Origin of the sequence: Flavobacterium sp. (genome assembly GCF_017744675.1) — a bacterium.
In the GTDB taxonomy this organism is placed as follows: domain Bacteria; phylum Bacteroidota; class Bacteroidia; order Flavobacteriales; family Flavobacteriaceae; genus Flavobacterium.
In genome coordinates, this window is sequence record NZ_JAGIAV010000009.1 from 57,672 (window position 1) to 114,733 (window position 57,062).

The window sequence follows — 57,062 nt, forward strand, 5'->3', positions numbered from 1 at the left end:
TACAAATGTTACAGCTTTGTATGGGTTACGTTTCCACATCATATCATCATTTAATAATGCAAGGTTATTTCCGTCAAAAGCGTCATTCATTTTATAGTAACATGCAAAGTCAAAAACAGAACTGTTGGCATTGTTTGCCCAGTCATTTAATACATTTACATTTGAGTCCCATAATTCTCCAACAGAAAATCCGCCAACATTGGCATTCCATGAATTTACAACCCATGCACCAAAACCTTTTACGTAGTCGAATCTCCAACCATCAAATTTCATGGTGTTTTTATAATATTTACCAACTCCGTCGGTTCTCAGCCACAACCAGTTTTGAACATTTGGTGCAGCGTGGCATAAATCTGGAAAACCTCCAAAAGATCCTTCGTCATTGTTTCCATAACTGTTTTTGTAAAAATCATTATAGTTACGCGGAAATTTACCAGAAGCAACTCCTGTAAAATTTGTCCATGTATTTGTTCCTGTAAACGGATTTGCTTCAGATTGCCCTCCGCTGTTATGGTTAATTACAATATCAGCATAAACTTTAATGTTTTCGTTATGAGCTGCTGTAATTAAGCTTACCAATTCGGCTTTGGATCCAAATCTTGTTTCAACACTTCCGTTTTGGTTGTAATCTCCAAAATCAAAATAATCTGTTGGGTCATATCCCATAGAAAAAGCTCCGTTTTGCGCTTTTGATGCTGGCGGAAGCCAAATTGAACCAATTCCAGCATTTCCCCATGCAGTTACTTTACTGCTTACGGTATTCCACCAAGTTCCTCCTGCAGGAACATCCCAATAGAAAGCTTGCATCATAACACCGCCTCCTGGATTGTCTACATATTTTCCTGTTGTAGAACTAGAAGTGCCAGTGCTAAAAGGTTTTCCGTCATGATGCGTAACATCAATAATCTTAAATTGTTTGCTTTCTGCTTTGGCATCTGATTCACTAATTTCATTTTGTGAGCACGAATAAAGTAGTGCTGAAAATGCCGTAATAAGACATAGTTTTAAAATAGGTTTTTTCATAATAGATGTGGTTAAGTTAAATAGTGAGTTTTGTAATTATTTAATTTTAGGCTTTAAAAAGTATAAAATGCTAATTTTTTATCCCCTAAAATGATAATTACGCATCTAAAGTAAATGTTTTTTGATTTAATTTTAATTTGTAAGAAAATAGTTTGTTACGAAAACGTTGTAGTGTTGAGAACTTTTTTTATAATGCTTATTATAAGACAATTATTTGCCTTTAAAATTCAAATTTGGCTATTGATTATAAAATTATCGTTCTTTGTAATGAAAAAATGAAATAGATGATTCCTAGCATTGATATAATACTATCCTATAATTTTTTGTTAATAGTATATCGGATAGTTGGATTATGTAATTGAATTGTTATTTTTGTTCGTTATAAGTTACGAAAGAACTATACTTTATTGTTTATGTTTGGTTGAACATCAATAATTTAAGAGAGATTATCTAAAACAGGCTTACATTCAAATAAAAATTAAAATAATGCTATTAAAAAAATTACAGCTAAAAACAATTGAGTTGACACTAACAATTTGTTTTTTTCTTTTTTTTGCTCCAATTATCACAGCACAAGAAATTATTCCTGATGTTGTTGCCCAAAAGCCAGTTGAAGCTCCTACTGGTGGGAAATTGAAAATTGACGGAATCATTGCTACGGTAGGAGATTATATCGTTTTAGATTCTGATATCGACAAAGGATTTTTGGAAATTACTGCTCAAGGCGGATCTACAAAAGATATTACAAGATGCCAGATGCTAGGTAAGCTTTTAGAAGATAAATTATACGCTCACCAAGCCATTCAGGATAGTATTATTGTGAGTGACGCAGAGGTAAGAAGTATGATGGAAGAGCGTCTTAACTATATGACGCAACAAGTAGGAGATATCAATAAAGTAGTTGAATACTATAAAAAAAGTTCTGTAGAAGAGTTTAAAACCTATTTTGCCGACATCTTGAAGGAGCAGAAATTGGCTTCTGAAATGAGAGATAAAATCATTAAAGATGTTGAGATTACTCCAGAAGAAGTACGTAACTTCTTTAAGAAAATCCCAAAAGATGAACTACCAACTTTTGGAGCTGAAATGGAAGTAGCACAAATTGTGGTGGAGCCTAAAATTTCTAAAGAAGACAAGCAGAAAGTTATAGATAAACTAAATGCTATAAGACAAGATGTTCTTGACGGTTCGAGTTTTGCGACAAAAGCAGTTTTATATTCACAGGATAAAGCGTCTGTTCCATCTGGAGGGTTTTATAAGATAACACGTAAGACTCCTTTTGTAAAAGAGTTTAAAGATGTTGCGTTTAGTTTACAAGCAGGCGAGATTTCGCAACCGTTTGAAACTACTTTTGGGTTCCATATCATTATGGTAGAAAAAATTAAGGGGCAAGAAGTAGAACTTCGCCATATTTTATTGTCTCCAACAGTTTCAGAAGCGGCTATGAAAGAAGCTAAAGAGCGAATCACTAATATTAGGAATAAAATTATCAATAAAGAACTGACTTTTGCTGAAGCGGCAAGAACAGAATCTGATGAAAAAGAAACGAGAACAAACGGAGGAACATTGGTAAATCCAACAACACAAGATACTCGATTTGAGCTGACTAAAATGGATCCGCAATTGTACAGCCAAGTTTCCAACTTAAAAGGAGACGAGATTTCTCAGCCACTTTTGAACACTGACGAAAAAGAAAAAAAGACATATAAAATTATTACAGTTACAAATCGCATTGATGAACATGCTGCAGATTATGCTAAAGATTATACTAAGATTAAAGAATTAGCATTAAAAGAAAAGCAGATTAATGCCATCGCAAAATGGTTTGATGCTAAAATTAAAGATACCTACATCAAAATTATTGGCGAATACAAAGACTGTACTTTTGCAAACAATTGGTTGAAAAAATAAGTTTTAATAAATAAATAAAAAGAGTTAGTTTTATGAATTCATAAAACTAACTCTTTTTAATTTTAAATACATTCATAAATGTCTGACGTAACAGCAATTCATAATTTAGTTCAAAAAAGAAACGAACTAAAAAAAGAGATAGCGAAAATCATTGTAGGGCAGGACGCCGTTGTAGATCAAATTTTACTTTGTATATTTTCTGGAGGCCACGCGCTTTTAATTGGAGTTCCTGGCTTGGCAAAAACCTTAATGATAAATACTTTATCTCAGGCTTTAGGGCTAGATTTTAAAAGAATTCAGTTTACGCCAGATTTGATGCCTTCTGATATTTTAGGAAGTGAAATTTTGGATGAGAATAGAAATTTTAAATTCATTAAAGGACCAATTTTTTCTAATATTATTTTGGCCGACGAGATTAATAGAACACCGCCAAAAACACAAGCCGCTTTGTTAGAAGCAATGCAAGAGAGGTCAGTGACTATTGCAGGCCAGCATCATAAATTAGATTTACCATATTTTGTCTTGGCGACTCAGAACCCAATTGAGCAAGAAGGAACTTATCCTTTGCCAGAAGCTCAGTTAGACCGTTTTATGTTTGCCATTAAATTGGAATATCCAACTTTTGAAGAAGAAGTTCAAGTAGTGAAAAGAACCACTTCTGATGTAAAGACAGAAATCAATCCGCTGTTTACAGCTCAGGAAATTATCGATTTCCAGCACTTAATCCGAAGAATTCCGGTAGCAGATAACGTTATCGAATATGCTGTAACTTTGGTGAGCAAAACTCGTCCTGACAATAGTTTGACTAACGATTTTGTGAAAAACTGCCTGGATTGGGGTGCAGGGCCAAGAGCTTCGCAAAACTTAATTTTAGCAGCAAAAGCACATGCCGCTTTCAACGGAAAGTTTTCGCCAGATATTGAAGATGTCCAAGCAGTTGCAACTGGTATTTTGAGACATAGAATTATTAAAAATTATAAAGCTGATGCTGAAGGTATAACAGAAGAAGCTATCATTGCTAAGTTACTTTAGCTTTTTTATGATAAGTTGAAAGATAATAACGATACAAAAAATCGTATATAACCAATTCGTGAATTCTTCCTTTTGATTTAAATATTCGATTCATTGTCATGTGGATATGACTAGCTACAAAGGTATTAATGTTAGTTTTTGATTTTTTACAAGAAGAGATTGTTTTTTTGATAGTTTCAATAGAATTTTCTCTTTTTGTATCTAAAATTTCTTGTATTTCTATATAATCTGGATTTGTAAAAAATGTTGGATTTAGAAAATTTTCGATTCTCTTACGGTTTATTCTGAACTTTTCGTCTAATTGTTTTTTTAGAGGTCTCGATATGCCAAACTCATTTCCAAAACCAGTTTTTAATTGATCCATTAAATTGAGTTTTTCTGTTATTGTAAAATGAAAACTGTCAAGAAATGTATCAATGGCTCTAAGACTGAAAAGCCATCTAATTTCTTCCCCTTCTTCTCCTTCAATTAAACTAACAAACTTAGAAATCATTAAACTATCATGAAAAAAAAGATCTTCTGATAATTCTACTTTTTTTTTACCTCCGTAGCGTTCAATTTCTTGTTTATAAGTATCTAATTGAATGTTCCAAATTATATTTGCTATAATATATTTTTTAAAAATATCTTTAAATCGTTGTACTACAACAGCGAAATTGCTCGTGTCCTTTAGGTGTAATCTAACTCGTAAATGGTGTTCTGGATCCGAATATCTTACAAAGAACCATTTGTCAATAATATGTTGTTTTAATAATGACTGACAAATGGGTAGAATTGTCTCAGTTAAAATTAAATCTGATGTAGAATGTCCTGTATATATTTTATAATAAATCCATTTATCTCCCGGCAGATAATCGCGTTGCATTATTTTACTCATAGATTGTTTGATAGTTTTTGATTATTGAAGAATGATAAAATTATTTCGTTTGAGTAATATTCTTTATTGGTGTCTAAAATTTCACTTTTTTCTGCATGCAAGAATTCCTTTAAAATGAAATTGCTTTTTTTTCTAACTATATCTATTAGCATTTTAACTGAAGTCAAATTATTAAAATTAATTAGTAACTCATTATCATTTTCCACAAGTACAGCAAATAGAGGTATTTTTTTTATTTTTCTAAAATTTTCAATTTCTAGAATGAATTCATTTTGGTTGTTTATGTTTTTAATTAAACTCTCAATATCTTTTTTCTCAATATTCCATGTTGCTTCATATAGAATAACATCTTCATATTCAATTCTAGGGATAAAGTCATATGTATTCGAGATACTGCCTAAATTAAAAGACATTCCTTGCCTTTTTCCTTCAAGCTGAAAATCGCATAAGAAATGATAGATAGGAAGTGAGTTTTGAGAATAATTATGAGCATTTGTTAAACGTGGTATAACCTTACGATTGTGTTTTTTTGATCTTAATACCAATTTATCATTTTTGATAGATATATATAAGTCATCAATTGAAATTTGAAATTCATCTCCTAATGTTGAATTTCCTAAATAAGGTATTTCAAAATTTCTAAAAGAGGGTCTCATAAGTATGTTTCCGACACGAGACTCAGGGAGGTGAATTATTTCTGCTAGAATAGAGTCTTCATTGATGTTATTTTCAGTCTCTATAATTGTGTTTACATATTCATTTATTTTTATATCACTGTGGCAAAATCTTCCTAATAAATTAGCCGCGCTTGAACCTCCAATTCCACTAAACTTTACTTTTTCTTTTTTATCAATAATTACTAATTCTATTATTGTAGATATTGTATCTGGAAGATTAAGCCAATTTTCATCTAAATGGCTTAGTTCGTTTTGGGTAATGTTAATAACTAAGTTGTTATTTTTATTTGCCTGTAATATTTTTTTGTGAAAGAAAGAATTAAAAGGATTCCATTCAAATGTTTGGCTTGAGTTTTTGATTTTGGTTTCTGGCAAGCTTAAATCATCAATAAGAGGATTAGTTGTGTTTTGCTCAAATCTTTTATGATAACCTATTCCTATTTCAGAATCAAGTACTTTTGATAGTTGTATTTCTTGATTTTCGTATCGTGTGTAAAATCTTTTTTTAAATTCTAATAGTGTTGCATTTTCAGAGTTATGTGAAAATTTATTTAGTACAGACATGCCCTTTCTAACCGAATTTACCAAACTAATGTTTAGTGTGTTGTGAGCCGTGGAGATACTCATATCGGTTTGAAATAAGTGACTTAGATCAAACTCTGTGTTTAGGTCCTTTAAAATTTCAATTATAGTTTTATACTTTTCTATATTATTTCCTATGTTTTCGTCGATTTCAATTAGCTTTGATTTCAAAAGATGTAATTTATCTAATACACTTTCAGTTTGGTTTAATTTTTCTATTATTAAAATTATTTGATTGTAAAATTCAATTCCTGTGACTGATGGTTCTAAGTTGCTTATAAGTACCTGATTGTTAATTAGTTCTTCGATGAAATTGGTTGCTGTTTCGTGACTAATGCTTTCAGAAACAATTTCATTTGCAATATCATTTATCAATGCACCTTTTTTAGAAATCTCTATGATTTTTTTTATATGTTTTGAGTTACTTATTGAAACAACTTGATGATTTCTTCGTCCGTTTGTATAGTAATATTCAATATAGCGTATCTTGTCAGCGACTTCATACATGCTTTTGTTTGGACGGAATAGTAGTTGGTTTTTTATAAAATCAAGTTTAGATAAATTCTGTGATAGTGCTACTAAGTAATTCATGTCGAAGCGAGTATGTCGTTTATTATGAGTTGCTCCGTTTAAAACTATATTAGTTGTAGAGGTAATATTTCCTATAGTACATCCCGCAAATAACCCAAAAGGAGTACATCTTGATGATAACCGAGAAATATATTTTAAAATAGATAATTTTAATTTTTCTGGATTTTCTGAACCTTTGCCAGTTTCTTCTTTGTTGATCCATTTTAGAATTGCATTGTAAAGAACTGGAGAGGCTATATATATAGCTTCTCTTAAAACCGGATCATTGATTAAAGATAGAAAATCTTCATCATTTAAATTTGTTTTCTTTGTAAAATTCTTGTAAAAATCTAAAGAATAAAGAGGAGTTCTTAAAATGAATTTATTAAATGCTTGGTAAGGATTTTTATTTGACATTTTTTATATTAACTGATCATTAAACATTCATCCCAATTAAATTTATTATCTGTTAGGTAGTCGATAATAACTAATCCTATTCCACTAATACCTTCTAATAGGGATAATTCGTTTTTCCACGTTTGTTTGCCGCCAATCCATTTTTTGTATCCAGCAAAACCATCTTCATGAAAACTCATTTTAAGGCCCTCATTTAGCCAGTATTCTGTTGCTTTTTTGAAAATTGGCTCTCGAGTTTCTTTATAAGCTCTGTTGAAAACTTTCGCTATACCAAATGCGCCATGGCAAATTCCTGCATCATTAATTAATGTGTCATGTTGTTGTATTCTATTTGCAGAATGCTTTAAAATATCAATAGCTGTTTTATTAATGTTGTTATTTTTAAGGGTTTTAGATGCTTGTAGTAAGGTTATACCAATTCCTAGATCTCCATAGCACCAAGCTAATCGACTATGTTGATTGCTATTGCCAAGTTCACATTCGAAATTAGGAAATATAGAATAATGATTAGTTTCTTTGTTTTTATGGTGGAGTATGTATGAAATACTTTTTTCGATTAACGGTTTTACATGTAATTTAAAATCTGAATGACTATGTAATCGGGAAAGAAAATTAATAATACTAGGAATTCCATGAGAAAGACTAAAATTGTATCCGCGTTTTTGTGTTTCAATGCTTAGAACAGATTCCCATTTCATTTTATTTTCAGATTCTATTGCAAATTTTCCAATTGATGAGATTAATTCTAAGAGGTAAATTTTATATCTGTTCTTTAGCTTTTGTGAAGTTGTGCTTTTATAACGTGATAGAAAATAATAACCGTAGCCAATGCTTCCATGTAAAAAATCAAAGTAGCCTATTGAAGCGTCTATAGATTGTCTTTCGAAAAGATAATGATCCAAGTCTGATAGCACTTTGTCATTATCAAACTCAATAAAATTTTCTATGTGCAGATGTTCAAGGGCCCATCCAAAGCCTGCAATACCGCTACAATAAGTTGGAAGTTCGTAGTTATCGTTTATTTTTTCAAAACAATCGGTTATAATTTTAACTCCTAGATCGGATGCCTCATCTTCATTCTTAAATCGAGAATAATAAAAGTGAAACATTGCAAGACCAGTTAATCCAGTTAATACACCTAAATTTTCAGATTGATGTTTGCTCTTTAGAATTTTATAAATTTCTTCTAATTTGAAATTTAATTTAGTTGTAATATAAATTTGATTAATATTTGTATTTTGCATATAAGTTTAAATATATATCTTGAAAATTAAATTTAATTTTTAAGACAGCATTGTGGATATTTTTGAAGTAAAAATATTATTTATTTTAAATAATATGTAATTTTTTATTTATAAATTAAAAAAAAATATTTAGATTTGGTTTTATTATTAATAACAAAAAGCATTAAAATGAAAAAAAAATCTATTAATGAATTACGTTTAGATAAAAATGTGATTTCAAAATTTTCTGCTAAGATGATAAAAGGCGGCGGAGGTGATACTTATACGTGTGCAGATAGTCCAATGACATCCTGCAATGGAAAATGCGGACCTGTGCAAACTCACGCTACTGCAGCAGCACAGACATGTGTGGAATCTGTTGATCTTGCCTGTGAAAACCCTCCTTTCATTAGTTAATTTTAAGCAGACATTTTAATTCATAATCGAAAACAGTAGATCGTTCTACTGTTTTTTTTTTGTTTTCAAAATAATTCTTGTAAAAGAAATTAAGATCGAACTATAACGTTATAATTTTTAATTTAGAAAGATTCTTCGTGAAAATAGATGTAAAAACTTACTTGCTTAATAACATTGAATTTCGACTTTGTTAAAGAAAAGATTTTTAAATGTTAATAATTCATTATTTTAATATAAAACTGATTTTTTGGCAAAAACAAGCAGTGAAAATCGTTTTTTAGCAATAATAATTTTTGAAAAGCCTTGTTCTATTAAATTTTTTTTAATTATCGTGTTTAATGCTTAAATTTGCCTCAAAAAAAATAAATCCGCTTTTATTATGAATATTTATCAGGATTACCTTCAAGAAATTGAAGAAAGAAAAAGTCAAGGGTTGCACCCTAAACCAATTGATGGAGCTGAATTATTAAGCGAAATCATTGCCCAAATTAAAGATGTTGATAACGCATACCGCGAAGATTCTCTTAAGTTTTTTATTTACAATACTTTACCTGGTACTACAAGCGCTGCAGGTGAAAAAGCAAAGTTTTTAAAAGAAATCATTTTAGGCCAATCTATTGTAAAAGAGATTACGCCTGATTTTGCTTTTGAATTATTATCGCACATGAAGGGTGGGCCTTCAATCGAAGTGTTATTAGATTTGGCTTTAGGAAATGATGCTGCAATCGCTCAACAAGCAGCAGATGTTCTTAAAACACAAGTTTTTCTTTATGATGCAGATACAGATCGTTTGAAAGAAGCGTTCAAAAATGGTAATGCATTCGCTAAAGAAATTATCGAAAGTTATGCAAAAGCTGAATTCTTCACGAAACTTCCAGAAGTAGCTGAAGAAATTAAAGTTGTTACTTATATTGCTGGAGAAGGTGATATCTCTACAGATTTATTATCTCCAGGAAATCAAGCTCACTCACGTTCAGATCGTGAGCTTCACGGAAAATGTATGATTACTCCAGAAGCGCAAAAAGAAATTCAAGCGCTTCAAGCGAAACATCCAGATGCTAGTGTGATGTTAATTGCTGAAAAAGGTACAATGGGAGTTGGTTCTTCTCGTATGTCAGGAGTGAACAACGTAGCACTTTGGACTGGAAAACAAGCTAGCCCATACGTTCCATTCGTAAATATTGCACCAATTGTTGGAGGTACAAATGGTATTTCTCCAATTTTCCTTACTACAGTTGATGTAACTGGAGGTATCGGAATTGACCTTAAAAACTGGGTTAAAAAACTTGATGCAGACGGAAAACCAGTATTGAACGAAAATAACGAACCAATTCTTGAGCAAGCTTATTCAGTTGCTACAGGAACGGTTTTAACTATCAATACACAAACTAAAAAATTATACAACGGTGATCAGGAATTGATCGATATTTCGAGATCATTTACTCCTCAAAAGAAAGAATTTATTAGAGCTGGAGGATCTTACGCAATTGTATTTGGTAAAAAACTTCAGACTTTCGCAGCTAAGGTTTTAGATATTCAAGCTCCTGCTGTATTTGCTCCATCTAAAGAAATTTCTAACGAAGGACAAGGTTTAACTGCAGTTGAAAAAATCTTCAATAAAAATGCTGTTGGAATTGCTCCAGGGAAAGTGTTGCACGCAGGATCTGACGTTCGTGTAGAAGTAAACATTGTAGGTTCTCAAGATACTACAGGTCTTATGACTGCTCAGGAATTAGAATCTATGGCTGCTACAGTTATTTCTCCAATTGTTGATGGTGCTTACCAATCGGGTTGTCATACTGCTTCAGTTTGGGATAAAAAGGCTCAGGCTAATATTCCTAAATTGATGAAATTTATGAACAACTTCGGTTTAATCACGGCTCGTGACCCGAAAGGTGTTTATCATTCAATGACAGACGTTATCCATAAAGTGCTTAATGATATTACTATCGACGAATGGGCAATCATTATCGGTGGTGACTCTCACACAAGAATGTCTAAAGGTGTTGCTTTTGGTGCTGACTCAGGAACTGTTGCGCTTGCATTAGCTACTGGTGAAGCTTCTATGCCTATTCCAGAATCTGTAAAAGTAACTTTCGTAGGAGATATGAAAGAGTATATGGATTTTCGTGATGTGGTTCACGCTACACAAGCTCAAATGCTTAAGAAATTCAACGGTGAGAACGTATTCCAAGGAAGAATCATTGAGGTTCACATTGGAACTCTTACTGCTGACCAAGCGTTTACATTTACAGATTGGACTGCAGAGATGAAAGCAAAAGCTTCTATCTGTATTTCAGAAGATGATACTTTGATCGAATCATTGGAAATTGCTAAAGGCAGAATCCAAATCATGATCGACAAAGGAATGGATAATGAAAGACAAGTTCTTCAAGGGTTAATCAACAAAGCTGATAAGAGAATTGCTGAAATTAAATCTGGCGAAAAACCAGCTTTAACTCCAGATGCAAATGCTAAATATTATGCTGAAGTTGTGGTTGATTTGGATCAAATTGCTGAACCAATGATCGCTGACCCAGATGTAAATAATAAAGACGTTTCTAAACGTTATACTCACGATACTATCAGACCATTATCTTTCTATGGTGGAGATAAAAAAGTAGATCTTGGATTTATTGGTTCTTGTATGGTTCATAAAGGAGATATGAAAATCCTTGCTCAGATGTTGAAAAATGTTGAAGCGCAACAAGGAAAAGTTGAATTTAAAGCTCCTCTTGTGGTTGCTCCTCCTACTTACAACATTGTGGACGAGCTTAAAGCTGAAGGTGACTGGGAAGTTTTACAAAGATACTCTGGTTTCGAATTTGACGATAATGCTCCAAAAGGTGCAGCTCGTACAGAATATGAAAACATGTTGTATTTAGAGCGTCCTGGATGTAACCTTTGTATGGGGAACCAAGAAAAAGCGGCTAAAGGAGATACGGTAATGGCAACATCTACTCGTTTATTCCAAGGAAGAGTTGTAGAAGATGCTGAGGGTAAAAAAGGAGAATCATTGCTTTCTTCTACTCCAGTTGTGGTTCTTTCTACAATTTTAGGTAGAACTCCAACTATGGAAGAATACACTGCTGCGGTAGATGGTATCAACTTGACTAAGTTTGCACCATCTAATAAACAATTAGTTATGTAATCGAAAGATTGTTTAATAATATTTCAAAGCCCGAGTCGTAAAACTCGGGCTTTTTTAGTAATAATTGTTCTATTTTTTGTAACTTGTCATGTTCAAAAAAGAATAATAAAAACAAAAAAATCTATGGCTTTTGATATCGAAATGATTAAAAAAGTGTACGAAAACATGCCAGCTCGCGTTGATAAAGCGCGTGAGATTGTTGGTCGTCCGCTTACTTTAACAGAGAAAATTTTATACAATCACCTTTGGGATGGAAATCCTACTAAGGCGTTTGGAAGAGGAGTTGATTATGTTGATTTTGCACCAGACCGTGTAGCGTGTCAAGATGCAACTGCGCAGATGGCATTATTGCAGTTTATGCATGCTGGTAAATCTAAAGTGGCGGTACCTACAACGGTTCACTGCGATCACTTGATTCAGGCAAAAGTGGATGCGGTAACCGATTTGGCTAGAGCAAAAACACAAAGTAATGAGGTTTTTGACTTCTTATCTTCGGTGTCTAATAAATACGGAATTGGTTTCTGGAAACCAGGAGCTGGAATTATCCATCAAGTTGTGCTTGAAAATTATGCATTTCCTGGTGGAATGATGATTGGTACCGATTCTCACACTGTAAATGCAGGTGGTCTAGGAATGGTGGCAATTGGTGTTGGTGGAGCAGATGCTGTAGATGTTATGTCTGGAATGGCTTGGGAGCTTAAGTTTCCTAAACTTATCGGAGTTAAATTAACTGGTAAATTATCAGGATGGACAGCTCCAAAAGATGTTATTCTTAAAGTAGCAGGTATTCTAACTGTAAAAGGAGGAACTGGAGCTATTGTAGAATATTTTGGAGAAGGTGCAAATGCAATGTCTTGTACAGGTAAAGGAACTATCTGTAACATGGGAGCTGAAATTGGAGCAACAACTTCAACTTTTGGTTACGATGATTCTATGAGCCGCTACCTTCGTTCTACAAATAGAGCAGAAGTGGCTGATGCTGCAGATAAAATCGCTTCTTATCTAACAGGAGATCCAGAAGTATATGCTAATCCAGAAAAATACTTCGATCAAGTTATCGAAATTGACTTGTCTACATTAGAGCCACATTTAAATGGTCCTTTTACTCCAGATTTAGCAACTCCAATTTCTAAAATGAAAGAGGAAGCAGTTAAAAATAACTGGCCATTACAAATCCAAGTAGGTTTAATTGGTTCTTGTACAAACTCTTCTTACGAAGATATTTCCCGCGCAGCGTCGTTGGCAAGACAAGTTGCAGATAAAAATCTAAAAACAAAATCACAATTTACAATCACCCCAGGTTCTGAAGTAGTTCGTTCTACAATAGAAAGAGATGGTTTTATTGATACTTTCCATAAAATTGGAGCGACAGTTTTTGCAAATGCTTGCGGACCATGTATTGGTATGTGGGATAGAGAAGGAGCAGAAAAAGAAGAGAGAAACACAATTGTGCATTCTTTCAACCGTAACTTCTCAAAACGTGCAGACGGTAATCCAAATACTTTAGCTTTTGTAGGTTCTCCAGAATTGGTAACAGCTTTGGCTATTGCCGGTGATTTAAGTTTTAATCCATTAACAGATACATTAATCAACGAAGATGGAGAAGAAGTAAAACTTGACGAACCAACAGGGCAAGAACTTCCTCCTAAAGGTTTTTATGCAGAAGATCCAGGGTTTCAGGCTCCGGCTGCAGATGGTTCAAATGTTCAGGTTGTGGTTAATCCTACTTCAGAACGTTTGCAATTGTTGGCTCCATTTAACGCTTGGGATGGTAAAAATATCACAGGTGCTAAATTGTTAATCAAAGCATTCGGAAAATGTACAACAGACCACATTTCTATGGCTGGGCCTTGGTTGCGTTTCCGCGGACACTTAGATAACATTTCAAACAATATGTTGATTGGAGCTGTAAATGCGTATAACCAAAAAACAAATTCTGTTAAAAATCAATTGACAGGCGAATATGATGCTGTTCCTGCTGTAGCTCGTGCATACAAGGCAGCTGGAGTTCCGTCTATTGTAGTTGGAGATCATAACTACGGAGAAGGTTCTTCTCGTGAGCACGCTGCGATGGAGCCACGTTTCTTAGGAGTTAAAGCGGTATTAGTGAAATCTTTTGCTCGTATTCACGAAACAAACCTTAAAAAACAAGGTCTTTTAGGATTGACATTTGCTAACGAAGCAGATTACGATAAAATTCAAGAAGATGATACAATCAACTTCTTAGATTTAACAGAATTTGCTCCAGGTAAACCATTAACTCTTGAATTTGTTCATGCAGATGGTACAAAAGATATTATCTTGGCTAATCATACGTATAACGAAGGACAGATTGGTTGGTTTGTTGCAGGCTCTGCATTAAACTTAATCGCTGCTGGAAAAGCTTAATATTTTAAGATTTATACAATTAAGAAGCCCTGTGAATAACAGGGCTTTTTTATGCTTAATAAATTCGGCATATTTGTTTAGTTTGCTTTAGAAAAACTCAAGCCAGATGATAAGACTTTAATATGATTGAGTTGTGTTTTGTCAAATTCCTCAATGTCGATACTATATACATTTTTAGAGGGAGTAGAAGAGAAATCATTTTGAGTACTTCCGCCCAGTATGTATAATTTGTTGTTGTAATAATACATGCTAGAATTTTTTAATTGAATATCAACCAAATATTCTTTCAATTGCTTTGATTTGATGTCGTAAAGATACATTAGATTATTTTCGTAAATATAAATGGTATTTTCATTAAAGGTAACGGCTGGTCTTTCCAAGCCAGTAAATAATTCTCCTTCTGTCTGCCATTTTTCAGTCTTTAAATCAAAAGATTCAATTTGAGATAAAGCATTTTCGTTACTTCCGCCAATTAAATAGATTTTATCATTTATAAGAACACCTGAAGTTTCTTTGGCAATTGGCATGCTTGTAAGTTCGTACCAATAGCCAGAAGTAATGTTGTATTGATGCACTTTATTTGTAAATGTCTTTTTGTTTTTATCATTCATTTTTATTGAACCACCAATTAAAATAATGTTGTCATTATAAGTAAATGAAGCGGCATTGGCGGCTTGGTGGGGATTTGTTTTGTCAATTGTAATGGTTTGATTTTTAGTATCAAATATCTCAATCTCATTTTGTAAATATTCAAAAACTCCATTGTCAGAAATTTTTTTTCCTCCTAAAATATAGATTTTGTCATTGTAATAATTGAGATTATGAAAAGCTCTTTTTCTGAATTTTAGATTTGAATCTTCCCAAGTATTATTGGGTATATCGTAGGTTAATAATTTTTCTTTGTAAGAGAAATAATTTGGATTAGTGCGAATTTCTCGTAAATACTCTCTTAAAGTAAAATCTGGACGTTCTCGTTTAACTTTTTCCCAAGGGTCAACTACAAAGCTTGCATCTCCGCCTATAATATAGATTTTGCCGTCATGTAAAAGTGATCCAAAAGAAGCTATATTATATTTTAAAGGAGCTAATTTGGTTGAGTTTAATTTAGACTTTAATCTTAATTTATGATTGGCAGCAATGATCAAACCTTTTAAATTCTCAACATTCTCCTGAAGTGAAACTTTGAAATCGGATTTTTTTAAATCGCTTAAGGCAATTTTTGTTGTGATGAATCCAACGTGCGAAAACTGTAAACTGTCCTGATTTTTGAAATTAGAAGGAAGCTTTAGTGTAAATTCACCATTGGTATTGGTTAAAGTTCCAAATTTTCCGGACAAAGTAATGATGTTGGTCTCTTCTATCGCTGTATTGTTCTTTTTAGAAACAACGATGCCTTTTATAGTCTGTGCTTTTGATAAAAAAGGGAGAAAGACTAAAATCAAAAGTATTTTTTTCACAATATAGAATTTGGTTTAGCGGAATTATTTATAAAAATACGCATTTTTTATAAAAAACTGCGTTTCAAAAAGTTGAGTCAATTTCTGTGCCGAGGCTGTTAATATGAGGTAAATTAATTGTTAAAAATGCCTGTTTTTTTACTTTAAAAAGTTAAATTCGCTTTTTAGGCAATATATTTGTCTTTTTTGAGTTGAAATTATTGTGTAACATAAAATAAAGTGTCAAAACTTTAATAATTAGAATATGGTTTATCGGTTAATAATAGTATTGTTTTTTGTCAGTGTTGGAGCTTTTGCGCAGGATAATTTTATTAAGCACAAGATTTCGCAAGGAGAAAACCTTTCAGTTATTGCTAAAAAGTATGGAGTGAAAGTAAAAGATATTGCAGATGCAAATCCAAATGCTCCTAAAATTTTGAAACTAAATTCAACACTTTTAATTCCGAATAAAAATAAAAGCACTGCAAAGTCAAAGACTAAAAATATTGAAGTTGCAACAAATAATACTCCTCCTAATACTTCTGGGACTCACGAAGTAACCTCTAAAGAAACACTTTGGGGAATTTCTAAAAAATATAATGTTTCTGTTGATGATTTAAAGAAAGCAAATCCGCTTTTGGAAACAGAAGGTTTGAAAATAGGGCAACAGATAATTATTCCATCTGATGATCTAGCTTTAGTAAAAGAAAAACAACCGGAAACTCCTGCAGAAACAGTTTCGACAGATGTAGAATTTATTAGAGAAGTAAAATCTAAAGAAACGAAATATGGTATTTCTAAAGAATACGGCATTACAGTTGCAGAACTAGAGCGCCAGAATCCTTCAATTAAAGGAAAAGTGCCGGTTGGCTATTTGTTAAAAATTCGTATTCCAAAAGAAAAGGCAGATGCCATTCAGGCAACAAAAAACGTCCAGGAACCGAGTTTGCAGACAGAAGCTCCTTCTAACCAAATAGCTGAAACTGCTCCAGAAATCAAAAAAGATTCTTCTTATGTTAGAATAGGAGGAAACCATTCTGAATTAATAGAACAGCTTATTGCAAATGCTACCGAAAATATAGGAACAAGATACAGATCAGGCGGAACAACTAAAGCAGGGTTTGATTGTTCAGGCTTAATGATTTGTACATTTAATAATTTTGATATTAAACTGCCTAGAAGTTCTATAGAGCAATCTCGAATAGGAACAAGGGTGAGCACAGAAGAAGCTCAAAAAGGAGATTTAATTTTCTTTAGAACAAACGGAAGACGTCATATTAATCATGTTGGAATGATTGTAGAAGTGGCAGAAGGCGGAGAAATTAAATTTGTGCATTCATCTACACACGGCGGAGTAATGATTTCTTCTACAAAAGAGCCATACTATACAAGAACTTTTTCTCAAGTAAACCGTATTTTAAATTAAACTTGCAGAAACGCATTTTTCAGTATTTCTAACCTGAAAGGTTTATTCCAGAAGTCGGATACATATTTGTTTTCTCTAACTTTTTTGATTTCATCAATGTCAAGAGTTGATGAAAGTACAAAAATTTCAGTTCTTGCTTTTATATCTTCTGGTAGCCTATCAAATTCTTCCAAAAATTCAAAACCATTCATAATAGGCATTTGAATGTCTAGAAGAATAATTAATGGGTTTTGTGGCAGATTCTTAAGAATCCAATTAATGCCTTCCTTTCCATTATTAGCTATGCAGACTGGATTGATATCAAGCCCTTTTTTTAGCAACTTTTTAGTGACAAATTGATCAATCAGATTGTCCTCTATAATTATAAATTGAGATCTATACGGCATAAGAATTTGGTATTGTTACTATAAATTTACTTCCAACACTGCTTTCTGAAAAAACAGAAATATCTCCTCTAATATTTTCAACAGCTTCTTTTACAATATATAAGCCTAATCCGGAACCTTTGTTTTTGTTGGTTCCAAAATACATATCAAAAATATTAGCTTTGTGATCGTCATGAATTCCGATTCCATTATCTGTAACTTCGATTTTATTTAAACCTTCACTAAAGTAAGTTTTTATCGTTATAAACATTTCTTTTTTGCTACAATCTGCATACTTTATGGCATTAGAAAGCAGATTGTTAATGATGATTTTTAAACGAAGGCCATCACTTTCAATCTGATCGATCAAAAGCTCTTGCGTGAATTTAATGCGATTTGCATTTTCAATATGCATCAGTTGTAAAATAGCTTCATTGCACAGTTCTTTCAAGCTTACTGTTTCCATGATTACTTCTTTTCTTTTGTTTTTAGAATAATCAATAATGTCGCTAATAAACTGATCTTGCCTTTCAAGACTCTGATGCATCATTTGCAAGTAATTTCTAACCTGTTCTACGTCGTCTTCTAGTGCTGTTATTTCAATAAGGCCTTTTAACGAAGTGATAGGCGATCTCAAATCGTGTGAAGCGCTATAGACAAATCGATCCAATTCGCGATTTACAACAATAAGATTTTCGTTTTTCACCTCCGTTTCTTTCTTCGAAACTAATAATCTTTTTACCATGATCGAATAATACATACAAACGCTGCAGATTATAATCAGGATAAAAAAGATATTTGTAATAATTAGCAAATCCTTTATTTTTCTTGTTCCTTCTCCTAGTGTATTAGAAAAATTACGCTCATTAATCGTTAATCGGTCACTTATTGAACTGATTTCTTTTAAGTATTTTTTTTGATCTTCGTCAGTTAATATATTGCGCTCTATTTTGGCGTTAATCTGCTGGCCAACAACAAACAGATTAAAAATTAATTTATCTCCTTGTCCCCATTCATGTATGGCTTTAGATAGGAAGCTTACGTTTTTGAAATTTTCAAAGAGCCAGATAATATCATCTAAATCACCTTCGTTATTTCTGCCGACAAGAAATCCTCTTCTGGCAATTTTATTATCTCCAGCTTTTAAAAGCGTAATTCTCGCAATACCATCGCCTTGTGGCACTTTTAGTTCTTCAAGGTATAATTTCCACTGTCCGGGATTCTTCGTAAATAAATATGTGATTAAGTGTCTCGATGCATCTTTTTGGCCTTTCGAATAATGAGATTCACCGTTTACGTAAGCTCTGTTGGCAGATAAAATCTTAATGGTAAAAAAATTGATGCAAATTAATAATGCGCACGAAATAAAAACTATTAAAATAAGAATGAAAACATTTGGGAAACGAAAGTTTTTTAAAGCTTGCAATTTAGACATAATCTTAAAATTAGTAGGTTAATAATAAAGTGCCTTATGCGTGTTTTTGTTAGTCTAAACAAACAAGTATGGAGTGTATTGGTTTATTTTAAAAAATTAAACACTTGTTAATGTATTTTGCTTTTTTAAAATGCCCTTGAAATCATTCTATCAAATATAATAAAATTTATCTTATGATTTTAGTAAAAAAAGTAGGTATGAAACGAATTTTTTTTATTGGTAATTTTTTTGTTTAATTATTTGATTTTTAGTTTTATAAGTTGAAAAAATACAGTTTTATTTTTTTTGCAACTTAAACAGAACTCATTTTAGACTCAATTCTCAATAGAAAAAAAGAGTATTAAAGGTCTTGATATAAAAATGATATTTTTAGGTTTTTGTTTAAGAATTTATAGAGTTAATTTGCTTAAAACTTAGCATAAATGATCAATCTTCTAAAGGCGTAAATCGATGGGAGTGAAGGGAAATAAGAATCTATTCTTTTTTTAAATTCAGATGCTAAAGCTGCAAATTCTTTTTCGCCTAATCTTTCTTGATAAACGGTTAAGGCAGAGCCCGAAATGAAGTCGAAAAAGTCATCTTTTTTAGTAGAAATAAGAGGGTAAACTTTTTCATAAAGGATTAAATCTTTACCGCCATTTTCAAAGAGTATTTTAGCGTATTCATCTAAAGTTAAAACGGGAGAAGGGCGTGTCCAATTGTTAAGGTAAGATGCAAAAGGCTCTTCTTGCACCAACTGTAAAAGTATTTTATTAAGGATGTTTTCATTCTGTTGCGGCATTTGAACTGCAAGCTGACCACCTGGGTTTATACGCGAAATAATTTTTGGAAAAAGCTCGTTGTGGTTATCAATCCATTGCAATGCGGCATTCGAAAAAATCAAGTCCCATTTGGTTTCAGCATTAATCTGCTCTAAAATAGGAATTTCTTTAAACTCAAGATTTTCTTGTACAGGAGCTTTAACCAGCATTTCTGCAGAATTGTCAACACCAAGAACAAACGGATTCGTAAGTTTTTGAGATAATTTTTGCGTAAGCTCACCTGTTCCGCAACCGAGATCTATAACTTTTAGATTGGGTTTGTCAACAATATGACTTGTAAGATCATTAAAAGGTTTAGAACGTTCTTCTTTAAATTCGTTATATTTTTTAGGATCCCAAGTCATAAATATTGTTTTATTTAAAATTAGGGAAAATTTCTAATGCTTCAAAACAAATGAAAATATTGTCCCAAATGTTTGAAAGTAATGAATAAAGAAACTGCAAGCGGTTGGGCTTGCAGTAATGTATTGAAATAGTAAAATTTTATATAATTATCGAGCGTTTACCTATGGCTATATCGTTTAAAGATGTTTCCCAAGAAACCCCCGATGCAGGAACGGCTCTTTCACGCCCCCAAATTCTAATTGATTCAATTTTTTCGGGTGCTGTTTTACTAAGGGGCACAACATTTTTAAAACATTTTTCAAAAAGAGTGTCGTCTACAATACTATCTCCGTGAATTACTGCCTGAATAGCAATATCTCTTACCGCTCCTTCAATATCAGAACCTGCAAAACCATCTGAAATTTCGACAAGTTGACCTAAAGTTTTGGAAGAAGGTTCATTTAATAAATTACGTTTTATGTAAAGATTTATAATATCTTTTCTTTCAGTTTCTCCTGGAAGATCAACAAAGAATAGCTCATCAAATCGGCCTCTTCTCAAAAGCTCAGGAGGTAATTTGCTAACATCATTCGCCGTCGAAACTACAAAAACTTTTGCCATGCTCTCCTGAAGCCAAAATAAAAATTGTCCGACCATTCTTGTTGATGTTCCCCCATCATTAGATCCCGTTGCTCCAGAAAGACCTTTTTCAATTTCGTCAATCCATAATATGCATGGCGCGGCATTATCTGCAGATGCTAGAGCTTCTTTCAGCCTGTTTTCGGATTGTCCAAGATATTGTCCTTGGATAGCTGCTAAATCAAGACGATATAACGGTAAATTCCAATTCGCAGCGATGAATTTAGCAGATAAGGATTTCCCGCAACCAGGAACTCCAACCAATAAGACGCCTCTTGGCGGCCTCATTTTTCTAGCTTTTAAATCAGCAGTCAAAAGTTGTTTCTGATTATCAAGCCAATGCTGTAAACCACTTAATCCTGCGACAGAGAGAGTAGAAGGATCTATTTTTACTTTTTCCAAGCCAGAAATATCACTAAATAACTTGTCTTTTGCGTTACTAAGTTCCTTTAAATCTTCTTTAGTTAAAGAGCCTTTAGCCATTTGAGTTGCCAAAACATTTTCGGCTTCTATTTTGGTCATATTTGCCAAAACTGTAGCAGCCATTTTGTAATCTACTTCTTCCCATTCTAACGGAATTGAACCTTTATATGGCATTACACATTCTTTTACCACCTCTAGCATTTCGTCTTCATTAGGAGCATCTAATGTAATTGTCATTCCTAAACGTTGCAATTGTGGCCAGATGGTCTTTGTTGTAATTAAACATATACTTCCACCACGTTCTATAGCTTGAATTACACAATCATATATGTGTCTTGAGACAAGATTATCGTCTTCAATATCACTTACTTCTGTGAAGACAAAAGTTAAATTTTGTCTTTGTGATATATTTTGAACAGCATAATCTAGACCGCCAGCCACTGAACGATCATCATTGACACTTTTCTTTGATTTTATATCTATAGTTCCATGCGATAAATTATGAAAGTAAATAGGAATATTAATTTCTTCGGCTAGTTGCTGAATAACTTCCAAGACTCTTGCTCTTTCTATACTTCGAATTGAAATAAAAGGTATTCTTGCTCTGAACATCCGCAAAAGCGAAGTTTTAAATTCTGTTTTATTTGCCATTTTAAAATATTATTTTTCTGCTTGTTGGAGCGATTATAGTATTATCTTTAGGAAAGACTTTTGAATTAGTTTCTTCTTCAAAACTAGATGTAAGTTGAAAAGAATTTAGTAAGATTGCTATTTTTTCATTTCTTCCTGAGCTTTTTTTATTATTGGCTTTAAGTGAAGTTCTTATTTCAGTTATAAAGCTTTCCAAATCTTCTTTTAGTGTCTTTTTCAAATCTTCAGGAAAACCTTTTAATGAGATAAAGTTTTTTAAAACTAAAAGATTTTGTTTGCCGTTTCTTAACGCAATCTCAAAATCGTCTTCTGTCTTTATACTTTGTAAATCAAAAAATCTTTGAAATTTATCCAGCCAAGTTTGTTTTCTTTTTTTATAGATTTCTTCAACTTTAGTATAGAAGCGATTCGCAGTTCCTGCGTCAATAATAAAAGTTCCTAGGTTGAGTTCTTCTAATACTGAATCATTTCCGTCGCCAAATTTATTGAGGAGATTTATCCATTCAGAATAAGTTACGAGGCCTTTCATTATTGATTTTTTATTCTTGGATTAATAAATTGAGTTGGAGGAATAATATCCCAATCTGGAAATTTTGCGTTTTGTAATTCAGCTTCAGTTCTTCCTTGAAATAGGTTGGGTTTTACTTTTGTTTCTTTTATTATTTCATTTGCAATATCTTCAGAGTCTTCAGAACGATTGCCTAAAATTATTTTCGTCATAATCATTTGATTTTATTATTAAAGGATATTTCTAACAGTTTCTTTTGATACGCTCGAAAAATCTTCGGGAGTAATAGATGAAATAAGAAGTCTCACTTGTTCAGCTTTATTATCTTCAAAAAGATGTTCTATTCTGTAATCTACAGTTTCTGCAATACATCCTCTTAGTACTTCTTTTCCTTTTTGTCTTCGTTCAGCAACGTTTTCAATAACTTTATTTTTAGCTTTTTTATGTGTATTAATGGAATTCCAAATAATAACAGCACCTGCTCCTAATCCTAAAATTCCAAGGAATGGCTGAATAGTAAAAAGCCAAACACCTAAAAGGCATATTAAAGCTCCAATAATTATAAAAGCGTATGGAAAGGAAAGCTTGCCTAATTCTGTTTCCAAAACTTTATCGTAGAAAGTTTCTTGTTTTTTTAGCAATTCGCTTTCTTCGCTTCCGTCTTTCGTGGAAGCTTTAAAATCATCAATAGATAGCTCTACAGATTGCGGAATTTTATTTCTGCATTGTGCTGTAAAAGTGTCGTAAGATTCTAATATCCAAGGTTGACTTATTGAAACAGCAAGTGCTTGAGTTACTTTTGTCGCTCCCGATAATTCAGGATTAAATGAGGCATTGGTAAGTAATTGTAAAAAATCTACCTGCTCATTAAAAATATGTTTTTCGGCATCCATAATGGCTTGAGCAGCGTTTTTGTCCCCATCCATTTGAATAATGAGCTGATTGAATCTTACCTGTTCTTGTAAAGGAAGTTCTTCATCATCAAAATTTGTGACCAATAGAGATAGAATTTCATCTAACTGTACTTTTGTGCTTTTTGAAAAGTCGGAAGAAGAAGAAATAATACTGTTGAAATGGGCATTTATAATATGGTGCGTTTTTGCTTCTTTTAAAGAACTTTCTAATAAATCCCAATTAACAGCAAATTTTTCCAACAGAGGATATTTCCCTTCTGGTATAGGTCCTATTGCTTCGAAAAAATTAACCCATTGCGATTTTTGTTCGTTTATAAAAGTATCTCCCTGAGTAAGCTGATCTAGCCAGTTTTTAACATTTGTCATCATCAATTGGCGAGCTGCAGGAGGAAAAACACCTGTGGTAACCGCTTCAAGTATGATAATAAATTCACGATCAAGATTGTGAGGATTTTGATGCATAAAATAACGTTCAAGCCATTTTAAACTTGAATCATTACGCATTAATCGACGCATGACCATCATGAAAAATAAGGTCGTTTTATAGTCGTCTCTTTTTAAAGCTTCATTTAAAGCTTTTTCTGTGGCATTTTTATCATTACGTATCCAAGCAGTTAGAGACACCAGTGCAGGAGCTAGCCAATACCCAGGAGCTTTTATCATTACCTCTTCAGTAGTAAATCTCAGTGTTTCTTCACTTATAACACCAGTATCTACTCCTTGAAGAATTCCTGTTGCCATCCTTCTAACTTCAGCATAATACCCAAATTTGATTTGTAAATCCTGCTTCAGATTTCCTTGTCTGGTTTCGGCTAGTTGTAACGCTTTATGTTTTAAATCGGATTCTACAAAGTCTGCAAAAGAATCTGCAAGTTTTACCAATTCACCTTCTAATTGATCTTGCTTAAAATTTAATGTTCCTAATTCAGAATGAACACCTTTCATATCTGAACTGATAGACCTTAAAGCATTATTTATAATGGAGAGGTCTGCGTAAGAGATTACCTGTTGTGACATAATATTTAGTTTAATTGTTCATTATAGTTTTGAGGCCGTTCCATCTTCTCGTATTAGAATGATTTTATCATTGTAGATTTCTACTATTGCATAAGCATTATGTTTGGCAGCTGATCGTGCTTTTTCGAATTGTGGTTCCATTGTTTCCGTATTTTTGTAGTGTTTAATAATCTGACTTCCACTTAAATCAAGAGTGTGTACTTCGTAGGGATGTCCTAGAAAACATTTTGAAACAATGCCTAATGGCAAACTGGCGATGTCAGCTGTACCAAATTCTTCTTGGATTGCTTTGATAAGTTCCTCCATTCCTTTTGTGTCTGTTAATGTTTTAGCATCGAGTTCTGCAATCAGATCCAAATATTTTTTTGAACGTTTTTTTAATAAATCTCGATCACTTACAAAACCGTGAGTTTGGTATTGCTTATTTGTATCAAGATTTATATTGTCATTTTGTAAAATTATTCTAGTCATCTGGTTTGAGATTAAAATCTTATTTTTCTTCAAATTTAGATACTCTAAAAAGTTGTATTTTATGGAAAACCGTAATTAGACTTGTTAAAATTTAGGATTTGAGCAATTGAAAAATAGATTTTTAAGAATTTCTACAATTTATAATTTGAAGATTAAGATTTCCAAAAAAAGTATATCTTTAGCCAACCTAAACCAATAAAAATGCAAGAAAACGACCAAGAACATTTTAAAAGAGAACTCGGGCTCTTAGACGGAACCATGCTTGTGGTTGGCTCTATGATCGGATCCGGGATATTTATTGTAAGTGCCGATATCGCTAGACAAGTGGGTTCAGCAGGATGGCTTACATTGATCTGGCTTCTGTCTGGATTTATTACAGTTGTCGCAGCAGTTAGTTACGGCGAGTTGAGTGCCATGTTTCCTAAAGCGGGCGGACAATATGTTTACCTGAAAGAAGCTTACAATAAGCTGATTGCCTTTTTGTACGGCTGGAGTTTTTTTGCAGTTATTCAGACTGGAACTATTGCAGCAGTAGGAGTAGCATTTTCAAAATTTGCAGCTTATTTGTACGATCCTTTAAGCGACGAAAATATTCTGTACGAGCTAGGCGCTTTTAAACTAAATGCAGCTCAGCTGGTTTCAATTTTAACTATTATCATTCTGACTTTTATTAATAGTCGAGGAGTAAAAAATGGAAAAATTTTGCAAACGGTTTTAACTATAATTAAAATTTTATCGCTGTTAGGCTTAGTTGTTTTTGGATTAACGCTTGCTGCTAAAGCTTCTGTTTGGGATGCCAACTGGACAGACGGATGGAGCACAAGAACATTTGATAAAGAAAGCAGTTCATGGCTGCCAATTAGTGGGACAGCTCTGATTTCAGGAATCTCAGCAGCAATGGTTGGATCATTATTTTCTAGCGATGCTTGGAATGGTGTGACCTTTATTGCAGGCGAAATTAAAAATCCAAAACGTAATGTTGGTCTTAGTTTATTCCTTGGAACTTTTATCGTGACCTCTCTTTATGTTGTCACAAATCTGATGTATTTAGCTGTAGTTCCGTTTGACGAAATCGCAACTGCAAAGTTTGATCGTGTTGCAGTTGTTGCTTCAGATTATATTTTTGGAAATATCGGAGCTTTGATTATCGCAGTCATGATTATGATTTCGACTTTTGCTTGTAACAACGGATTAATTATGGCAGGTGCTAGAGTATATTATACGATGGCAAAAGACGGTTTGTTTTTCAAAAAAGCAGCAGTTTTAAATAGTTCTAGCGTTCCTGCTTGGGCGCTTTGGGCACAATGTATCTGGGCTTCGGCTTTGTGCTTGACGGGAAAATATGGCGATTTGCTAGATTTTGTAATTATTATTGTCTTGATTTTTTACATTCTGACGATCTACGGAATTTTTATTCTGAGAAAAAAAATGCCAGATGCAGAAAGACCTTATAAAGCATTCGGATATCCGTTTTTGCCAATGGTATATATAATTGTAGCAACAGCAATTTGTGTTGCGCTATTAATTACAAAGTTCTCAACTTGCGGTTGGGGAGTATTAATTATGTTAACCGGAATTCCAGTTTATTATTTAACAAAACCAGCTGAATAATATTTTTGTTTTCAGTTGGAAAACGACATAAAAAAAGCATCTTGATTTTTTCGAGATGCTTTTTATTGATTTTTATTGATCGGATAAATCATTGGTGATTCTATCTTCTGTAGGCCTTAAGAAAATAAGATAAACAATGAGAAGTATTCCGAATAGTATAAATTCGGGTTTTAAGAACAATATCAAAAAAGCGGCACCTTCCAAAACGGCCCATCGCATAATAGAAGCTGCTTGATAAATGGGCAGTTTGTCTTCGAGTTTTAATTTCGGATCAATCTGTTTTAATTGCGCTTTAAATAATATACTGCTCAAAACAAACGCTAGAATAGGAATAACAAGATACAGTACCGAAGCAGAATCAATAATAGGCACATGCAGTGTTTCTAATGAAATATCTCCTACAATGAAATAAGCGATAATTGTTCCTGCGCAAATGGCAAGATGGATAATTTGCAAAGTTTTGATTTTTTCGGTCATGATGTGGTTAGGTTTGAGGTTGATATTATGCAAGTTAAGGCTAATTATTATTAAAAGAATAATTTCGAGTGCAGATTTTATTGAACGGCAAAAGTTGCAAACAAAAAAAAGGCACTAAAAATTAGTGCCTTTTAAATGTAATAATCGTTGTAAACTCTAGTTAGGTTGTAACAGGTTCGTCAACAGATTTTATAGTTGAATTAATAATAGACAAAGTAAGCGGATCGGTTTCTCCAGAGAAGAAAGCATCCAAAATTTCCTGAAAGATCGGATTTGCATTTTCAACCAAAGAAAATAAAGTCATGCAAGAACGCAATTTACGAGCATCCAAATCTCCGAAAATCCCGTCAGCTGATTTCATTTTAAAAGTTAATAATAATTCAGAAATCTCAATTAAGTGTTTTCCTAAAATTGGATGTTCTAAATATTCAGTAGCTTCTTTTAAATCATTAATGGCATAAAGATTTGCAGTGTCACTTTTTCCTAAACCTTTTATTTGCGGAAAAATGAACCACATCCAGTGTGTTTCTTTTTTCCCTTTGCTGATTTCAGAAAGAGCGGTAAGATAAAGTTTGTTCTGTGCGTCTAAGAAACGCGCTAAATCATTGTTCGAATAAGCCATTACGGTATTGTATTAAAAAAAGGTTGCAAAAATAGTAAAAAAGATAGGGTTTGCCTAATAAAACGTTCATACAGTGCATGTTTTAACTTTTTAAAGAAGGAATATCTTACGTCGTTTCGATTAAAAATCGCTTCTTTTGAAAGATTCAATGCTATAAAAATCAAAGATTTCGGTTGGTTCTTCTAAAGGTAAGATTGATCCTTGGTAAAACATCGCGAGCTGTTTTTGGAACTTGATGCTGCCAAAAACTATTGGTAGTTCCAGCCATTAATAAAAAAGAACCGTGATGCAGCGGAATCTCGATTGGCGGAATTTCTTTTCTGAATTTATGGCGAAGTTTAAACATTCGAGTTTCTCCAAAAGTAACCGAAGCAATAATAGGATTGGGTCCTGTATTATGTTCTTTGTCACTATGCCAGCCCACGCCATCATTTCCGTCTCGATATAAATTAAGCAGAACAGTATTAAAATCAAGCTGTGTTTCCTTTTCGATACGGCCTCTAATTTTTAATAATTCGTATGTCCAATCCGGTCCTTTTGGGTCGGCTCCAGCATTATCTTTGTCTTCGTACCAAGCAATCATTCTAGGAACTTTATAGGTTTTATCATAAATTTCCATTTGATGTTCTCTCCACTTGGTTTTGCGAAGTATTCTTTCATAAAAAACATCAGATTCTTCTTTGGTGAAGAAATTATCAATCAAAATCAATTCAGAATCGGGGATATCAAATACTTTTTTTCCTCCCAAACCAGTAGTAAATAATTCGGTGTCGCTAAATAGTGTCATTTTCCAATTATATTTTGTCAATTTCAATCCACACAGGAGCATGATCGCTAGTTTTTTCCCAGCCTCGCACATGATGGTCAACTCCGCCAGTATTTAATTTTTCTGCCATTTGCGGACTCAATAAAAAGTGATCAATTCGCAGACCTGCATCACGTTGATAGGCATTTCTAAAATAATCCCAGAATGTATAAATTTTCTCGTCTGGATACAGTTTGCGTATGGCATCTGTCCATCCTTGAGAAACAATACTTGCAAATGCATTACGTACTTCAATTCTAAAGAGCGCATCATTAACCCATTTTTCAGGTTTGTAAACATCCAATTCTGTAGGCATTACATTATAGTCGCCAACTAAAACTACAGGCACTTTTAAGTTTAATAAAGTTTCTGCACGATGTGCCAAACGATCAAACCATTTTAATTTATATTCAAATTTTGGTCCTGGTGCTGGATTTCCGTTGGGCAGATAAAGGCAGGCAATTACAATTCCGTCAATCAAAGCTTCTATATAACGACTTTGTATATCCTCTTCATCTCCCGGCAATGCTCGGGTTATTTCTTCAATTTCCATATTTCGAGCCAGAATCGCTACGCCGTTCCATTGTTTTTGTCCGTGCCATATTGCGTTGTAACCGGCTTCGTTAATTGCTTTAAGCGGAAAGTTATCCTGAGGCGCTTTCAATTCTTGTAAGCATACAATATCTGGAGCGGCTTCTTCAAGCCATCGTAATAAAACATTTAACCTTCCGTTGACTCCGTTTACGTTATAAGTGGCTATCTTCATAGTAGATTTAATTAGTTGGATATTAAATTTACAGCTTTTCGGAATTTTATTTTACAAAGTGTTTGTTAAAGAACACTTTACGTGGATATTTTTCGGCGTAAGCAAAAATCAACTGGTCAATATATTGATTGCTTTTGTAAGGCGTGACATAACTTTTTACTTCATCAGAATCGTTTATTGCTACATCTCGAGAGATATATCCCATGCCATAAAAACGGCCATTTTCAATCCAGATGCAGCTTCGTTCGTCTGAAGAGCGCCCTTTGTCAATAATGGCAAAACTTGGTCTGTTATTCAATAAAAAATCAATTGCATTATCCACTTGTTCGTTGTGAAGCAAAGGATCTGGCAGTTCTTTTACTTCTGGGGTATAAAAAAACTCACCTTCTTCGGGTCTCGAATATTTGCAAAAACGGTGATCGATTTGAAATTGTTCTGCCAAACTTCGCAGTAAATTAATACCATTAAAAAGGCTGTTACATTCATGAACACAAGTCTGAAATTTGCTCATTTTCCCAATTGCCAGGTATTTATAGCCATTTCGAGCTTCATAATGATAAATGCCAAATTTAGCTTCAAATCGTTTCAAAGCCCTGTTGTATGTCGGCCAAAGCTTTTTGATTTCAGTACATTCCAAAAGAAGTGCCATGAGTTCAGTCGCACAGACTTCGAAAGAGATTCCGTGAATATCCCTTAAAAAATGCTGTCTCTGCGGTTTGATATTATTTCCTGTAAAATGCGAAGTGACCCGTTTTTTTAGATTGATCGCCTTTCCCACATAAATTACTTTTTTCGCTTGATTGTAAAAATAATAGACTCCAGGTTTATCGGGTAAATTATTAAAATCATCTGGCGGAAGGTTAGGAGGCAAGCGTTGATCTTGTGCCGTTTTCTTAATCATTTTATCAATTTCTCCAGCATCATCCCATTCTAATAAAAGAGAAAATAAAAGAGCAGTGGCATCAGCATCTCCGCCAGCACGGTGTCTGTTTTCTAGAGATATATTTAAAGAATTGCACAGATTTCCTAAACTGTAAGAACCTAATCCCGGTTTGATTTTTCGAGCAGCACGAACGGTGCACAATTTTTTTGCCGACCATTTAAAACCAGCCTGTTCCAATTGATGATGAACGAACGAATAATCAAAGTTGACATTGTGCGCGACGAAAATGCGATCGGTTAGCATTTCTAAAACTTTCTCTGAAATATCATCGAAGATTGGTGCATTGGCTACCATTTCATTATTTATTCCTGTTAACCCAAATATAGAAGGAGGAATGTCTTGTTCCGGATTTACAAGTGTTTCGTAACGATCCAACACATTTGTACCGTCATGAATAATAATGGCAATTTCTGTAATACGGCTTCCACTGGCATTACCGCCTGTGGTTTCAATATCTACTATGGCATATTCTTGCTTCTTCATTTGTATATAACGTAAAATGTTCTATTTCTGTTGTTTAGTTTCAATCTCGCAAAGTCGCAGAGTCGCAAAGTTTTATTTTAAAAAACTTAAAAAATAAAAACTTTGCGTCTTCACGCCTTTGCGAGCAATTTTCATCGCTTAAGAATTAAATTTCATTCGATGTCTCGGAAGATTAATTTCATGTCCTTGCGGATAAGGCGCCCGATGCGTCAGGCTAACATCTTCTTTAATTTGATTTTGCGTTCGAAATTGATCTTTAGCATCCATATAACGCGGATCTGGAATAAAAGGCATTTTTGCCATTTTGAGAATCGTAATCGTCGGAAAATGATAATCAACCTCAACATTTCCCAGTAAAAGATAACAGCCTCCGCCCTGAAAAGGATGTTTCGCCAGACTATCTGGAAAATGTGCCGTATCAAAATAAGTGCCTTCATGATCGATCCAAGTTCCAAAATACATCGAACCTTTTTTGGTCGGAACGTGTTTTCTAGAAATCAAATAAGCTAGCATTCTAACTTGCTTTTTATGATATTTCACCAAATCTTTCGCCATAATATCGCCACGATGTTTGGTTTGTAAAAGATCGAAAACCGTACACGAAATAGGAAAACTCAACAGTTCGATTTCATCAAAAGCATCTTCAAAAACCGAACGTTCCAAAACAGGTAATTTGAATTCTTTAGCAGGTTCCTGAAGCAGTTTTAAATTTCTGTTTTCGGGTTTAAAATTGTTTAAAAGCAAACTTGCACTAATCAAAAGCTGATTTTTTGTTTTTCCTGTAAAGCGAAAAGCGCCAATAAAAATGAGAACTTTAACGCTTTCAATACCAATTGGAATTCGATTGATGAAATTTTCTAAAGAAAGATAATCGCCATTTTTTGTTCTTTCTGATTCTATTAAATGTGCAATTTTAGATTCTAAACTTTGCAAATGCATAAAGCCCAAATAAATATCGGTTCCGTACAAAGTTGTTTTATATTCGCTTTTATTCACACACGGATTATGAACGGTTCCGCCAGACATTTTAGCTTCGTGTACATAAACTTCAGTTCTGTAAAATCCGCCTTGATTGTTGATTACCGCTGTCATAAATTCGACAGGATAATTAACCTTTAAATATAAACTCTGATAACTCTCAACGGCATAAGAAGCAGAGTGCGCTTTACAGAAAGAATAACCCGCAAAAGATTCAATCTGACGATAAATTTCCTGACTCAAAGCTTCAGGATGTCCTTTTTGAGCACAGCTTGCAAAGAAATTTTCTTTTACCTTTTGTAAAGCTTCCAGCGATCTTCCTTTTCCTGACATGGCACGGCGAAGAATATCGCCATCAGGAGCAGGAAGTCCACCGTAATGTTGAGCAATTTTAATCACATCTTCCTGATACACCATAATGCCGTACGTTTCGCCAAGATGCTCCTTAAAAACCTCATGAAAATATTCAAACTGATTTGGATTGTTATGACGAAAAATATACTCTTTCATCATTCCAGATTGTGCAACTCCAGGACGGATAATAGACGAAGCGGCAACTAGAATTTTATAATTATCACAATTTAATCTACGCAATAATCCGCGCATGGCTGGACTTTCTATATAAAAACAGCCAATTGTATCTCCTTTTGCCAAATAAGAATTACACACAGGTTCATCTTTAGAAATCGAAGTGTTTCGAATATCGACTTTGATGCCTCGATTTTTTTCAATCAGTTTTACGCTGTCGTCAATATGGCCAATACCGCGTTGACTTAGAATGTCAAATTTGTCAAAACCAATTTCTTCGGCAATATGCATGTCGAAAAGCACAATTGGAAATCCTTTTGGAGGCATTTCCAGCGGAGTATAATTGGTAATCGGTTCTTCAGAAATAATAATTCCACAGGCATGCATACTACGTTGGTTAGGATATTTTCCCATCATATGCCCATATTCCTGAACCAGTCTCACAATTTTATTTGTCGGATGAAGCTCTTCTGGATTCTTCGCTAAAACATCTAATTCTTCTTTCGGAAGACCAAAGACTTTTCCGACTTCCCTAAAAATAGAACGGTATTTAAATTCGACATTGGTTCCGCAGAAAGCAACATGATCTCTGCCATATTTTTCGAAGATATATTCTAAAATTACATTGCGTTCCTGCCAGCTCCAGTCAATATCAAAATCGGGTGGCGTTTTGCGGTTAAGATTTAAGAAACGCTCAAAATACAAATCCAGTTCGATAGGGCAGATATCCGTAATTCCTAGGCAATACGCGATAATGCTGTTGGCACCGCTTCCGCGTCCGATATGCATAAAACCTTGGCTGTTGCTGTATTGAACAATATCCCATATAATTAAAAAATAGGCACTAAACTTTAATTCGTCAATAACTTTTAGTTCTTTTTCAACACGTGCCTTTGCTACTGTATTTTCTTTTCCATAGCGAAGTTCAAAACCTTTCAGGGCTAAAACAGTCAGCATTTTTATATCCTCTTCACGGCTTTTGGTGAAGAATTTTTTATTTTGCGAAACACCAAATTCATATTGAAAATTGCATTCATCGATGATACGTTGTGTATTCGAAATGATTTCAGGATATTTCTCATAAAAAGGCAAAAGAGCATCTAATGATTTTATGAAATCTGAAGTTTTGCAATAATCCGCTTCGGTAAGTTTTGATAGAATAATATTGGTGTCAATAGCTCGAAGCACTTTATGCAGATTGTATTCTCTTTTACAACTAAAAGTTACAGGCTGCAAAACCACCATTTTGGACATTTTATTTTTATGTTTGGATGTCAGAAGACTTGAAACCTCTTCTGGGCGAACTCCAATAAATTCATTTTCATAAAGCGCTTCTGGAGCATTTTCTAAAGTATAAATCACAAATGTTTCCTTAAATTCAGGAGCTCGTAAAGGAAGAGTTTCTCCACTGAAATTATGATCCGTTAAAAAACGATTCATTTCGGCTAGACCTTTGGCATTTTTTGCCAAACCGATATATCGAAATTGATGATTGCAGCGAAATTCCATTCCAACCAAAGGCTTAATTCCGTTCTTCTCACAATCTCTTATAAAATCATAAATTCCCGTTACGGTGTTAATATCTGTCAATGCCATTGCTTTTAGGCCACAAGAAGCAGCTAGATCAACAAGATCTTTCAGCGGAATTGTGCCGTAACGCAGAGAATGATAAGAATGACAGTTAAGATACATATTAAGGTTTAGGATTTTCGTTTTTTCGTTTTAAAATTTCGTCTTTAGTATTAGGTTTAAAATGAGCTCCAGCACAGCGCATTACGGCATCAAAACCATAACGGCTTTTCATTTTATCCATAGCAGCATAAAGTGCCAGCATTTCTTGAGTATCTTCAAAAAGATCAATTTGGTACGTTCCACGAACTAATCCGCTAAAGCGAACACCAATCAGACGAAGACGCATACGGCGCTGATAGACTTTCTCAAAAAGCTCCATTACATTTTTAGTCAAAATATGATCGGCAGAGGTATAAGCCACTCGGCTTTGTTTGGTTTCGGTATCGAAATTGGCGTAACGAATTTTAACCGTAACCGTTGAAGTTAGCCATTGTTCAGAACGCAACTGAAAAGCTAGTTTTTCGACCATTCCCAAAAGCACTCTTTTCAACTTTGCAATATCAATCGTGTCTTGAGAAAAAGTGTGTTCGGTAGAAATAGATTTTCTTTCGCTATAAGGTTCAACGGGCGTATGATCGATTCCGTTGGCTTTTTTCCAAATATCGAGACCGTTTTTTCCAATCATTTGCTGTAAAACCTCAGCAGGCATTTCTGCCAAAGTCTGAATTTTGCGAACACCAATTCGAGACAAAAGCTGAAATGTTACCGTTCCGACCATTGGTATTTTCTGAATCGAAAGAGGATTTAAAAAAGTTTGTACTTTGTGTTCCGGAATTTCAAGATTTCCTACTGGCTTGCCTTCGCCTGTAGCAATTTTAGAAACGGTTTTATTAATCGATAACGAAAAACTAATTGGTAGACCAGTTTCTTTAATTACCTTTTGTGCTAATTCATCTGTCCATTTATAACTTCCGTGAAAACGGTCCATTCCGGTAATATCCAAATAAAATTCATCTACACTTGCTTTTTCTAAAATAGGCGCTTTTTCTTGAAGAATTTCGGTAACATCGTGAGATAATCGCGAATACAATTCCATATCGCCTTTCATGATTTTTGCTTGTGGGCAAAGTTTCATTGCCATTGCAATTGGCATGGCAGAACGCACGCCAAATTTGCGGGCTTCATACGAACAAGAAGCCACAACACCGCGATCGCCTCCGCCTATAATAAGCGGAATTCCATTAAGTTCAGAATTGGTGAGTCGTTCGCAGGATACAAAAAAGGTATCCAAATCCATATGTACAATTGCCCGTGCCATTTTTCCTTTTGTTTTTGTATGAAACAAAATTAGCACAGGTGGTAACATTTTTTCGTATATTTGCTGTTCCAAATTATAACAAATTAATTATGTCCTTATTTTCAGACAACATCAGAGCATTAAGGGTTAAGCATAAAATATCTCAAGAGAAATTAGCTGAAAACCTTAGCATTACCAGAGGTAGATACGTAAAATACGAAGATGGAACTTCGGAAGCGCCGTACGACATTTTAAAGAAAATTGCATTGTATTTTCACATGAGTATTGACTTGATATTATCGGTCGATATACGTAAAATTGATGTGCAAAATTTGATAAAATTGGAAGGCAACCGACTTATTTTACCCATTCAAGTGGATAGTTTTGGAGAAAATTATATCGAAATTGTATCTCAAAAAGCAAAGGCAGGTTATTTAAACGGATATGCTGATCCAGAATATATTGAAAGTTTGCAGCAGATTACGCTTCCGTTTTTAGGACCAGGAAAGCACCGCGGATTTCCCGTTGAAGGCGATTCAATGCCTCCTCATGAAGATGGTTCTATTATTATTGGCCGTTATGTGGAAAAACTGGGAGAGGTGATGGACGGCAAAACTTATATCCTTATTACTAAGAATGAAGGAATGGTCTATAAGCGTCTCAATAAAAACAAAAAAAACTCTTTGGTTTTAGAATCCGACAACAGTTTTTATCCAAATTATGAAGTGAAGGCTTCTGATATTTTGGAAATTTGGGAATATGAATGCAATATCGGCCGTTCGGATAAAAAACAGGAGATGACAGAAACTGGAGCGATGAAAGATTTGCTTTTAGAATTGAAACGTGAAGTCCGAGAGATTAAGAATAATACTTCGAATACTTAAAATGTCAATGACAATTTCAAAAATCAATTTCAAATTTTAGCAATAAAAAAAATTAAAGTCCCGGAGGGACGATTTATATTGTAGGACCGGATTTTAATCCGGTTTTTTTATGAAACAATATGAATTGTCCCTACGATTCTTTTTCGACTGGATTGAAATCCAGCCCTACCATATTTGCCGAACCTGCGGTTCTTTTGTAATCCGTTGGATTCGTTTTTTTATAGAAAGTTCCATTTGGAATGGTTGAATGTTCCCAAAGATTAATTCCCCTTCACAATCGCAGATGCAATTTGTCCGCAATGATGCGAATTATGAAAAAGGATGATAGACAATAATTTCATTCTAGGAACCGTTCCTAAAAATGAAGTTTCTACTTCTTCGAACCAATCCTGATCGGAGGAATTTTTTATTACATCTTCTAGTGCTTTGTATCCTTGTTCCATAAAGGCATGACTGGTTTGAAGATCATAATTTTTTCCTGTATCAGATTGCCCGATTGTTGTGTTTTGGATATCTGTTTTGATTCCGAAAAATGCTCCTAATAGGTTTGCCGTTTCGCCAATATGTCTGTAAATAAATCCAACCGAAGCCGTTTTTTCATTCAATCGAAGCCGACTGTTTTCTGGTGTTATGTTTTTAAATGTAGCATTACATACAAAGCGGTTATGATCTAAAAGATCAAGTAAGATTTGTTTTTGCATGATTTCTATTTTTTAAATTAATCTTTCTTTTTATTCAAAATAGTTTCCAGTCTGCTGAGTTTATTTTCCCAGAAAAGATCAAAATGACTAATCAGTGCTTTAACATCATTAAATCCCTTTTGATTTAAAACACAATGCCGCTCTCTTCCAATTTCTTGGATCGAAATAAAACCTGCCTGCTGCAATATTTTAATATGTTTTGAAACCGCAGGACGGCTCATATCAAAGTTTTCGGCCAACGCATTTATATTATATGTTTCTTTAGTAAGCAATTGCAGAATTTGCCTGCGGTTCGGATCTGCAATTACTTGTAAAGCGTCAAGATTAGGTAATGGCATTATTTTTCATTTAAAAGATTTTCTATTTTTTCCATTTTTTTCAACCAGCCTTCTGTCATTCCAGCTAGGATAGAAACATTTTCTTCTTTAAATCCGGTATGAAGAAGATACAATTCAGTGCCATTATCTTTCTTTTCCAGTGTCCATTCGACAATAGTGTCAAAGATAGTTTCATCATTTCCTGGTCCGCCTTTCCAGCTGTAAACAAGCTTTTTAAAAGGAACAATCTCTAATATTTTGCAATGAAAAATTCCGTCAAGATTTAAACTTGGAATAGGATTGGTACGAAATGTAAACTGATGCCCCAAAAGAAGTTTAAAATCATTTGGCATAATCCATTGTGCAATTAATTCTGTCTCCGTAAGATACATCCATATTTCTTCGGGAGATTGGCTGTAAAACCATTTGTGGTTAATTTCTGTTTTCATAATTGAGTAACTTTAAGGTTACACAAATTTATATGTAACTTTTGAGTTACGCAAGTAAATTTAAATATTTTTTATAAAGGCTAGTCATTTTAAACTACTTAACTTGATTAGATGAAAACAAGAGAAGAATTGGACAACTTATTTGTTTTGCTTGAATATGTTAGAAAAAGATTGGTTCTTTTTTTTTAATGAATGATTTCTTGGAAAGAATGCGAAATGCAAAAAATAAGAAAAGTCCGCCACGAATTCACGAATTTTCTTAAATAAAATTCGTGAATTCGTGGCGGAAAAATATAGACAAAGACATTAGAAATCTTTATAATCTTTTTAATCTGTGGTGGAAAAAAAATCTAAAAAACCTTAGCAAACCCCAATCCATATTGCTTGCCATTGTAAAAAGGCATAATCATAGAGGTCGATTTATTCTCAGAAGATGATTTGAATAATTTTCTAGTGATATACGGATTAATCCAATAAGCGACTTTCGTACTCAAAATTCCGATTCCTGCTCCGGCAGCAACATCTGTTAGCCAATGACGGTTATTGTAAATTCTGAAAAGTCCAGTTCCTGTGGCAACAGCATAACCAGCAATTCCGTACCAAATAGATTTGTCTTTGTACTCCTGCCATAGAAACTCGGCTCCAGCAAAAGCTGTTGCAGTATGTCCAGAAGGGAAAGAATTGTTGGAACTTCCGTCAGGTCTTTCCTCATGTACAATCGATTTTAAACTCAAAACCGTTGTCGCCATAATAATGTATGAAGTTGCAAATATAACCGAACGGTCGCGCATATTATTTTTTCCTTTTACACCAAAAGCGTTCAGGACATAAACAGATGCAGCAGGAGCATATTGAGAGAAGTCATCAATTGTGATTTTCTCGTCTATATCTTCTGTAACTTCATTTCTTATTTGAGAATTGAAACTCAAAAGCTGGTCACTTCCTAAACCTATTACCCCATAACCAATCAAAATGGATGGAATAATTAATTGTTTGTAACTGAATTTTAAATGATTTGACGTACTGTCAATTTTTGTGATAGAATCATTTTGTTGCGCATTCGCAGAGCATAATCCGAATAAAAATAAAAGGAGAATCGTTTTTTGGAACATCTTTGATTGTTGTTATGTTTTGCAATATTAACGAATGTTGAAATTCTGTATTTTGTACTTAATTGAACCTTAAGTGAATATTAATTAATGCAACGCAAATAGCAATTTCAGTAATAAAGATATTATAATTTTTTAAATTTTGTAGGAATTATTTTTATTACAGCATCATCTTTTTTTTAAAACAACAAACAACAAACATTAAACATTAAACCTTCAGCGTAAACCAAAAAGTGCTTCCCAATCCTAAATTGCTTTCTACGCCAACGCTTCCGTTTTGAGCTTCAATAAATTCCTTACTGATGGCTAAACCTAATCCTGTTCCTGTTTTTTGACTTCCAGGAATCTGAAAATATTTATCAAAAACTTTGTCTTTATATCTGGCGTCAATTCCGAGTCCAGTATCCATAACCTGAAAAACCATCTGATCGTTTTCTTCTTTTAATTTAATGAGAATTGTGCTTTTTTCAGAAGAATAACGAATGGCATTTGATAAATAATTGATCAGAACCCAACCTGTTTTTTCGGCATCTGCTTTTACGTTTTTTAGATTTTCATTAGCATCAATAACCAATTGAATTTGTTTTTGGTCTGCTTGAACTTTTACAGCTTCTACGGCGTATTTCACAATTTCATGCGGATTGCTTTTTCCAATAGTCAATTGAATATTGCCAGTTTCCAATTGTGATAAATTGAGTAATTCGCCTGTAATCTTCAACAAACGCTGACTGTCGTCTTTAATGCTTTCTACCAATTGTTTCTGGTCGTCATTCATATCGCCTGTTTTGGCATTTTCAAGCAATTGAAGGCTTAATTTTATAGAGGCAATAGGCGTTTTTAATTCGTGCGAAACAGTAGCAATAAAATTGGTTTTGGCAAAATCCAGCTCCTTAAAAAGTGTAATATTTCGAAGGATAATTACATCGCCAATATTAATTTCTTTTTCTTCTCCCGTTGGCGTTATTGTGATATTATGAATTTCTTTTTCGAAATAACTTTCCTTTCCGTGAGCAAAAATTTTAAGAGGCTGTTTTTTCGGAGTTTCACTTTCTTTCAGAATTAAAGAACGAATTAAATCATTAGAAACAGCCAATTGAGACGATGGTTTCCCAATTATATCCTCAGATTTCAAGCCAATAATTTTTAGAGCTTCATCATTTAGAAACAGAACAATTCCTTCGTGATCCAAACCAATAATTGGATCGTTCATATTATTGATAAGGGTTTCCAATCTTTTTTTCTCAAAAAGAAGTTTATAGACATTGCTGTCATGATATTCTTCCAGCTTTTGTGCCATGGTGTTAAACGATTTGGCAAGATCTCCAAATTCGCTGTGACTTGTAAAATGAACACGTTCTGAATAATTTTTATTGGCAATTTCCTTAATACTCAGCGTTAATTCCTTAATCGGATTCGCAATATTGTTGGGCAGATTAACCAATAAATTAAAAGCTATTAAAAAGCACAAACTCCCAACAATCGCAATAGACAAGTTAGCCGTCTCTGCCGATTGTTTGGCAATATCGCTTTTCTGTTTTATGGCGTCGAGATTCAGTTTCATAATCGCAAAAATATCCTGACGAATTTGCGCTTTTACAGTTTCATTAGCAGTGCTTTTAGCTAAAAGAGCAAAGCTTTCTTTTAGTTTTTCGGTTGCTTGCTTTTCGCCTGGCTCTGTAATATTTCGGGTTTGCTTTTCGAGATTTTCCTCAAAATTCTGAATCGTTTTTTTCGAATCAGATTTCATTCCGTCCAGAGCAAGAATCATATTTCGCGAATATTCCAATGTATTGTAATTGGATTTCAGAATATTCTCGGTGTCCTGCTTAATCAAAAAAACAGAGTAAGCACTTACGAGAGAAAGAATGATGATCATTAGAAATAACAATCCAACACCCAGATTCAATTTGGTTTTAATTCTCATTTTATAAAAACATTTAATTTTTTTTGAACCATATAAGTGATATAAGGAAATTTAAGTACTTTTTTAACCGCAAAGACGCAAGGTTTTACGCAAAGGTCGCTAGAGTTTTTTGCTCGCAAAGTCACAAGGTCGCAAAGTTTTTTAATCTAATCTTTGCGTGCGTTGCGAAATCTTAGCGTCTTTGCGGTTAAACTTCAACGTCCCTAATTTAAATGAACTTATATCACTTATATGGTTTCAAAACCTTTAAGACAGTATAACAAGATCGACATTTGACAACGACAATTTATTTAGCAAATGCCTGAAAATTGTTGTAGACAAAATTACTTTAAATAAATTCAAATGCGGTTTCCCAATGCAGACAGTTGTAATTTGTTTTTCTTCTACAGTTGTCAAAATTGCATTGGCAATATTCGAATTCTCCGCTTTAATAACTTCGGCTCCCAATTGCACTGCGAGTTTAAAGTTATTAATTAAATGCCTTTGTTTGTCAAGGGCAATTCTGGTACTGCTTTCTTGTGGAGTTTCGACATATAAAACATACCAGCTTCCGTTGTAATAGCTTGCCAAACGGGCCGCTTTTCTAATTACTATTTTAGCCGTTTTATCGTTGCTGCTAATGCAAGCTAACAATTTTTCGTGTCGTAAAGCATGCAAATTCGGAACTTCGCTTTCCACTTTTCGAACTACCTGACTTGCCACTTCTTTCAAAGCCAATTCACGCAACTGCAGAATTTGTTCAGACTTGAAAAAGTTTTGCAAAGCCATCTGAATTTTATCTGCCGTGTAAATTTTTCCTTCTTTCAAACGGGCAATCAAATCTTCCGAAGTCAAATCGATATTCACTACCTCATCTGCCAAACGCAAAACATTATCTGGAATTCTTTCCTGAACGTCAATTCCTGTTATGCGTTTTACATCTTCATTTAGACTCTCAATATGCTGAATATTGACTGCAGAAATTACATTGATTCCTGCTTCCAGAATTTCCAGAACATCCTGCCAGCGTTTTTCGTTTTTGCTTCCCTCAACATTCGTATGCGCCAATTCATCAACGATAACCACTTCTGGTCTAAGGTTGATGATTGCTTGAACATCGAGTTCTTCGAGTTCTTTTCCTTTATAAAAAATGGTCCGTCGCGGAATAATGGGCAAACCAGACAATAACTCATGCGTTTCTTTCCGCATATGCGTTTCGATGTAACCAATTTTGACATCGATTCCGTTTTTCAATAACGAATGCGCTTCCTGAAGCATACGGAAAGTCTTGCCCACACCGGCGCTCATCCCAATATAGATCTTAAATTTCCCTTTTCGGGATTTCTGAATCAAATCCAGAAAGTGCTGTGCGTTATTTTCGTTTTCCATGTTTTTGAGAGTAAGAAGTTTTCTGTAAAATGTAAAATGACTGAATGTTACATTTCACATTTTACAGAAACCATTTCACATATTAGAAACTAATTGCCAAAGCTGTTGTTACAAAAGTATTTGTGTCTGTTGGCAGATTGTTTTTGGTAAAAATTTCATCTTTACTTGACAGATTTCTCGCTTCAATTCTAAACATAACATTATCAGTAATTAAGTAATCAAAGTTAGCTGAAAATCCGTAAGTTTTAAATCCGTTTGGAGTTTCTGTTGCGATAATTACACCTTTTTCATCACTGTAATATTCGCCTCGTGCTGCCAGCTGAATTTTATCTGTTGGTTTGTATTGCAGAATCAAAACAGGCGAAAACCAAGTATCGTATTTGTTACTGTTTTTAGCCGATTGCTGTGAACCAATATCAAAACCTGCCGTTAGATTCGTTTTCTCTGTTACTTTAAATTGTCCATAGAAATTATTAAAGTAACGCCATTTTTTGTCAATATCAGGCTGTTCATTTCCTACATACGTGCTCCAATTCAAAACCACTCTGTCCGTAGGTTTATACGTAACCTGTGTTCCAAAAGCCGGAGTTTGATTTCCCTCGATTTTCTGAATTCTCTGCCAGCCGTTCAAATACATCGCAGCCAAATACCATTTTCCAGAATCAGAAGTATAGCCAATTTTCACACCCGCTTCATAGTAAGGCGAATTTTCAGCCAGAATGCTTCGGGTTAAATTTGCGCAATCTTTTCCAATCGCACTTTCAAAACCAATATGCGATGGCATAATTCCTGCATCAATCCATAAATCATGTTTTTGTGAAATCTTCACACCAACATTCGCTTCATAAACATTTTTCAATAAATCCTGCTCAGCCGACATGTTATATTGAGCATAAGTTCCCGCCATCAAGGCAAAATTTCCTCGCACATTTCCCTTAGAATAATTCACTTTTGCCAAACCCAAATTCAGGTTCACCTCATTGCTTCGATTATAATTATAAAAAAAGTTTGGTCGAGTATGATTTTCCGGTTTCCCGAAATCGTAACTATAATAAACGTCTACATATCCAGAAAATGTAAACGGACTTTTAGACTCTTCTTGTGCATGTAAATTGCTAAAACCAAAAGCGATTAAAGCAGTAAGTAGTATTTTTTTCATATGTCATTGCGAGGAACGAAGCAATCGCCCTCTTAATTAAATTAATATTAGTAGATTTTTTAGGAGCTATTTCCCGCTATCCGTTTCAATCTTTTGTGCCGAACCCCGGCACAAAAGGATTTCCACTACTATCGGGGCTAGGGCATTTGGGGTAAAAAAGGCGTCTAGTATCCTAATAGGTTTCCAAAACCTTGTAGGTATTTAATTTTATAAAGTTTGGTTTTCGATTAAATTTTTCGCTACAGTTTGTCATTGCGAGGAACGAAGCAACCTCACTGGAACTTCCGTACAGTAAATAGCCAATCTTTATCGAGCTACTTGCGGAGATCCCTCGTTCCTCGGGATGACAAACCGTGTGGTTACTGTATTTCTAAAGAGAAGTCATACCTACAAGGTTTCGAAAACCTTGCAGGAGAAAAACTTAGAATCTCAGAACCTTAGCATCTTAGCGCTTTAGCGCAACGCATCAAGCGCCATATTCAACTCCAAAACATTCACAGTCTCAGGTCCAACAACAGCCGTGTTAATTTTAGATTCTACCAAAGCTTTTACTTTAGCTTCAGCTAAATTTCTTTCTTTAGCCACACGTTTTACCTGAACTAAAGCACCTTGCGGAGAAATATTCGGATCCAAACCGCTTCCTGAAGCTGTCACCATATCAGCTGGAATTTCAGCTTTTTTCAAGTAAGGATGAACAACAAGGAAAGTATCGATTCTCTTTTGAACCAAAGCTAAATACTCAGCATTGCTCGGACCTTTATTGCTTCCGGCACTTCCTGCAGCATTGTAATCAACTGCCGAAGGTCTTCCCCAGAAATAATTCGATTTATCGAACTTTTGTCCAATTTTTTGATATCCAACAACCTTTCCGTTAACAGAAAGTGTTTCTCCTTTTCCTTGATTGGGAGCCATTTGTGCGATTCCGTAAATCGCAAGAGGATAAATAACTGCGAATAAGATTAAAGTAACCGCAGTAAGTTTTATGAGTGAAAATATAGATTTCATTTTTTTTATTTTTAAGATTCTGAGTTGCTAAGTTTCTAAGTGGCTAAGAAAAAAACTTAGAATCTTAGCAGCTTAGTGTCTTAGTAACTTCTATTTACATAAATAGGGCAACAACTAAATCAATGACTTTGATTCCAATAAAAGGAACAATCAAACCGCCTAAACCATAAATCAATAGATTACGTTTTAAAATGGCGCTCGCTCCAATCGGACGATATTCAACACCTCTCAACGCCAGCGGAATCAGGATCGGAATGATAATCGCATTGAAAATTACAGCCGATAAAATAGCACTTTCAGGACTGTGTAAACGCATGATGTTCAAACCTTGCAATGCTGGAATCGCAGTAATAAAAAGGGCAGGAACAATCGCAAAATATTTAGCAACGTCATTCGCAATAGAGAAAGTGGTCAACGTTCCTCGAGTCATTAAAAGCTGTTTTCCAATTTCGACAATCTCGATTAGTTTTGTTGGGTCATTGTCCAAGTCAACCATGTTTCCAGCTTCTTTTGCTGCTTGCGTTCCGCTGTTCATGGCAACACCAACATTGGCTTGGGCAAGGGCAGGAGCATCATTTGTTCCGTCTCCCATCATCGCAACCAGACGACCTTCAGCTTGTTCTTTTCGGATGTAATTCATTTTATCTTCAGGCTTCGCTTCGGCAATAAAATCATCTACTCCCGCTTTTTCAGCAATAAACTTAGCCGTAAGCGGATTATCTCCCGTAACCATAACCGTTTTGATTCCCATTCTGCGTAAGCGTTCAAAACGTTCTTTCATTCCGGTTTTAATGATATCCTGCAATTCGATAACACCTTGAATTTCGTTATTTTTAATTACCACTAAAGGTGTTCCTCCGTTTGAAGAAATTGTGATTACCTGTTGCAAAGTATCTTCAGGAAAAACATTTCCAGCTTGTTCTGCAATTTTTTTAGCAGCATCTTGCGCACCTTTTCGAATGTTTGTTCCGTCTTTTAAAATTACACCTGAAGTTCTGGTTTCAGCAGTAAATTTGATAGTGTGTGAAATCTCAGAAGTCGTTTGTAAAAAGCTTGCCTTTGCTTCATTTTTTACATCTATCATTTCACTTAATTCTAAGATACTTTTCCCTTCTGGCGTATCATCGGCAAGCGAACTCAATACAGCAGATTTAACGAAATCTTCAAAAGAAATGCCTTTTGTTGGGTAAAAATTAGTTGCTTTTCTATTTCCTATGGTAATTGTTCCAGTTTTATCCAAAAGCAAAACGTCAATATCTCCTGCAGTTTCAACCGCTTTACCCGACTTTGTAATCACATTGGCACGCAAAGCTCTGTCCATTCCCGCAATTCCAATCGCAGAAAGCAAACCTCCAATTGTCGTTGGAATCAAACAAACGAATAATGCAATAAAAGCAGCAATAGTAATAGGAGCGTTGGCATAATCAGCAAAAGGTTTCAAGGTAACGCAGACAATCACGAAGATTAAGGTAAAAGCCGCTAACAAAATAGTCAAGGCAATTTCGTTTGGCGTTTTCTGACGGCTTGCACCTTCAACCAAAGCAATCATTTTATCCAAAAAGCTTTCGCCAGGTTCTGAAGTTACTTTTACTTTGATTTTATCAGACAACACTTTTGTTCCTCCTGTTACAGAAGATTTGTCTCCGCCTGCTTCACGAATTACAGGAGCACTTTCTCCCGTAATCGCACTTTCGTCGATTGTAGCAAGACCTTCGATAATTTCTCCGTCGGCAGCAATTAAATCGCCCGCTTCACAAATGAAAATATTGTCTTTTTTTAATTGAGAAGAACTAATGTTTCTGATTTCTCCATTTGGCAGAATCTGTCTTGCAGGAGTTTCTTCACGGGTTTTCCTTAAACTGTCAGCTTGTGCTTTTCCTCTGGCTTCGGCAATAGCTTCGGCGAAATTGGCAAACAAAAGCGTTACAAATAAAATTAGGAAAACAATTAAATTGTAAATAAAACTGCCCTGATCGGTTGCGCCCATTAAGATTGAAACGCAAACGGCAAACATAATGGCAGTTCCAATTTCTACGGTAAACATTACCGGATTTTTAATCATCATTTTTGGATTCAGCTTCACAAAAGACTGCAATAAAGCTTCTTTTACCTGTTTGCTTTCAAACAATGATGTGGATTTATTAGTTGTCATTTTCTTGTAAAAAGTTAAATGTTATTTGTTAAATGTTGTGCGATGCAAAAACATATAGCTTGTAGAACATAGCCAACGGTTTCAACCGTTGGAACACAACGTATGTTTTCAATCTTTGTCTCCAAGGTTTCAACCTTGGGCTATGTTTTAAATACGAACATTATTTTAGTGTAAAGTACTCAGCTAGTGGTCCCAATGCCAGCGCTGGAAAGAAAGATAAAGCAGCAACAATTGCGATTACAGCAAAAATCATGATTCCGAAAATCGTTGTATCCGTTTTTAAAGTTCCTGCACTTTCTGGAATGTATTTTTTATTGGCTAATAAACCAGCAATTGCCAAAGGTCCTATGATTGGAATGAAACGGCTTAACAATAAAACAATTCCTGTAGTGATATTCCAAAACGGATTATTATCGCCTAAACCTTCAAAACCAGAACCGTTGTTAGCAGCACTCGAAGTATATTCGTACAACATTTCAGAGAATCCGTGATTTCCAGGATTGTTTAACCAGCCCGTTGCATTTCCGCTGAACCAATACCCCATTGCAGTATCATGTGCAGCAAAATAAGAAGCTAAAGCGGTTCCTGCTAAAATCAATAAAGGATGAAGAATAGCAATAAAAGCAGCGATTTTGACTTCTCGAGCTTCGATTTTCTTTCCGAAAAACTCAGGGGTTCGACCTACCATTAAACCAGAAATAAATACAGCCAGAATAATGAAAATGTAAAAGTTAAGGTAACCTACACCGCATCCGCCATAAAAGGCATTGACCATCATAGCCAATAATTGCATAGCTCCTGAAACTGGCATCGAACTATCGTGCATACTGTTTACAGAACCTGTAGAAATCACTGTTGTGGCAATACTCCAGAAACCTGAAATGGCTGGACCAAAACGGACTTCTTTTCCTTCCATTGCTCCGTTTAACTGAGAAATTCCCATTTTTTCGATAGCGGGATTTCCACTTATTTCGCTTGACATTGTTGGAATTACCAAGAGTAAAAATCCAACTGTCATTACACCAAAAATGATATAGGAGAATCTTCGTTTTTTAAGGAAGAAGCCAAGCGCGAAAATCATTGCAAAAGGGACTATCATTTGTGCCCAAAGCTCAACAGCATTGGTAAAATAAGTAGGATTTTCTAGAGGATGCGCTGAGTTTGCTCCGAAAAATCCGCCACCGTTTGTACCAATATGTTTAATGGCAACAAAAGCAGCAGCTGGACCGCGAGAAACTTCAACATGATCGCCTTGTAAAGTAGTGATAGCATCTTTTCCTTCAAAAGTCATTGGAGTGCCGCTAAAAACTAAAGCAATAGCTACGATTGCTGAAAGTGGCAATAAAATACGAGTACAGCTTTTTACAAAATAGTTGTAGAAATTTCCCAGCTTATCAGTTGTTCTTTCGCGCATAGCGGTAAAAACCATTGCTGCAGCAGCGATTCCGACACCAGCCGAAACAAATTGTAAAAACATTAATACCATTTGTGATAGGTAAGAAACCCCACTTTCGCCTGAGTAATGCTGCAAGTCGCAATTGACTAAAAATGAAATGGCTGTATTAAAAGCCAAATCAGGCGACATGGATGGATTATTATCTGGATTTAGAGGTAAAGAACCCTGAAAAAGCAACACAAAAAAGCAGAGAAAGAACCAAAGCATATTGATGCTTAAAAGTGCTTTTAAATGCTGTTTCCAGTTCATTTCTTCAGCTGGATTGATACCGCTGATTTTAAAAATAATTTTTTCAAGCGGATTGAAAATTGGGTCAAGAAGCGTTTTGTCTCCTAAAAATACTTTAGCAATATATTTTCCGAAAGGAATCGCTAAAACAAAAGTTAGGAGAAAAATACCTATAACACCTAATAATTCTGTATTCATAATATTGTGAGTTGTTGATTGTAAAAAATGAAATGTGAAGTTGTGAAAAGTGAGATGTGATTTGTAAAATGAAAGACATCTAACATTTCACTTTTGACATTTCACACTTATTAGAATTTTTCAGGTTTAATTAATACATAAACCAAATACACGAAAACGGCAATTGAAACAATAAAGAGTGCAGTCATGATTTAGATTTTTTCAAAGAATTCAACAGATTTAAAACAAATCGCAAACAGCAAAACTGCCAGTGCGAGTAAAAGAATTGTGATCATAAAATTGTTTTTATTGTGAGATGTAAAATGTAAAATGTTATTTGTTAGATGATGTAATCTGAGTAAATGTGAAAAGTAAACGGAAAGACATTTTACATTTTACAGATTACATTTTTCATCATTAGACTCCAGAAGTATTAACTTGTTTGATATATTCTGCTTTAAGCGTTTGCGGGAAAAGATGTGAAATATTGCAGTGGCGCATTTCCATAAAAGATGAAACTGAAAAAACATATACGTTTGAAATAGCATTTTTAGTCTCGATACTTCCAGTAATAAATAACCGTTCAGCAAGCGCTAAACATTTTTTAGCTCGAACGATATTTCCAGAGATAATATTTTTTTTAGTGATCTCGGCAAAGCGTTCAGCTTGTTTGTAAATGGAATTAACTTGATTTTTCATGAGAAGGAATTTTTTATGTTCTTTCTCTTTATGCCAAAATATATTCCGAAAATGTTAAGTAGAGTGTAAAGTGTTGTAAAATAAGGAGTTGTTTTTTCGTGCCAAAAATCAGGCATAAAAAAAGCCTATCATTTTGATAAGCTTTTCTCGTTTTGATATGTTATTTTTAAAGTAGGAAGCTCCAGCGGAGCGACACCCACATTTTTAATATGTCGCTCCGCTGGAGCTTTTTTCTATGGGAATATATTATTTCTATAAATATTTCGCTCCTCCAGAGCTTTTCAAATCGAATTAAAAATTGATTTTGAAATTTGATATTGAAATTGCCATTGGAATTTGGAATTTAAAAAATTTGGAATTTATCCTATTGAATCCCATATTCCTCAATCTTTCTATACAAAGTCGCAATCCCAATTTCCAACAATCTCGCCGTTTCAGCTTTATTTCCTTTAGTATAATTTAAAACCTTTTGAATGTGCAATTTCTCAATACTTTGCATAGAAAAAGCCGACATTGGTTTGTTGGTTTTCTCTGTTTGATGCTGGATTTCATATGGCAGAATATCAGAAGTCAAAGTATCGCCATTGCTTAAAATAACCGATCTCTCGATAACATTTTTGAGTTCGCGGATGTTTCCCGGCCAAGAATAATTTTCTAATTTCTCGAGAAAATCAGCAGCCGTATGTAAAGTCTTTTTATTCGTTTTTTCAGAAAACTGTTTCACATAATAATTAGCCAGCAACGGAATATCTTTAGCTCTTTCGCGAAGTGAAGGAAGTTTGATTTCGAAAATATTCAAACGGAAATACAAATCAGAACGGAAACGATGTGCTTCGCTTTCTTCCTTTAAGTCACGATTCGTGGCTGCAATTAATCTGAAATTTGATTTTTTAGGACTTGTGTCTCCAACAGGAATATATTCGCTGGTTTCTAAAACACGTAATAATTTTGCCTGAAGATCAATTGGCATCTCACCAATTTCATCCAAGAATAAAGTCCCGCCATTTGCTTCTTCAATAAAGCCTTTTTTATCTTTCAAAGCTCCAGTAAAAGCACCTTGTTTATGGCCGAAAAGTTCACTTTCTAAAATTTCCTTACTGAAAGTACTGCAATTTAAAGCCACAAAAGATTTTCCTGCACGATTGCTGTTTTCATGAATTGCCTGTGCAAAAACCTCTTTTCCAGTTCCCGTCTCGCCAGTCAATAAAACAGTAGAATCGGTTTTGGCTACTTTTTGGGCAAGATCAATAACCTGTTCAATTCCTTTTGATTTTCCAATTATGGTATTAAAGGAATATTTATCGCCAATACGTTTTTCAAGCTGTTTTACTTTTTTCTGCAAATGCACTTTTTCGACCGCTTTATAAAGGAGCGGAATAATCTTGTCGTTATCATCGCCTTTTACAATATAATCGAAAGCGCCATTTTTCATCGCCTGAACACCGTCTGGAATATTTCCGAAAGCTGTTAGCAGAATAACTTCTGCCAAAGGAAAACTGCTTTTTATGTTTTGCACAAAATCAACACCGTTTCCATCGGGAAGTTTTACATCACATAAAACAACATCAATATCCGTTTGCTCCAGTTTTTTAAAACCAGATTTTAAATCTTTCGCCTCAAAAACTTCAAATCCTTCCGATTTAATAATACGAACCAGCAGACTTCTCAGTTTTTCTTCGTCGTCTATAATTAAAATTTTGTGTGTCATTTGCAGAGATGCTAAACCAAATTTTGGTATTTGATTACAAATTTAGGGTTAAAATTGGTTTGCTTTTTTGATTCAGGAAAATTATTTAGAAAAGAATCTGTGGCCGGAAAAAATAAACACATAGAGGCATAGATTTTTCTATTCTCAAAAGGCGTTTCACTTGCATTAATACACATAGCAATCTATGTGTTAGAAACGAGTTTCTTTTGGTTTTCTTTGAGGTAAAGTAAAATCTATGCCTCTATGTGTTTAAAAAATTAGGAGCAACGAGAAATCCTTAATCAATCTCTTTCTCGTTGTCCTTTATAAAAGTGTCAATATTCAGTAAATAAGGATCAATTACAATGCGTTGAGGTTTGTTTTTGATTTTAATTTTACCCTCAATTGTATTGTTTTGAATTGGAAAAGTATAACAAGATAGCTTTCCATTTTCATCATAAATTCCGATATCAATTGTTGAATCGTTGGCAATTTGTTTGCGAACTCCTGTAGTATTTTCTAGATATTTTTTAGAATCGGCTTTAAAAGAAACTTCATAAAAACCATTCTTTTTGGCACTTTCAACTTCAGAAATTTTAGAAGAATAAGTAATAATCTTTTTAAACATTTCATCCAATTTAGGTTGAAGTTTTGAATCAGTAACCAAATAAATCTCTTTCAGTAAATCTGCAGAATCTGGAATTGGATTTGGATATTTATAATGATTTAAGAAATTATGCAAAGCTAGATTTATCTTTTCTTCTCCAATTAGCATTCGTAATTGATGCATAATGAGCATTCCTTTGTCATAAGGCAAATGCGGCGTTTCATAATTCGTTTTATATAATGGAGTTTCGGGTTCGTAACTTCGGCTACTCAAATACAAATCCAGATGAATCTTTAAAGTTTCCAATGCTTTTTCCAAACCATGTTCTTTTTCATACAACATCAATTCGGTGTATTGCGCGAGAGTTTCAGTCAAAATCCAGCTTCCTTCTTTTTGTTCCGGACTAATTTGTGAATTTCCCCACCATTCGTGCGACAATTCGTGAGCTGTTAATTGATTGATGATATCTTCTTTATCTCGATTATTCAAGTTGCTGTAAAACCCAAAATTCTCTTTCATAAAAACCGTCGACGGATACGAAGTTGCGGCAAATCCATCCGCGAAAGCAGAAACTTCGGCATAGCGGATAGTTTTGTACGGATATTTCCCAAAGTTGTTTTGGCAATAATCCAAGGTATTTTTTAGATCCTGAATTAGTTTGGCAACATTTCTAGAATGCCTTTTGTCATAATAAACTTCGATTGAAATTCCTTTATAATTCGTTTTTTGAATTTCATATTCGGCAGAAGAAAAAGCAAATCGAAACGGAATCTTTCCATTAGATTGATAATGAAAATAATTGCGGTTGTCTTTTTCCCAACTTCCTATTAAATCTCCAATTCCAATTGCGGTTTGATTTTTAGAAGTCGAAACCACAACATCATAATTAATGAAATCATATACTGTTTTCGATTTTTCTTCGAGTTTTTTAAGAGGCGGTTGTGGTTTTAAATGTCTTTTTGTACGTTCTTTTTTACTGCTGATTTCATTAGAATCTTGATAACCAAAAGTTGGAAAGTAACGGCTTATTCGCATAAACGAACCATTTTTAATAATCGAATTAAAAGCAGTATGACCTTTAAATGGCGACCAAGTTGAGGTAAAAGCAAAACTCATTTTCATTTTTTGCTGTGGTTGCAAAGGCTTTTCCAATCGGTACCAATAATGCTGAAATTGAGAAACATCATCGAGATTTTTGGCGTTTTCAATCTCAACAGAAGTCAGTTTCGAATTTCGATCTATATATAGGAGTAAACTATCAATTGGTTTTTCCGAATTATTGATCAATTCATAACTGCCTTTCACTTCATAACGATTTTCTTCAGGAAACAAATCGACTTTACTTTTTACCGCAATAATCGTTGGCTGGTCAAGATTCGCATATTTTTTAAACTGCTTTTCGTATTGCTCGCTCCAATTGTTCTGATCATCTTTGGTTAAATATGGATATTCAATATTGGTTTTATAAAAAAGAAAACTTCCAAAACCAATGAAAAGAATACTTCCGAAAGCAAAAATTGTTTTCTGAATAGCATTAAATGAATTTCTGTGAATGGTTTTTAGAATAGTCGAATTTCGTTTCCATAAAATTCCAGTCAAAGTTAGAAGCATCAAAGCCAGACCAAAATTGTACCACATCGAAATATGAAACGGAAAAGTATAACTTCCAAAACCATTCAAATCAAAATATTCTCTTTTAAAAGAATCTCCAAATCTAAATAATGGATGTGAAATTCCCAATTGTTCTCCAATTCCGGTACAAAACAAAAGCACAATAAATGCAGAAATGGCCAATCCTAAATATTTGTTTTTAATGAAAGTCTGAATGGCAATCACCAAAATCGAAATCAGAAACAACGGAAATCCAATATAATAAAACATTGAAAGGTAAAGTCCAGCTTCAATTGGAGCGTTTGCGTGTATGATTTGAAAGCCAATTCCAATCAAAATACTGATTCCAATTAAGAGAAGCGGAATCATAAAAAGTGCCGTCAATTTTGAAATCAAAACTATAAATTGAGAATATGGTGCTGTATTTTCGAGCATTTCAAATCTGGAATTTTCGCTTCGATTCAATAATTCACTACTATAAAAAAGAGTAATCAGAATTAAAATAAAGGGCAAACGATCCATTATTGTTGAAATCATCAAAGCCGTATTGGTAATATTTTCTGCCAATCTGATTCCACCGTCAATTTCATCTGAAATCTCTACCATTAATATTCCAGAAAATAAAATTGCAATCAGTAAAAACGGAATTCCTTTTAAAACCAAATAAATATCCATTTTCAAATTGCTTTTAAAAACCGCCCAATTATGTTTTGAGGTTTTAAATTGCTGTTCTGGAATTGCGGTAGAAAATAGTTGTGTCTCTTTTATACCGATTTTAACCGACTTTACCTTTTTAGTTTTTGTTTTTCGGAATGAAAACAATTTATAGGAAACAAAAATCAGAAGGAAAGAAACGCAAATCCAGACAATTCGATTGAATAAAAAGTTGCCTGAAAGCGAAAGTAATTGGGTGTTTTTTTCAATGGATGTCCAATATCTCGTTTGTTCTAAAAATGCAGCCAACCCAAACGGATCTATTTTTGCGGCCAAAGACATCGCTTTCGCGGAAGACGGAGAAGCATTTGCAAATAAAGGCGAATTAGAAAAAATAGAACCTGCTATATATAATAGGTAGATGAATAAGCCGCCAACATAAATAAAAAGTTTGCTTCGCGTAAGCCAAGCCAGCGTTGCAAGAATCGAAAGACATAATAGAATATTGGGAATAACGATTACGAAATAAGGCCAGAGGTAATTTAAAACTTCAAAAGGACCAATTTCGCTTTTCGGAATCCATGACATTTGATGTCCGATAATCATTCCGATGATAAACATTCCAAAAGAAGAAACTGCAATCACAAAAGCAGTTATAAACTTGCTTCCCAAAAAATGAAATTTAGAAATAGGAGTAGAGAAGAGGATCGCATCAAACTTGGTTTCATATTCTTTAAAAAAATGCTGTGCGACTTGAAGTGTGATCGAAAAGATCGTGATCAGCGATAGCAAACCTATCGCATAAGTCAAAGTAAATGGACTATTTTTATAAGCGCCCGAAAACGAAAAGTTCGCAAAAGCACTCACAAGAAAGCCAAGAATCAGATATATAATATAGGTAGCATAAAAAGTCCAGTTTCTGGTATTGTTATGCCATTCAAATTGAATTAATTTCGAAAACATAACATTATTTTTTAAGTTGATTTTGAGATAAAATATTGAAATAAACATCGCTCAAATCTGGATAACTCAATTCAAAACCAGAATCAGGCTTTTGATCAGAGAAAACATGAATATTGATTTTTCCAGAATTCAAATGCGACGAAATAATATTAAAATGTTTCTGATGCTCTCTCAGTTTATTTTTATGAATGGCTTTCGTCCAGATTTTGCCTTTTAAAGAATCAACCGCTTCATTTGGATTTCCTTCCAAAAGTAACTTTCCGTTACAAATAATCGCCATTTTGGTACACAGATCGCGGACATCTTCGACAATATGCGTGGACAAAACCACGATAATGCTTTCGCTAATTTCACTTAAAAGATTGTTGAAACGATTTCTTTCCTCAGGATCAAGTCCTGCAGTCGGTTCATCAACAATGATAATCTTCGGATTTCCTAGCAAAGCTTGAGCAATTCCAAAACGCTGACGCATTCCTCCCGAAAAAGAATGCACCGCTTTGTCTTTGTGCTGTAGTAAATTGGTTTGCTGCAGTAAATACAAAATCTGTTCCTGTCGTTCTTTTGTATTGACAATTCCCTTCAAAACTGCCAAATGATCCAATAAACGATAAGCGGAAATCTTTGGATAAACGCCAAATTCCTGCGGAAGATATCCGAGATTTTCTCTAATAAACATTGGATTTTCGAGAATGTTGATTCCGTTAAACTCGATAATTCCAGAAGTTGGTTCCTGCAAAGCAGCAATGGTTCGCATTAAAGTCGATTTTCCAGCACCATTCGGACCTAATAAACCAAACATTCCGTTTGTAATGTCAAGCGATAAATGGTCAATCGCCTGCGTGCCGTTCTCATACGTTTTGCTGAGATTTTTGATTGATAAACTGTTCATTTTTTGATTGATTTTTGATGATTTATAAATGAGATTTGAAAATTTTAGGCAATAGAATGCCTGTCGGCCTCAAAAAGCCGATTTTTAGATTCAGAAAATTTAATTTAAAAGAAAGCTACTCGCTTACATATTCTAAAATATCACCGGGCTGGCAATCCAGGATTTTACAAATGGCTTCGAGCGTATCAAATCGAATACCTTTTGCTTTTCCCGTTTTTAGAATCGATAAATTAGCAGGCGTTATATCTAATTTCTCTGCCAATTCTTTACTCTGCATCTTGCGTTTGGCAAGCATTACATCAACATTTACAATTATTGGCATAGCTATATAAATAAGTCTTGTTCGTTCTGAAGGTTTAAACCTTGTTTAAAAATGGCTGCTAGAAAATAAGCAAAAGCGCCAAGCATTCCGTGCAATATGATAAAAAGTGCCACTTCATTATCTAAAGGAACAAAGAAGAAAGCAAATAGTATCACGATACTCGGAATAAATAAATTCGATAAATAAAAACGTTTTAAGTGTAGAACTCCATTTTGAGTAAACAATTTCGGCTGAAAGAAAACTTTAAAAACATTACTGCTCAATAAAAAGAAAAGTCCATAAAGACTCAGCGGAGCCAGAAAGTCAAAAAGAATATACGGCAGATTATAATCTCCAAGCATAACAGGATGCGAGGTAAAAGGATAACAAACCTGAAAATATTTGCCATTATCCTTAAAAGTCAAAAACAGACCCGTTATTAAAGCAAAAACCGAATAAGCAGCCAGAAAAAAGTAGACGGCTGATAAAATTCGGGTGAAATAAAATAATATTCTCGAAACAATGTGAGTGGTCTTCATACACGGAAAATTAAATTTGATATTGCAAATGTATAATTAATTATTGTAAAACAATAATTAATTATTAAAAAATAGATATTTAGAACGACTAGAGAATATTATAATTCTATTAACATTAGAAAACAAAAGGCATTCGCATAAATGGCTTAATTTTGCATTTTAGCCTTAATTTATATGAAAAACCCAATTTCAGTCTCAATATTAGAGCTTGCAATTATCACCCAAGATAGTAATGCAACAGAAACATTTCAAAAAACAAAAGACATAGCCCAATTAGCAGATAAACTCGGATACAAGAGAATCTGGCTGGCAGAACACCATAATATGGCACACGTTGCCAGTACAGCAACGGTGATTTTGATAGGATATGTGGCAAGTCAAACCGAAAATATCCGTGTAGGCTCTGGCGGAATCATGCTTCCGAATCATTCACCTTTAGTAGTGGCAGAGCAATTTGGAACTTTAGAAACGCTTTATCCTAACCGAATCGATTTAGGTTTAGGAAGAGCGCCAGGAACAGATCAGCCAACTGCCGAAGCAATTCGAAAAGACTTTTTTGAGCAAGCACAACGATTTCCACAGAATGTAAGCAAACTTCAAGAATACTTTTCATCTGAAAATGCAACAGGAAAAGTTCGTGCATTTCCAGCTGAAGGTCTAAATGTGCCAATCTGGATTTTGGGATCAAGTATGGACAGTGCGGCTCTGGCGGCGGCTTATGGATTGCCTTATGCTTTCGCTGGACACTTTGCGCCAAAGCTGATGATCCAAGCATTCGAATTTTACAGAGAAAATTTTCAGCCATCAGAATATCTGGATAAACCAAAAACAATGGCTTGTCTAAATATCATTGCTGCCGATACAAACGAAGAAGCAGAATTGCTTTCAACAAGTTTGTATCAAATGTTTCTAAACTTAATTAGAAACGACCGCAAAGGATTACAGCCACCAGTTCCATCATTAGATGATATCATGAACGAAGCAGAACGTTTCCATGTAAACCAAATGACAGCAGGAACCTTTACAGGAAACAAAGAACAATTAGTAACCGATTTAAGAAAGTTCATAGACTACGCAAGAATCGACGAACTAATGGTAACAAGTCCAATCTTCGATCACAAAGCAAAACTAAAAAGCATCGAAATTACCAAAGAAGTAATAGACGCTTTAAATCAATAATACATATTATATATAGTATAGTTTTACTCTAAGTATATATAAGAGTAATTCTCATTTCAAACCCGACGGTTTTCCAAAACCAGTCGGGTTTGTTTTTTTTCTACATATATATAAGTGTAGAATGCGAGGTTTAAGAATAGCGAAGCAGAATTTAGTTTTAGTCGCCATGAAACCCGACAGGTTTTCAAAACCTGTCGGGTTTGCTTATATATAATAATATGTAA

Annotated in this window: 46 protein-coding genes (1 of these 46 only partly in view); 9 read left to right on the forward strand and 37 right to left on the reverse strand. The window is 34.1% G+C overall.

Annotated elements, in window-relative coordinates:
* Nucleotides 1-1,023: the 5' portion of an alpha-amylase gene (locus J7574_RS22745; protein ID WP_290974460.1), read on the reverse strand. Its footprint begins 417 nt before the window's first position; 1,023 of the gene's 1,440 nt are visible here — the first part of the coding sequence; it begins with the start codon at nt 1,021-1,023; its stop codon lies beyond the left edge, outside the window.
* 486 nt (nt 1,024-1,509) lie between these two features.
* On the opposite strand from J7574_RS22745, the gene J7574_RS22750 reads away from it, so the two are divergent.
* Both J7574_RS22750 and J7574_RS22755 read left to right on the forward strand, forming a co-directional pair.
* Entirely contained in the window at nt 1,510-2,934 is a 1,425-nt protein-coding gene (locus J7574_RS22750; RefSeq protein WP_290974463.1) for a peptidylprolyl isomerase, read from the forward strand.
* Nucleotides 2,935-3,012: 78 nt separating this feature from the next.
* Nucleotides 3,013-3,966 (forward strand): MoxR family ATPase, encoded by a 954-nt coding sequence (locus tag J7574_RS22755; RefSeq protein ID WP_290974466.1) that lies wholly within the window; start codon nt 3,013-3,015, stop codon nt 3,964-3,966.
* Here J7574_RS22755 and J7574_RS22760 read toward each other — a convergent pair.
* Genes J7574_RS22760 through J7574_RS22770 form a run of 3 tightly spaced genes read right to left on the reverse strand, consistent with a single transcriptional unit; the run spans nt 3,953 to nt 8,333 of the window.
* The gene (locus J7574_RS22760) at nt 3,953-4,843 is read right to left on the reverse strand and encodes a thiopeptide-type bacteriocin biosynthesis protein (protein WP_290974469.1); all 891 of its coding nucleotides are present in this window, start codon (nt 4,841-4,843) and stop codon (nt 3,953-3,955) included. The two genes, J7574_RS22755 and J7574_RS22760, sit on opposite strands and share 14 nt — an antisense overlap.
* Nucleotides 4,840-7,089 (reverse strand): lantibiotic dehydratase family protein, encoded by a 2,250-nt coding sequence (locus J7574_RS22765; protein WP_290974472.1) that lies wholly within the window; start codon nt 7,087-7,089, stop codon nt 4,840-4,842. Before J7574_RS22765 ends, J7574_RS22760 begins: the two co-directional genes overlap by 4 nt.
* 8 nt (nt 7,090-7,097) lie before the next feature.
* Complete coding sequence (locus J7574_RS22770) at nt 7,098-8,333, reverse strand: lanthionine synthetase C family protein (RefSeq protein WP_290974475.1); 1,236 nt, start codon at nt 8,331-8,333, stop codon at nt 7,098-7,100.
* Nucleotides 8,334-8,501: 168 nt separating this feature from the next.
* Here J7574_RS22770 and J7574_RS22775 point away from each other — a divergent pair, with 168 nt between their 5' ends.
* The 3 genes from J7574_RS22775 (at nt 8,502) to J7574_RS22785 (ending at nt 14,268) form a co-directional block, all read left to right on the forward strand.
* A complete protein-coding gene (locus tag J7574_RS22775; protein ID WP_290974478.1) occupies nt 8,502-8,729 on the forward strand; it encodes a hypothetical protein in 228 nt (75 codons plus the stop codon).
* Nucleotides 8,730-9,108: 379 nt separating this feature from the next.
* Nucleotides 9,109-11,880, forward strand: coding sequence for a bifunctional aconitate hydratase 2/2-methylisocitrate dehydratase (locus tag J7574_RS22780; RefSeq protein ID WP_290974482.1), 2,772 nt, complete (start codon nt 9,109-9,111; stop codon nt 11,878-11,880).
* 123 nt (nt 11,881-12,003) lie between these two features.
* On the forward strand, nt 12,004-14,268 hold the full coding sequence (locus J7574_RS22785) for an aconitate hydratase (RefSeq protein ID WP_290974484.1): 2,265 nt from the start codon (nt 12,004-12,006) through the stop codon (nt 14,266-14,268).
* Nucleotides 14,269-14,345: 77 nt separating this feature from the next.
* On the opposite strand, the gene J7574_RS22790 is transcribed toward J7574_RS22785, so the two are convergent.
* Nucleotides 14,346-15,725, reverse strand: coding sequence for a kelch repeat-containing protein (locus tag J7574_RS22790; RefSeq protein WP_290974487.1), 1,380 nt, complete (start codon nt 15,723-15,725; stop codon nt 14,346-14,348).
* Nucleotides 15,726-15,969: 244 nt separating this feature from the next.
* Between J7574_RS22790 and J7574_RS22795 the strand changes: the two genes are divergently transcribed.
* Nucleotides 15,970-17,130 (forward strand): peptidoglycan endopeptidase, encoded by a 1,161-nt coding sequence (locus J7574_RS22795; RefSeq protein ID WP_290974491.1) that lies wholly within the window; start codon nt 15,970-15,972, stop codon nt 17,128-17,130.
* Here J7574_RS22795 and J7574_RS22800 read toward each other — a convergent pair.
* From J7574_RS22800 to J7574_RS22835, 8 genes are all read right to left on the reverse strand, one after another.
* Nucleotides 17,127-17,516: a response regulator gene (locus J7574_RS22800; RefSeq protein ID WP_290974494.1), complete on the reverse strand. Its 390-nt coding sequence runs from the start codon at nt 17,514-17,516 to the stop codon at nt 17,127-17,129. The genes J7574_RS22795 and J7574_RS22800 overlap by 4 nt on opposite strands.
* Nucleotides 17,506-18,930 (reverse strand): HAMP domain-containing sensor histidine kinase, encoded by a 1,425-nt coding sequence (locus tag J7574_RS22805; RefSeq protein ID WP_290974497.1) that lies wholly within the window; start codon nt 18,928-18,930, stop codon nt 17,506-17,508. Before J7574_RS22805 ends, J7574_RS22800 begins: the two co-directional genes overlap by 11 nt.
* 406 nt (nt 18,931-19,336) lie before the next feature.
* The gene (locus J7574_RS22810) at nt 19,337-20,095 is read right to left on the reverse strand and encodes a methyltransferase domain-containing protein (protein WP_290974500.1); all 759 of its coding nucleotides are present in this window, start codon (nt 20,093-20,095) and stop codon (nt 19,337-19,339) included.
* A gap of 139 nt (nt 20,096-20,234) precedes the next feature.
* Complete coding sequence (locus J7574_RS22815; RefSeq protein ID WP_290974503.1) at nt 20,235-21,692, reverse strand: ATP-binding protein; 1,458 nt, start codon at nt 21,690-21,692, stop codon at nt 20,235-20,237.
* A gap of 97 nt (nt 21,693-21,789) precedes the next feature.
* The gene (locus tag J7574_RS22820; protein ID WP_290974506.1) at nt 21,790-22,317 is read right to left on the reverse strand and encodes a hypothetical protein; all 528 of its coding nucleotides are present in this window, start codon (nt 22,315-22,317) and stop codon (nt 21,790-21,792) included.
* Nucleotides 22,317-22,508, reverse strand: a complete 192-nt coding sequence (locus J7574_RS22825; protein WP_290974509.1) for a hypothetical protein — start codon at nt 22,506-22,508, stop codon at nt 22,317-22,319. Before J7574_RS22825 ends, J7574_RS22820 begins: the two co-directional genes overlap by 1 nt.
* A gap of 18 nt (nt 22,509-22,526) precedes the next feature.
* Nucleotides 22,527-24,227: a hypothetical protein gene (locus J7574_RS22830; protein WP_290974512.1), complete on the reverse strand. Its 1,701-nt coding sequence runs from the start codon at nt 24,225-24,227 to the stop codon at nt 22,527-22,529.
* A 21-nt stretch (nt 24,228-24,248) separates the two neighbouring features.
* The gene (locus tag J7574_RS22835; protein WP_290974515.1) at nt 24,249-24,698 is read right to left on the reverse strand and encodes a hypothetical protein; all 450 of its coding nucleotides are present in this window, start codon (nt 24,696-24,698) and stop codon (nt 24,249-24,251) included.
* Nucleotides 24,699-24,899: 201 nt separating this feature from the next.
* Here J7574_RS22835 and J7574_RS22840 point away from each other — a divergent pair, with 201 nt between their 5' ends.
* Nucleotides 24,900-26,309 (forward strand): APC family permease, encoded by a 1,410-nt coding sequence (locus tag J7574_RS22840; protein ID WP_290974561.1) that lies wholly within the window; start codon nt 24,900-24,902, stop codon nt 26,307-26,309.
* A gap of 72 nt (nt 26,310-26,381) precedes the next feature.
* Here the strand turns inward: J7574_RS22840 and J7574_RS22845 are convergent, their stop codons facing one another.
* The 7 genes from J7574_RS22845 to dinB all read right to left on the reverse strand — a co-directional run bounded on the left by J7574_RS22845 (nt 26,382) and on the right by dinB (nt 34,801).
* Nucleotides 26,382-26,786 (reverse strand): MFS transporter, encoded by a 405-nt coding sequence (locus J7574_RS22845; RefSeq protein ID WP_290974564.1) that lies wholly within the window; start codon nt 26,784-26,786, stop codon nt 26,382-26,384.
* A gap of 160 nt (nt 26,787-26,946) precedes the next feature.
* Nucleotides 26,947-27,408, reverse strand: coding sequence for a DUF1810 domain-containing protein (locus tag J7574_RS22850; protein ID WP_290974568.1), 462 nt, complete (start codon nt 27,406-27,408; stop codon nt 26,947-26,949).
* A 160-nt stretch (nt 27,409-27,568) separates the two neighbouring features.
* The gene (locus tag J7574_RS22855) at nt 27,569-28,195 is read right to left on the reverse strand and encodes an alpha-ketoglutarate-dependent dioxygenase AlkB (RefSeq protein WP_290974571.1); all 627 of its coding nucleotides are present in this window, start codon (nt 28,193-28,195) and stop codon (nt 27,569-27,571) included.
* 7 nt (nt 28,196-28,202) lie between these two features.
* The gene (gene xth / locus J7574_RS22860) at nt 28,203-28,979 is read right to left on the reverse strand and encodes an exodeoxyribonuclease III (protein ID WP_290974574.1); all 777 of its coding nucleotides are present in this window, start codon (nt 28,977-28,979) and stop codon (nt 28,203-28,205) included.
* Nucleotides 28,980-29,025: 46 nt separating this feature from the next.
* Complete coding sequence (locus tag J7574_RS22865) at nt 29,026-30,405, reverse strand: exonuclease domain-containing protein (RefSeq protein WP_290974577.1); 1,380 nt, start codon at nt 30,403-30,405, stop codon at nt 29,026-29,028.
* 138 nt (nt 30,406-30,543) lie between these two features.
* Nucleotides 30,544-33,603: a DNA polymerase III subunit alpha gene (locus J7574_RS22870; RefSeq protein WP_290974580.1), complete on the reverse strand. Its 3,060-nt coding sequence runs from the start codon at nt 33,601-33,603 to the stop codon at nt 30,544-30,546.
* 1 nt (nt 33,604) lies between these two features.
* Nucleotides 33,605-34,801, reverse strand: a complete 1,197-nt coding sequence (dinB, locus tag J7574_RS22875; protein WP_290974583.1) for a DNA polymerase IV — start codon at nt 34,799-34,801, stop codon at nt 33,605-33,607.
* Nucleotides 34,802-34,890: 89 nt separating this feature from the next.
* Here dinB and J7574_RS22880 point away from each other — a divergent pair, with 89 nt between their 5' ends.
* Nucleotides 34,891-35,664: a LexA family transcriptional regulator gene (locus J7574_RS22880; protein ID WP_198857503.1), complete on the forward strand. Its 774-nt coding sequence runs from the start codon at nt 34,891-34,893 to the stop codon at nt 35,662-35,664.
* A gap of 260 nt (nt 35,665-35,924) precedes the next feature.
* On the opposite strand, the gene J7574_RS22885 is transcribed toward J7574_RS22880, so the two are convergent.
* The 17 genes from J7574_RS22885 to J7574_RS22965 form a co-directional block, all read right to left on the reverse strand.
* Nucleotides 35,925-36,365: a DinB family protein gene (locus J7574_RS22885; protein ID WP_290974590.1), complete on the reverse strand. Its 441-nt coding sequence runs from the start codon at nt 36,363-36,365 to the stop codon at nt 35,925-35,927.
* 17 nt (nt 36,366-36,382) lie between these two features.
* Complete coding sequence (locus tag J7574_RS22890; protein WP_290974592.1) at nt 36,383-36,703, reverse strand: helix-turn-helix transcriptional regulator; 321 nt, start codon at nt 36,701-36,703, stop codon at nt 36,383-36,385.
* Nucleotides 36,703-37,131, reverse strand: a complete 429-nt coding sequence (locus J7574_RS22895; RefSeq protein ID WP_290974595.1) for an SRPBCC domain-containing protein — start codon at nt 37,129-37,131, stop codon at nt 36,703-36,705. The genes J7574_RS22890 and J7574_RS22895 overlap by 1 nt, the downstream gene beginning before the upstream one ends.
* A 350-nt stretch (nt 37,132-37,481) precedes the next feature.
* Nucleotides 37,482-38,243, reverse strand: a complete 762-nt coding sequence (locus J7574_RS22900) for a phosphatase PAP2 family protein (RefSeq protein WP_290974598.1) — start codon at nt 38,241-38,243, stop codon at nt 37,482-37,484.
* A gap of 205 nt (nt 38,244-38,448) precedes the next feature.
* The gene (locus J7574_RS22905) at nt 38,449-40,164 is read right to left on the reverse strand and encodes an ATP-binding protein (protein ID WP_290974601.1); all 1,716 of its coding nucleotides are present in this window, start codon (nt 40,162-40,164) and stop codon (nt 38,449-38,451) included.
* 246 nt (nt 40,165-40,410) lie between these two features.
* Complete coding sequence (locus tag J7574_RS22910) at nt 40,411-41,532, reverse strand: sensor protein KdpD (protein WP_290974604.1); 1,122 nt, start codon at nt 41,530-41,532, stop codon at nt 40,411-40,413.
* An 82-nt stretch (nt 41,533-41,614) separates the two neighbouring features.
* The gene (locus J7574_RS22915; protein ID WP_290974607.1) at nt 41,615-42,691 is read right to left on the reverse strand and encodes a porin; all 1,077 of its coding nucleotides are present in this window, start codon (nt 42,689-42,691) and stop codon (nt 41,615-41,617) included.
* Between the two features lie 453 nt (nt 42,692-43,144).
* Nucleotides 43,145-43,696, reverse strand: a complete 552-nt coding sequence (locus tag J7574_RS22920; protein WP_290974610.1) for a K(+)-transporting ATPase subunit C — start codon at nt 43,694-43,696, stop codon at nt 43,145-43,147.
* Nucleotides 43,697-43,790: 94 nt separating this feature from the next.
* Entirely contained in the window at nt 43,791-45,848 is a 2,058-nt protein-coding gene (gene kdpB / locus J7574_RS22925) for a potassium-transporting ATPase subunit KdpB (RefSeq protein ID WP_290974613.1), read from the reverse strand.
* A 160-nt stretch (nt 45,849-46,008) separates the two neighbouring features.
* Nucleotides 46,009-47,730, reverse strand: a complete 1,722-nt coding sequence (kdpA, locus tag J7574_RS22930) for a potassium-transporting ATPase subunit KdpA (protein ID WP_290974616.1) — start codon at nt 47,728-47,730, stop codon at nt 46,009-46,011.
* A 110-nt stretch (nt 47,731-47,840) separates the two neighbouring features.
* The gene (kdpF, locus tag J7574_RS22935) at nt 47,841-47,918 is read right to left on the reverse strand and encodes a K(+)-transporting ATPase subunit F (RefSeq protein ID WP_073489533.1); all 78 of its coding nucleotides are present in this window, start codon (nt 47,916-47,918) and stop codon (nt 47,841-47,843) included.
* A gap of 208 nt (nt 47,919-48,126) precedes the next feature.
* Nucleotides 48,127-48,408, reverse strand: coding sequence for a hypothetical protein (locus J7574_RS22940; protein WP_290974619.1), 282 nt, complete (start codon nt 48,406-48,408; stop codon nt 48,127-48,129).
* A gap of 364 nt (nt 48,409-48,772) precedes the next feature.
* Nucleotides 48,773-50,116, reverse strand: a complete 1,344-nt coding sequence (locus J7574_RS22945; protein WP_290974621.1) for a sigma-54 dependent transcriptional regulator — start codon at nt 50,114-50,116, stop codon at nt 48,773-48,775.
* 277 nt (nt 50,117-50,393) lie between these two features.
* Nucleotides 50,394-53,930 carry a M1 family aminopeptidase gene (locus J7574_RS22950; RefSeq protein WP_290974623.1) on the reverse strand — a complete coding sequence of 1,179 codons (3,537 nt, stop codon included), beginning with the start codon at nt 53,928-53,930 and terminating at the stop codon, nt 50,394-50,396.
* 4 nt (nt 53,931-53,934) lie between these two features.
* Nucleotides 53,935-54,819 (reverse strand): ABC transporter ATP-binding protein, encoded by an 885-nt coding sequence (locus tag J7574_RS22955; protein WP_290974626.1) that lies wholly within the window; start codon nt 54,817-54,819, stop codon nt 53,935-53,937.
* Between the two features lie 115 nt (nt 54,820-54,934).
* On the reverse strand, nt 54,935-55,141 hold the full coding sequence (locus J7574_RS22960; protein ID WP_008466864.1) for a helix-turn-helix transcriptional regulator: 207 nt from the start codon (nt 55,139-55,141) through the stop codon (nt 54,935-54,937).
* A gap of 2 nt (nt 55,142-55,143) precedes the next feature.
* Complete coding sequence (locus tag J7574_RS22965; RefSeq protein WP_290974632.1) at nt 55,144-55,659, reverse strand: DUF2975 domain-containing protein; 516 nt, start codon at nt 55,657-55,659, stop codon at nt 55,144-55,146.
* A gap of 174 nt (nt 55,660-55,833) precedes the next feature.
* On the opposite strand from J7574_RS22965, the gene J7574_RS22970 reads away from it, so the two are divergent.
* Complete coding sequence (locus J7574_RS22970) at nt 55,834-56,838, forward strand: LLM class flavin-dependent oxidoreductase (protein WP_290974634.1); 1,005 nt, start codon at nt 55,834-55,836, stop codon at nt 56,836-56,838.
* Nucleotides 56,839-57,062: the final 224 nt, after the last annotated feature.

Bases quoted from the DNA above. Each gene is read 5' to 3' on its own strand.
- J7574_RS22805 (WP_290974497.1), bottom strand. From the start codon at position 18,930: ATGTCTAAATTGCAAGCTTTAAAAAACTTTCGTTTCCCAAATGTTTTC.
- J7574_RS22855 (WP_290974571.1), bottom strand. From the start codon at position 28,195: ATGACACTATTTAGCGACACCGAATTATTTACTACTGGTTTGGGAGGA.
- J7574_RS22830 (WP_290974512.1), bottom strand. From the start codon at position 24,227: ATGTCACAACAGGTAATCTCTTACGCAGACCTCTCCATTATAAATAAT.
- J7574_RS22865 (WP_290974577.1), bottom strand. From the start codon at position 30,405: ATGAAGAAGCAAGAATATGCCATAGTAGATATTGAAACCACAGGCGGT.
- J7574_RS22920 (WP_290974610.1), bottom strand. From the start codon at position 43,696: ATGAAATCTATATTTTCACTCATAAAACTTACTGCGGTTACTTTAATC.
- J7574_RS22755 (WP_290974466.1), top strand. From the start codon at position 3,013: ATGTCTGACGTAACAGCAATTCATAATTTAGTTCAAAAAAGAAACGAA.
- J7574_RS22960 (WP_008466864.1), bottom strand. From the start codon at position 55,141: ATGCCAATAATTGTAAATGTTGATGTAATGCTTGCCAAACGCAAGATG.
- J7574_RS22795 (WP_290974491.1), top strand. From the start codon at position 15,970: ATGGTTTATCGGTTAATAATAGTATTGTTTTTTGTCAGTGTTGGAGCT.
- xth (WP_290974574.1), bottom strand. From the start codon at position 28,979: ATGAAGATAGCCACTTATAACGTAAACGGAGTCAACGGAAGGTTAAAT.
- dinB (WP_290974583.1), bottom strand. From the start codon at position 34,801: ATGGCACGGGCAATTGTACATATGGATTTGGATACCTTTTTTGTATCC.
- J7574_RS22840 (WP_290974561.1), top strand. From the start codon at position 24,900: ATGCAAGAAAACGACCAAGAACATTTTAAAAGAGAACTCGGGCTCTTA.
- J7574_RS22965 (WP_290974632.1), bottom strand. From the start codon at position 55,659: ATGAAGACCACTCACATTGTTTCGAGAATATTATTTTATTTCACCCGA.
- J7574_RS22870 (WP_290974580.1), bottom strand. From the start codon at position 33,603: ATGTATCTTAACTGTCATTCTTATCATTCTCTGCGTTACGGCACAATT.
- kdpB (WP_290974613.1), bottom strand. From the start codon at position 45,848: ATGACAACTAATAAATCCACATCATTGTTTGAAAGCAAACAGGTAAAA.
- J7574_RS22845 (WP_290974564.1), bottom strand. From the start codon at position 26,786: ATGACCGAAAAAATCAAAACTTTGCAAATTATCCATCTTGCCATTTGC.
- J7574_RS22910 (WP_290974604.1), bottom strand. From the start codon at position 41,532: ATGGAAAACGAAAATAACGCACAGCACTTTCTGGATTTGATTCAGAAA.
- J7574_RS22885 (WP_290974590.1), bottom strand. From the start codon at position 36,365: ATGCAAAAACAAATCTTACTTGATCTTTTAGATCATAACCGCTTTGTA.
- kdpA (WP_290974616.1), bottom strand. From the start codon at position 47,730: ATGAATACAGAATTATTAGGTGTTATAGGTATTTTTCTCCTAACTTTT.
- J7574_RS22820 (WP_290974506.1), bottom strand. From the start codon at position 22,317: ATGAAAGGCCTCGTAACTTATTCTGAATGGATAAATCTCCTCAATAAA.
- J7574_RS22950 (WP_290974623.1), bottom strand. From the start codon at position 53,930: ATGTTTTCGAAATTAATTCAATTTGAATGGCATAACAATACCAGAAAC.
- J7574_RS22765 (WP_290974472.1), bottom strand. From the start codon at position 7,089: ATGTCAAATAAAAATCCTTACCAAGCATTTAATAAATTCATTTTAAGA.
- kdpF (WP_073489533.1), bottom strand. From the start codon at position 47,918: ATGACTGCACTCTTTATTGTTTCAATTGCCGTTTTCGTGTATTTGGTT.
- J7574_RS22800 (WP_290974494.1), bottom strand. From the start codon at position 17,516: ATGCCGTATAGATCTCAATTTATAATTATAGAGGACAATCTGATTGAT.
- J7574_RS22905 (WP_290974601.1), bottom strand. From the start codon at position 40,164: ATGAGAATTAAAACCAAATTGAATCTGGGTGTTGGATTGTTATTTCTA.
- J7574_RS22825 (WP_290974509.1), bottom strand. From the start codon at position 22,508: ATGACGAAAATAATTTTAGGCAATCGTTCTGAAGACTCTGAAGATATT.
- J7574_RS22900 (WP_290974598.1), bottom strand. From the start codon at position 38,243: ATGTTCCAAAAAACGATTCTCCTTTTATTTTTATTCGGATTATGCTCT.
- J7574_RS22895 (WP_290974595.1), bottom strand. From the start codon at position 37,131: ATGAAAACAGAAATTAACCACAAATGGTTTTACAGCCAATCTCCCGAA.
- J7574_RS22970 (WP_290974634.1), top strand. From the start codon at position 55,834: ATGAAAAACCCAATTTCAGTCTCAATATTAGAGCTTGCAATTATCACC.
- J7574_RS22955 (WP_290974626.1), bottom strand. From the start codon at position 54,819: ATGAACAGTTTATCAATCAAAAATCTCAGCAAAACGTATGAGAACGGC.
- J7574_RS22760 (WP_290974469.1), bottom strand. From the start codon at position 4,843: ATGAGTAAAATAATGCAACGCGATTATCTGCCGGGAGATAAATGGATT.
- J7574_RS22810 (WP_290974500.1), bottom strand. From the start codon at position 20,095: ATGACTTGGGATCCTAAAAAATATAACGAATTTAAAGAAGAACGTTCT.
- J7574_RS22890 (WP_290974592.1), bottom strand. From the start codon at position 36,703: ATGCCATTACCTAATCTTGACGCTTTACAAGTAATTGCAGATCCGAAC.
- J7574_RS22940 (WP_290974619.1), bottom strand. From the start codon at position 48,408: ATGAAAAATCAAGTTAATTCCATTTACAAACAAGCTGAACGCTTTGCC.
- J7574_RS22835 (WP_290974515.1), bottom strand. From the start codon at position 24,698: ATGACTAGAATAATTTTACAAAATGACAATATAAATCTTGATACAAAT.
- J7574_RS22750 (WP_290974463.1), top strand. From the start codon at position 1,510: ATGCTATTAAAAAAATTACAGCTAAAAACAATTGAGTTGACACTAACA.
- J7574_RS22775 (WP_290974478.1), top strand. From the start codon at position 8,502: ATGAAAAAAAAATCTATTAATGAATTACGTTTAGATAAAAATGTGATT.
- J7574_RS22915 (WP_290974607.1), bottom strand. From the start codon at position 42,691: ATGAAAAAAATACTACTTACTGCTTTAATCGCTTTTGGTTTTAGCAAT.
- J7574_RS22945 (WP_290974621.1), bottom strand. From the start codon at position 50,116: ATGACACACAAAATTTTAATTATAGACGACGAAGAAAAACTGAGAAGT.
- J7574_RS22785 (WP_290974484.1), top strand. From the start codon at position 12,004: ATGGCTTTTGATATCGAAATGATTAAAAAAGTGTACGAAAACATGCCA.
- J7574_RS22850 (WP_290974568.1), bottom strand. From the start codon at position 27,408: ATGGCTTATTCGAACAATGATTTAGCGCGTTTCTTAGACGCACAGAAC.
- J7574_RS22770 (WP_290974475.1), bottom strand. From the start codon at position 8,333: ATGCAAAATACAAATATTAATCAAATTTATATTACAACTAAATTAAAT.
- J7574_RS22880 (WP_198857503.1), top strand. From the start codon at position 34,891: ATGTCCTTATTTTCAGACAACATCAGAGCATTAAGGGTTAAGCATAAA.
- J7574_RS22780 (WP_290974482.1), top strand. From the start codon at position 9,109: ATGAATATTTATCAGGATTACCTTCAAGAAATTGAAGAAAGAAAAAGT.